The sequence below is a fragment of the Streptomyces sp. NBC_01428 genome (assembly GCF_036231965.1).
Taxonomy (GTDB): Bacteria; Actinomycetota; Actinomycetes; order Streptomycetales; family Streptomycetaceae; genus Streptomyces.
The window spans coordinates 3659012-3715221 of sequence record NZ_CP109499.1; the positions used below are offsets into that span (position 1 = coordinate 3659012).

Here is a 56210-nt window from a genome sequence, read left to right on the forward strand (position 1 = left end):
CCGGACTACCCACTGTGGACGGCCGCCGTCTCGCTGTCCGGGGGCACGGCCGTGCACTACCGCTGCGACGAGCAGTCCGACTGGATGCCCGACCTCGCGGACGTGGAGCGGAAGGTCACCGACCGCACCAAGGCGATCGTCATCATCAACCCGAACAACCCGACCGGCGCCGTGTACGACGACGCGATGCTGCGGGGGCTCACCGACATCGCCCGCCGGCACAACCTGCTGGTCTGCTCGGACGAGATCTACGACAAGATCCTCTACGACGGGGTCACGCACACCGCGACCGCCAAGATCGCCCCGGACCTGCTCACCCTCACCTTCAACGGCATGTCGAAGGCGTACCGGGTGGCGGGCTACCGCGTCGGCTGGATGTCGATCTCGGGGCCGCGCGGGCACGCGGACTCCTACATCGAGGGGCTGACGATCCTCGCGAACATGCGGCTGTGCGCGAACATGCCGGGCCAGCACGGCGTGGTCGCGGCGCTCAGCGGACGTCAGACGATCAACGAGCTGGTGCTGCCGGGCGGACGCCTGAAGGAACAGCGGGACGTGGCGCACGAGCTGCTGACGCAGATCCCGGGTGTGACCTGCGTGAAGCCCAAGGGGGCGCTGTATCTCTTCCCGCGCCTCGACCCCAAGGTCTTCAAGGTCAAGGACGACCGGCAGATGGTCCTCGACCTGCTGCAGCGGGAGAAGATCATGGTGGTCCAGGGGACGGGCTTCAACTGGCCCGAGCCGGACCACTTCCGGGTGGTCACCCTCCCGTCGGTCGGGGACCTGACGGACGCCGTCACGCGGATCGGCACCTTCCTGGACGGCTACAGCCAGCCGTGACGGAGGACGTCCGGGCGGACGCGGCGTTCACCCTCCGTGCGGGAACCGTCCAGTTCCGCGAACCGACTCAACTTTAGACCAGATCCAAGCTAGGATGGTTTCCTGTCAGGCACAGGAGGCCCTCCCATGTACGAACCGATCCGCACGAAGTCGGTCCACACGGTGGCCGGCACCCCCTCCTCGGACTTCCCCCACCGGTCCCGCGAGGAGGAGCTGGACATCCAGCTCGCCGGTCACCTCGCGGCGCTGCTCGCCGTGACGGACGAGATCCGCACGGTGGCACCATCCGCGGACCTCGACACCGCCGCCGAGCGACTCGCCGGTCAGGTGACCCGCCTGCGCGGCGGCTCCACGCCGGTCCGCGCCCCAGCCGCCGCCGTCGGCGAGGCCCGGCTCGTGACCCTTCACCGGCGCGCCCACGACCTCGCCGGCCGCGCCCTCGTCGTGGCGGCCTCCCGCGCCGACACGTCCGCGGCGATCCTGTCCGCGGAGCGCATGGACGCGCACGCCGCAGCCACCGGCGCCCGCGAGCTCGCCACCCGCTGAGCCCGGCACCACCGGCCCCGCACCACCGGGCCCGGGGCCCCTCGATCGGCCTCGGTCCGCGCGCTTCGACCACGACGCGCGGACCGGGTGCCTCATGAGGGCCACGCCCAGCGCCCGCTCCCGGTATGCGCCCCGCACGCACGGTCCCGGGCACCTCCCGCGCCGCCGGACCGGCGGCTCCCCCTCCGGTTGCGTACCGGGACCCGGTCGTCACCCCGCGTTCACCCTCCGAGACGGGGAACGTTGGATTCCGAGGTGCACGCTCCAGGCGTGAGACGTATCGCAGGGATCGTCCTGGCGGTCCTGTTGATCGGCGGAGTGGCAGCAGCCGTCGTCGCGGGCCGCAATGGTCAGGACAAGGGCACGGCAACGAAGACCGTGCAAGGTGTGATCGGTTCGGAGAAGGCGGAGTTCTTCGCCGACCCCGACGTGGTGAAGGCCCTCGCCGCCAAGGGCTACACCGTGAAGACGGAGACCTCCGGGTCCTGGGCCATGGAAGGCCTCGACCTCAAGGGGTACGACTTCGCCTTCCCCTCCAGCCAGGCGCCGGCCGACGAGCTCGCGGACAAGTACCACCTCCGCAGCCCGCTCCCCCGGCCCTTCTACTCGCCCCTCGTCGTGGTCGCCCATCGCAGCGCGGCACAGGTCCTCGCCGCCAACGGACTGGCCACCCTCGCCAAGAACACCGGCACGCTGAAGATGGCGGCCTATCTGGACGCCGCCCGGCACGACCGGACCTGGCAGCAGCTCAAGGGCACCTCGGCACACGGCGAGCTGACCGGCACGCTGTTCATCGCCAGCACCGACCCGGAGACCTCCAACTCCGGCGCCCTCTACCTCGCCGCCGCGTCCTACGTCGCCAACGGCGGGAACGTCGTGGCCGACGACGCCGCGATCGGCCGGACCGCGCCCCTGATGCACCGGCTCGTCAGCGTCCAGGGAGCCCAGCAGTCCAGCAGCGACGCCGAGTTCAGGGACTTCGTCAGCGGCGTCGGCAACCCCCTCGTCCTCGTCTACGAGTCCCAGGTCGCGGCCCTGCTCACCGAGGGCGAGGACGCGGGCGACCTGACGGTGCTCTACCCGGACACCACGGCCAACAGCGACCACACGGTCGTACCGCTCACGCCCGAGGGCCGGGCGCTCGGTGAACTCCTCAGCACGGACCCGGCGTTGCGCCGGCTCGCCGTGCGGCACGGCTTCCGGCCGCAGGGCGCGACCGCCGAGTTCACCGCGGCGACCGCCGCCCACGCCACCTACCTCAACCAGAAGCTGACCGGCGTCCGGCAGGCGCCCGTGCCCGCCTCCAAGGTGCTGCACGAGATGGCGCGCCGGGCCGGGAACTAGGGGGAAGCGCATGACCACCGAAGACACGTTCACGCTCACTCCGCCCGAGGCCGTGGCGCCCGTGCCGCGGGACAAGGCCGGGGGGCTCGTGCCCGTCGACGACGCCGTGCGGGACGAGATGGCCCGGCGCGCCGCGGAGTACATCGAGGGACTCGCCGTCCTGGACGCCCGCTCGCCCGAGTTCGCCGGCAAGGTCGGTGAGATCGCCGGGCTGGGATCGAGCGAGATGCGCGGCGCCGCCGCCCAGTCCAACCGGATGCTGGAACGGACCATCCGCAGCCTGCCCTCCACGGGCGAGGACGCCCAGTCGCACGTCGCGGGCTCCCTCGTCGAACTCCGCCGCGTGGTCGAGGACCTGGACCCGCGCGACCTGTCGGCGAGCAAGGGCCGCAGGTTCCTCTCCAAGCTCCCCGGCGGCAACCGGCTGCGCGACCACGTCGCCAAGTACGCCTCCGCACAGGGCACGTTGAACAAGATCGTGGGCTCGCTGCGCGGCGGCCAGGACGAACTGCGCAGGGACAACGCGGCCCTGCAGACCGAACGCGTCCGCCTCTGGGAGACGATGGGCAAGCTCCAGGAGTACGTCGTGCTGACCCGGGCCCTGGACGGCGCCGTCGAGGACCACATCGCGGGCGTCGACACCACCGACCCGGCGCAGGCCGACACCCTGCGCTCCGACGTCCTCTTCCCCGTCCGGCAGAAGCAGCAGGACCTGCTCACCCAGCTCGCCGTCTGCGCGCAGGGCTATCTCGCGATGGACGTCGTCCGGCGCAACAACGAGGAACTCATCAAGGGCGTCGACCGCGCGGCCACCACGACCGTCTCCGCCCTGCGCATCTCCGTGATGCTCGCCTCCGCGCTGGACAACCAGCGCAAGGTCGTCGACCAGGTCAACGCCCTGCGCGGCACCACCGAGGACCTCATCCGCGGCAACGCCGAGATGCTCGCCACCCAGAGCGGCGAGATCCAGCGCATCGCCGCCGACCCGGCCGTCGGCGCGGAGACCCTGCGCAACGCCTTCCAGGAGATCTACCGCACCCTCGACGCCATCGACACGTACAAGGTGCGGGCGACCGAGACGATGGCCGCGACGGTGGAGTCCCTCACGTCCGAACTCCGGCAGGCCGGCGGCCTTCTGGAGCGCAGCCGCACCCAGGGCGCACTGGAGGGCGGGCTCGGATGAGACACCTCCGACGGGCGGCCTGCGCGGCCGCGGCGCTGCTCGCCGTCACCGCGTGCACGGCGCAGGGCGAAGGGAGGTCCGGGGACGACACCGCCCCCGAGCCCGGCACCCTCCGGATCCTCGCCTCCAGCGAACTCAGCGACATGAAGCCGGCCCTCGACCGGATCAGGCAGGACACCGGCATCACGGTCAGGCCCACCTACATGGGCACGCTCGCCGCCGTGGACCTGCTCGCGCGCGGCACGGCGGACGACGCCTACGACGCCCTGTGGCTCTCCTCCGACGACTATCTGCACCTGCGCCCGGAGGCCGCGAGGAAGGTCGTCTCGGAGACACCGGTCATGTCGAGCCCGGTGGCGATCGGGGTCGAGCCGGCCACCGTGACCGCGCTCGGCTGGAAGCCCGACGACGTGACCTGGTCCCAGGTGGAGAAGGCGGTGGCGGAAGGAAGACTGACGTACGGCATGACCGATCCGGCGCGCTCCAACTCCGGCTTCTCCACGCTGATCTCGGTGGCCTCCGGACTGTCCGGCGCCCAGTCGGCCCTCACGACCGCCGACGTGGACAGGGCGACGCCCCGGCTGCGGGAGTTCTTCACAGGACAGAAGCTGACATCGGGTTCGTCCGACTGGCTGGCCACCGCCTACGAACGCCGCGGCACGGTGGACGCCCTGCTCAACTACGAGTCCGTCCTCAAGGGCGTCAAGGGCCTGACGGTCATCCGCCCGCGGGACGGTGTGGTGACCGCCGACTACCCGCTCTCCTCCCTCGCCGCGTCCTCCAAGGACACCCGCGAGACGGTCCGGCGTCTCGCCGAGGCGCTGCGCGCACCGGACAGCCAGCGGCGGATCACCGAGACGACGCACCGGCGCCCGGTCGTCGCCTCCGTCGCCCCGGCGGCGGGACTCGACACCGGACGCCGGCGCGAACTCCCCTTTCCCGGAAGCCGGTCCGTCGCCGACAAGCTCCTCGACGCCTACGAGAACAAGCTCCGCCGGCCGTCCAGGACCGTCTACGTCCTGGACACCTCGGGCTCCATGGACGGCGACCGGCTCGACCGGCTCAAGAAGGCGCTCGGCGATCTCACCGGCGACTTCCGCGACCGCGAGGAGGTGACGCTCATGCCGTTCGGATCGGACGTCAAGAGCGTCCGCACGCACGTCGTGCGGCCCGAGGACCCGAAGGCCGGACTCGACGCCATCCGCGCGGACACCCGCTCACTGAGCGCCGACGGCGACACCGCGATCTACACGTCACTGGAGAAGGCGTACGAGCATCTCGGCGCCGACGACGACACGTTCACCTCGGTCGTGCTGATGACGGACGGCGAGAACACCCGGGGCGCGAGCCCGTCCGACTTCGACGCCTTCTACGACCGGCTGCCGGACGGACAGCGGGAGATCCCCGTCTTCCCGATCCTCTTCGGCGACTCCGACCGCGGCGAGCTCCAGCACATCGCCGACCTGACCGGCGGCCGTCTCTTCGACGCTCAGAAGGGCTCACTCGACGGCGCCTTCGAGGAGATCCGTGGCTACCAATAGGCTCGTCGGCTTCCTGGAGTCCCGCAAGAACCTCACCGGCAGCGCGTGCGGGATCGCCGGGCTCGCGCTGACCTTCGCCGGGATCGCCGGTCCGTACTGGCCGGTGGTCGTCGCGGGCCTGTACGGCGCGGGCGCGCTGATCGCCCCGCCGGAGCGCCCGCCCCTCCCCGACTTCCCCGACCCTTCCGCCCAACTGGAGGAACTGCGCGCCGACTTCGGCACGCTGCGGGAGTATCTCGACGGGGTGGAGCTGCCGCCCGCGGCCGCCGGCCGGCTCACGGAGCTGACCGAGGTGCTCACCGCGCTGCTCGACCCCGGCTGGGTCGCCGAGGTCCTCGCGCAGGACCCGGAGGGCGTGCACGCCCTGTCGCGCGCGGTTCGGCAGGACGTCCCGGAGGCGGTCGACACCTTCGTGCGCACCCGGTGGTGGACCCGGCTGGCCCCCGGCACCGAACCGCCGGAGCGCCATCTGGAGCGCCAGCTCACGGTGTTGCAGGAAGAGGCGGACCGGCTCGCGGCGGCGCTGCGCGAGACGGAGGCCCGGCGCCAGGAGTCGCACACCCGCTATCTGGAGGAGCGCGGCCGCTCGCAGTGACGGCCGCTTTCCGGCCGTTCCGTTCCCGCGCGGGCGGGGCTGCCGGGGACGAAAGCGGCCGGGGCCCCGCACAGAGGTGTGCGGGGCCCCGGCGGGGTGCTGTCACCGCGGCCGGTCCGGACGACGTCGCAGGTCAGGGCAACGGGACCGGCCGCGGAGCGGCGGGGTGTCAGCCCAGGCGCTGCACCAGCGCGCGGTACTCGTCCCACAGCTCCGTCGGAGTGTGTTCGCCGAAGGTGTTGAGGTGCTCGGGAACCAGTGCGGCCTCCTCGCGCCAGACCTCCTTGTCGACCGTGAGCAGGAAGTCGAGGTCGGCGTCGGCAAGGCCGAGTCCGTCGGTGTCGAGGGACTCCCGGGTCGGCAGGACGCCGATCGGGGTCTCGACGCCCTCGGCCTTGCCTTCGAGGCGCTCGACGATCCACTTCAGGACACGGCTGTTCTCGCCGAAGCCGGGCCACACGAACTTGCCCGCGTCGTTCTTGCGGAACCAGTTCACGTAGTAGATCTTCGGGAGCTTCGCCTGGTCCTTGTCCTTGGCGACGTCGACCCAGTGGCCCATGTAGTCGCCCATGTTGTAGCCGCAGAACGGGAGCATGGCGAACGGGTCGCGGCGCAGCTCGCCGACCTTGCCCTCGGCGGCGGCCGTCTTCTCGGAGGCCACGTTCGCGCCGAGGAAGACGCCGTGGTTCCAGTCGAAGGACTCCGTCACCAGCGGTACGGCCGTGGCACGGCGGCCGCCGAAGAGGATCGCCGAGATCGGCACGCCCTTCGGGTCCTCCCACTCCGGCGCGATGATCGGGCACTGCGAGGCGGGCACCGTGAAGCGGGCGTTGGGGTGCGCGGCGGGCGAACCGGACTCGGGCGTCCAGTCGTTGCCCTTCCAGTCGGTGAGGTGGGCCGGAGTCTCCTCCGTCATGCCCTCCCACCAGATGTCGTTGTCGTCGGTGAGCGCCACGTTGGTGAAGACGGAGTTGCCCCACAGGGTCTTCATCGCGTTGGCGTTGGTGTGCTCACCGGTGCCGGGCGCGACGCCGAAGAAGCCGGCCTCGGGGTTGATGGCGTACAGCCGGCCGTCCTCGCCGAAGCGCATCCAGGCGATGTCGTCGCCGATGGTCTCGACGGTCCAGCCGGAGACGGTGGGCTCCAGCATGGCGAGGTTCGTCTTGCCGCAGGCGCTCGGGAAGGCGGCGGCGACGTACTTCGACTCGCCGTGCGGGGGCGTCAGCTTGAGGATGAGCATGTGCTCGGCGAGCCAGCCCTCGTCGCGTGCCATCACGGACGCGATGCGCAGGGCGTAGCACTTCTTGCCGAGCAGGGCGTTGCCGCCGTAGCCCGATCCGTACGACCAGATCTCGCGGGTCTCGGGGAAGTGCGAGATGTACTTCGTGGAGTTGCACGGCCACGGCACGTCCGCCTCGCCCTCGGCGAGCGGCGCTCCGAGCGTGTGCACAGCACGCACGAAGAAGCCGTCGGTACCGAGTTCGTCGAGGACGGGCTGCCCCATGCGGGTCATGGTGCGCATGGAGACGGCGACGTAGGCGGAGTCGGTGATCTCGACGCCGATCGCGGACAGGTCCGAACCGAGGGGACCCATGCAGAACGGGACGACGTACATCGTCCGGCCCTTCATGGAGCCGCGGAAGACGCCCTTCTCTCCCGCGAAGATCTCGCGCATCTCTGCGGGAGCCTTCCAGTGGTTGGTCGGGCCCGCGTCCTGCTCCTTCTCGGAGCAGATGAAGGTCCTGTCCTCGACCCGGGCGACATCGGTCGGGTCGGAGGCCGCGTAGTACGAGTTGGGGCGCTTGATCGGGTCGAGCTTCCTGAAGGTGCCCTTGCGGACGAGCTCCTCGCTCAGTCGCTCGTACTCGGCCTCGGATCCGTCGCACCAGACCACGTTGTCCGGCTGGGTCAGTTCGGCGATCTCGTTGACCCACGAGATCAGTTCTTTGTGGTTGGTCGGGACGGGAGCCGCGATGTCGCGCGCCACGATTGCTCCTAAATGAGGGTTTTGTTGTTGTGCCCCGTGGGGGCTGCGACCCGGATGCTTCACGGTGGTTGACCCCCTGGCGCTCATCCGGTGCCGACCGCACTCATTTGATCATCCGACTGAACCGCCCATATGTCCAGAGGGCCTCACACCTGAGCGGAGTGAGCATCGCCACTCGCCGGAGGGTTTCCCCCCGCTTGCCTCGGGTTCACCGCGAGTACCCCCGCGCCGCCCGGCCGGCCGCGTGAGAGCATGGCCACTATTGGCGGCTCCTTATGTCGGACTGACGCGTAACTTACGGTTCCGTAGGTACGATTCGGACCATGACTGCGTCCGTCCCCGACGCGCCCACGGACTCGCCGGCCGCCGGCCACGGGTCCGTCGCGCACACCCTGTCGGAAGAGATCAAGCCCAAGCTCCGCGGCTGGCTGCACCTCGGCATGTTCCCGGCCGCCCTCGTCTCCGGACTGATCCTCACCGCGCTGGCGGACTCACCTCGCGGCCGTGTCGCGTGCGGGATCTTCGCCCTGACGGCCTGCCTGCTGTTCGGCGTCAGCGCCCTCTACCACCGGGGCGACTGGAGCCCGCGGATGGACGGCGTCCTGCGCAGACTCGACCACGCGAACATCTTCCTGATCATCGCCGGCACCTACACCCCGCTCACGATGCTGCTGCTCCCCGACGCCAAGGGGAAGTGGCTGCTGTGGAGCATCTGGGCCGCCGCGGCGGCGGGCATCGCCTTCCGGGTCTTCTGGGTCGGCGCCCCGCGCTGGCTCTACACCCCCTGCTACATCGCGATGGGCTGGGCGGCGGTCTTCTTCCTCCCGGACTTCATGCGCACCGGCGGCATCGCCGTCCTCGTCCTGGTCGTCGTCGGCGGTCTGCTCTACAGCGCGGGCGGGGTCATCTACGGCATCAAGCGCCCCAACCCGTCACCGCGCTACTTCGGCTTCCACGAGGTCTTCCACTCACTGACCCTCGCGGCGTTCGTCGTGCACTACGTCGGCATCTCCCTGGTGGCCTACCAGCACGGATGACCCCTCCCCGGGCGCCACCGGCCCCCGGGATCCCCCCTCTTCGGCAGTGGCCGCGACTCTCGAGTCGCGGCCACTGCGCGTTTCCCGGAGCCGCCCGGACGGACGGCGAACCCCGACGGGCGGCATGAAATGACAGCATGAATAGATTGACAGTCATATTCTTTTGAGAGCTACTCTCATTTCATGGTGACTATCACGCACGACGACACCGTCCGGCGCGACCCGCGCCGCTGGTGGGCCCTCGGGGCCCTGGTCGCGAGCATGCTCGTGCTCGGCTTCGACATGACGATCCTGAACGTCGCACTGCCGACGATGGCCCGTGACCTGGGCGCCTCCACCGGACAGCAGCAGTGGACGGCCGACGCGTACGTCGTCGTCTTCGCCTCGCTCATGCTCCCCGCGGGCCTGCTCGGCGACCGCTTCGGACGCCGCCGGATGCTCATCACCGGGCTCGGCGTCTTCCTCGCCGGATCCCTGGCCGGCGCCCTCGTCTCCGACGTGACCTGGGTGATCGTGGCCCGCGCCCTGATGGGGGTCGGCGGCGCGCTCGTCATGCCGCTCGCCCTGGCCGTACTGCCCTCGCTCTTCGGACCCGACGAGCGCACCAAGGCCGTCGGAGCCGTCTCCGCGGCCTCCGCGCTCGGCCTGCCGCTCGGTCCGATCATCGGCGGCTGGCTGCTGAACCACTTCTGGTGGGGCTCGGTCTTCCTGGTGAACGTGCCGATGGCGGCCATCGGCATCGCCGCCTGCGTGCTCCTGCTCCCCGAGACCCGCGACCCCGCCTCGCCCACGGTGGACACCGTCTCCACCGCGCTCACCGCGGTCGGCCTCAGCGTGCTGATCTACGCCATCATCGAGGCCCCGGGACGCGGCTGGGGCGACCCGCTGGTGCTCGCCTGCTTCGCCGGCTCCGTCGTCCTCATCGCGCTGCTCGTCGTCCGGGAGCGCCGCGCCGTCCGCCCGATGCTGGACCTCTCCCTGCTCGCGCAGCGCGGCTTCCTGCTCAACACGCTCGCCGCGACCCTCGTCATGTTCGTGCTCTCCGGCCTGATGTTCGTCCTGCCGCAGTACCTCCAGGCCGTCCTCGGCCACGACGCGCTCGCGACCGGCGTCCGGATGCTGCCGATGATGGGCGGACTGCTGATCGCCTCCCGGGCCGCCCAGCCGCTGCTCGCCCGGTTCGGGGCCCGCGCGGTGATCAGCGCCGGTCTGGTCACCCTCGCCTTCGCCGCGTTCCTCGGCAGCCGGACGACCGTCGACGACGGCTACGGCTTCACCGCGCTGTGGCTGTCCGTCGCCGGACTCGGCTTCGGCTTCGCCGTCGTCCCCTCCATGTCCGCCGCGCTCGGCGCCCTCCCCCGCGACCGGGCCGGCAGCGGCTCCGGCCTGCTGATGACCGTGCGCCAGGTCGGCGGGGCGATCGGCATCGCCCTGCTCGGCTCGCTGCTGGCCGGCGCGTACACCGACCGGCTCGACACCGCTGCCCTGCCCCGCGCGGCCGCGGACACCGCCGGCGACTCCGTGGTCGGCGCACACGTGGTCGCCGCCCGGCTCGGTGACCACGCCCTCGCCGCCTCCGCGGACGCCGCCTACATCCACGGCATGGACCTGGTCCTGCTCGTCAGCGGCGTCGCCGCGCTGGTCACCGCCCTGCTGGCCGCCGCGCTGCTGCCCGGCGCCCGCCCTTCCGTACCCGCGCCGAAGGAGGACACCACCATGGCCCCGGCTCCGGCCGATGCCGGACAATGAGGACCATGGCCGCCACCGCACAGAGTTCCACTCCCGCCGCGGAGCCCCAGCCGGGGCTCCGCGAACGGAAGAAGATCAAGACCCGCATCGCGATCCGCGAGGCGACGTACCGGCTCATCGAGGCACAGGGGTACGACGCCACGACCGTCGAGCAGATCGCGGAGGCGGCCGAGGTCTCCCCCTCCACCGTGTTCCGGTACTTCCCCACCAAGGAGGACATCGTCCTCACGGACGAGTACGACCCCCTGCTGGAACAGGAACTGCGGGAGCGCCCCGCCGACGAACCCTGGTTCGACTCCCTGCGCCACGTGCTCCACAAGGCCATCGGCCTCGGCGGGTCGGAGGAGCCCGAGGTCTCCCGGCTGCGGACCCGGCTGATGGTCGAGGTCCCCGCGGTGCGGTCCCGGATGATGGAGAGCGCCTCGGTCACCGGAAGGCTGCTCAGCCGGGCCATCGCGGAGCGCGTCGGCCGGGACCCGGACAGCCTGGAGGTCCGCGTCTTCGCCATGTCCCTGATCGGCGGGCTGATGGAGACCTCCCTGTACTGGGCCGAGACCGGCCACCGCGAGGACTTCGCCGACCTCGTCGACCGGACCGTCAGCGTCCTGGAGCACGGTCTGCCGCCGCGTAACCCGGAGGCCGCGGGAGCGCCCCGCATGTCATCCTGACCGCGTGAACGGACCGGAGATCCACATCGAATTCGCCCCCGAACTGGGGCTGTTCGTCCCGCACGCCCGCCGCGCGGGAGCCACCCCCGCCGCCACGGACGGCTCCTCCACCCTCGGCCACGTCGTCGAGTCGCTCGGCGTCCCGCTCACCGAGGTCGGCGCCCTGGTGGTGGACGGCACGGAGGTGCCCTTCTCGCACATCCCGGCGGCCGGCGAGTCGGTACGGGTCCGCGCCGTCGAGCGACCACAGCGCGTCCCCGGGGCTCCGCTGCGCTTCCTTCTCGACGTCCACCTCGGCACCCTGGCCCGCCGGCTCCGGCTCCTCGGCGTCGACGCGGCCTACGAGTCCACCGACATCGGCGACCCCGCCCTCGCCGCACGGTCCGCGGCCGAGCGACGCGTCCTGCTCAGCCGCGACCGCGGACTGCTGCACCGCCGTGAGCTGTGGGCGGGCGGCTTCGTCTACAGCACCCGGCCCGACGACCAGCTCCGCGACGTACTGGGCCGGTTCGCGCCCGAGCTGAAACCGTGGACCCGCTGCACCGCGTGCAACGGCCTCCTCGCCGAGGCGACCAAGGAACAGGTCGCGGACCGGCTGGAGGGCGGCACCGAGCGCTCGTACGACGTGTTCGCGCAGTGCGGGGACTGCGGGCGCGCCTACTGGAAGGGCGCGCACCACGACCGGCTGGAGACCGTCGTGGAACGCGCCCTCGCGGAGTTCGGGACCTGACGCCGCGTACCCCGGTTCCCCTCGGCAGACCGTGCCCGGAACCGGAGTCCGGGAACCGGCAGCCCGCACCCCGGCCCCTCGGCGGAACACGCCCGGCCGGGTGCGAACCGCGTCCCGTCAGGCGTTCGGGCTGATCAGGGTCGCGCGCAGTTCCTCGGGGTCGGTGGTCGGGGCGTCGCACACGAAGTGACGGCAGACGTACGCGGCCGGCCTGCCGTCCACCAGGGGCCGCCCGGCGAGCAGCGGCAGCTCGTCGCTCTCCGGCACCCCGAACGCCACCACCGCACCCGGCGCGGTCCCCAGAAGTGCCGTACGGCGCAGGGCCGTCGCGGCGGGATCACCGGACGCGCCGACGACCGCGACCTCCCGGGGCCCGTCGAGCAGCGCCTCCGCGACCGCGAGCCCCCAGCCGATGAACCGGGGCGCCCGCGGCCCCAGTGCCTTCACCACGCCCAACGCCCGCTCGGCTGCGGCGCGATGGGGCTCGGCGCCGGTCTGCGCGGCGTACGAGAGCAGAGCTCCGGCCGCCGCGCTCCACCCGGAGGGCGTCGCGTTGTCGGTGGGATCCTGCGGACGGCGGATCAGCTGCTCGGCGTCCGCCGCCGTGTCGTAGAGGGCGCCCGACTCCGCGTCCGTGAACTGCGCGAGGACGTGGTCGAGCAGGAATCCGGCGAACTCCAGCCAGACGCCCTCCCCGGTCACGGACGCCAGCGCGAGGAAGCCCTCGGCCACGTCCGCGTAGTCCTCCAGGACCCCGGCGTTCGAACCGGCCCGGCCGTCCTTGCTGGTCCGGGCGAGCCGCGCATGATCGTCCATGTGCAGGCGGACGAGGAGGTCGGCGGCGCCGATCGCGGCCTCCACCAGGTCGGGGCGGTCGAAGTAGGCGCCGGTCTCCGCGAGGGCGGCCACCGCGAGGCCGTTCCACGCCGCGACCACCTTGTCGTCCCGTCCGGGAGCGGGCCGTTCCGCCCGCGCGGCGAGCAGCCGCTCCCGCAGCGAGGCCACCTTCTCCGCGTCGACGACCCCTTCCTGCTGGGGCAGTTGGAGCACAGAGGCGCCCTCCTCGAAGGTGCCCTCCTCGGTGACTCCGAAGTACCGGGCGGCGAGTTCGGCGTCCGCGTCCCCGAGGACCTCGCGCAGCTCCGCGGGCGTCCACACGTAGTACGCGCCCTCGACGTGCCGTCCCGTGCCGTCGTCACTGTCGGCGTCCAGCGCCGAGGCGAACCCACCCTCGCCGGTGCGCAGTTCACGCACCAGGAAGTCGGCGGTCTCCAGGGCGACCCGCCGGGCGAGGTCCGACCCGGTGGACCGCCAGAGGTGGGCGTAGACGCGGCAGAGCAGCGCGTTGTCGTAGAGCATCTTCTCGAAGTGCGGGACCACCCAGTCGCGGTCGACGGAGTAGCGGGCGAAACCGCCGCCGAGCTGGTCGTACAGGCCGCCGCGGGCCATCCGCTCGCCCGTGTCGACGGCCATCTGGAGCGCGCCCTCGGAGCCGGTCCGCGCGTGGTGGCGCAGCAGGAACTCGATCACCATGGACGGCGGGAACTTGGGCGCCCCGCCGAAGCCGCCGTGGGTGGCGTCGTACTCCCTGGTGAGGCCGAGCAGCGCGCCCGCCAGGTCCTCCTCGCCGGGCACACTGCTGTCCCCGAAGTTCATCTCCCGCTCGGCGAGATCGCGGGTGATCTTCCCGGCGACCTCGGCGACCTCGTCGCGCCGCTCGGCCCAGGCTCCGGACACGCCCTCCAGGACCTGCCGGAAGGAGGCCATGCCGTGACGGGGCTCGGGCGGGAAGTAGGTGCCGAAGTAGAACGGCTCGGCGTCCGGGGTGAGGAAGACCGTCATGGGCCAGCCGCCCTGCCCGGTCGCCGCCTGCACGGCCTCCATGTAGACGGCGTCGACGTCGGGGCGCTCCTCCCGGTCGACCTTGACGCTCACGAAGTGCTCGTTCAGGTAGGCGGCGGTCGCCTCGTCCTCGAAGGACTCGTGGGCCATGACGTGGCACCAGTGACAACTGCTGTACCCGACGCTCAGCAGGACGGGCCGGCCGGTCCGGCGTGCCTCCTCGAAGGCCTCGGCCGACCAGGGCCACCAGTCGACGGGGTTGTCGGCGTGCTGGAGCAGGTAGGGGGACGTCTCATGGGCCAGTCGGTTCGGCATGCTTCCATCCTGCCTGACGGCTCCCCGCCCGGGGCGGGACGGCCTGCGGGCCCGGCGCGGGCGCACCACCCGATCCGCCCAACGCGGCCCGCCCCGCGGCCGGCGGCGGAAGGGTGATCGTCGGCCCTCTCGCGCTCAGGTCGCTCCCGAAGGACACTCATAGGCCAAGGAGTTGCTGCCGGAGGGGGACGTGACATGCGGGAGAGCCACCGGGCGGAGGCCGAGCGCCTGTTGGCCAGGGCCGTCGAGGAGGAGGTGCGCCGGTCGGGAGGGCGTGTCGACGGCGGGGTGCTGCTGTCGCGGGCGCGGGCCGCGCTCGACGCGATGGCGGAGACGGCCGCGGAGGAGTACGCGACGTACACACGGGCCCTGGACGAGGCGGCGGCCGGACAGCAGACGTTCGGGCAGCGCTACGCGCGCGAGGGGTCCGGAACTCCACTGCTGGTGGCCGCTGTTGGCGCGTTAGCGGCGGTCGTCGCCGACCTGGCGCTCGGTACCGGCGCGGGCACCGCCGTCGGTACCGGGGCGACGGTGGCGGTGGCGGGCGCCGCGGCCACCGTCCTCAAGGTGACGGCCACGCACGTGCCGGCCGCGAGCCGCCGCGCCGGGGCGCTGGGCCAGCCCGGCGGACCCGAACAACTGCGGCTCCAGTGGCTGACCGCCCTGGAGGTACGGGGCATCCGGCCGTTCCTCGACCAGCAGCGGGTGCTCAACGCGTCGACCGGCGCGAAGAAGGGTGCGCCCCAGCTGCGGCGCACCGACAAGAGCGCGGCAGCCCGCAGGCGCAGCGTCCTGGAGCAGTCCTTCGGCCAACTGCCGGAGTCGGAGGGCCCGTTCGCCGGGCGCCGGGCCGAGCTGTCCCGGGTCGCGCAGTGGGTGCAGGCGGCCCGGGCGAGCACGGAGACGAAGCCCACGGTCGTCGTGCTGCACGGCGCGCCGGGCTCCGGCCGCAGCACGCTCGCGATCCGCGCGGCGCACGCCCTCAAGGACCAGTTCCGCGGCGCGTGCGTGGTGGACCTGCGGGGCGACAGCCCGGACGACCCGCCGCTCACCACCCGCGACGCGCTGCTCCATCTGTTGAACCGGCTGGGCGCGCCCCGCGAACAGCTCCTGTTCCGTGAGCGTTCCTCGCAGGACCAGCAGGTCAGACGGCTGGGCGAGCTGTACCACCAGCATCTGACGGGCCTGCCGGTGACGATCGTGCTGGACGACGCGAGCGACGCCGAGCAGGTGCGCACCCTCGTACCGGAACGCTCGGAGAGCCTCGTCCTGGTCACCGCGCGCAAGCCGCTCGACCTGCCCGCCGACCTCCCCGCCTGGGTGCACCAGCTGCCCGTCGAGTCCCTGGACGCGGCGGGCGCGGAGGAACTGCTCACCGCGTCGGCGCAGGACCGCACCGGCCCGTACGACGCCGAATCGACCGACCAGGTGCGGGAGTTGTGCGGCGGGCTGCCGCTGGCGCTGCGCGTGGCGGGCTCGTCGCTCGGTCCGCGCACCGCCCGTCAGCTCGCGACCGACCTGGCGGCGTACGGCCCGGTGGAACCCGTCGAGCGGGTGCTGTGGCTGCGGTACACGGACCAGTCGGACCTCGGCCGCCGGCTGCTGCGCCGGCTGGCGCTGGCCGGCCGGGCCTCCCTCGGCGCCGCGGCGGCGGCCTCGCTCCTCGCGACCGACGAACCCGAGGCGACCCGGCATCTGACGGCGCTGTCGCAGGCGGGCCTGATCGACCACGTGCGCGGCAGCCGCTACCGCCTGCACGACCTCGTCCGGGCCTTCGCCGCCGCCCGGCTCCTCGACGAGGAGGAGGCGACGGAGCGTACGGCCGCGCAGGAACGCCTGATCGTGAACTACGCGGAGCTCGCCGACTCGGTGATCCGCCTGGTCGACGGCAAGACGTCGACGCGCGCCGACCAGTTCGGGCCGCACGGCTTCACCTCGCTGGACGCCGCGCTGCGCTGGCTGGACGACGAGTCGAGCTTCATCACGGCGGCCCTGCGGCACGCGGAGGGGGTGAACCAGTCCGCCGTCCTGAACCTGCTGGGCGCCCTGTGCGACTACTGCCTGCTGCGGGGCGACCTGTACCGCCTCGGCGAGATCAGCGAGCTGACGCAGGCCGTCGACCAGGGGCTGCTGGTCCGCTCGGTGCAGTGGCGCACCGGTATCGCGGCCCGTCAGCTCGGTGAGCTGGACAAGGCGCGGACCACGCTGGCGTCGGTGGTGGACCTGTACTTCGAGGCGCACCACGACGCGGGCGCGGCACGGGCACTGTGCTCGCTGGGCATCACGCTGCACCACCAGGGCAATCTGACCGAGGCGGCGGCCAAGCTCCAGGAGGCCATGGACCTGCAGGCCTCCCCGGAGCTGGCGGCGGACCGGGCGTGGACGATGCACGCGCTGGCGGCGGTGGAGCGGGACAGGTCCCGTCTCGCCCAGGCGCTGGACCTGCTGACCGAGGCGCTGGTCCTGCACCGCGCGAGCGGCTCGGTGCACGGCGAGGCGTGGGCGCACTTCCAGCTGGGGCAGCTCGGGCTGCGCATGGGTGACGTGCCGCGCGCCGACCGGGAGCTGCGTGAGGCGCTCGATCTGTACGGCCGTACCCGCGACGCCCGCGGTGAGGCCTGGGCGCTGACCCAGCTGGCGCGGGCCCGCCTGGTGGAGGGCGATCCGTCGTCCGCGGTCGACGGGCTGCGTCAGGCGGCGTCGCGTCACCGGGAGAACGAGGACGCGCGCGGCGAGGCGTGGACGGTGTACTACCTGGGCCAGGCGCTGGAGGAGACCGGCAATCTCGACCAGGCGGTGCGCGAGCTGGAGCGCTCACGGACGATGTTCTCCCGGATGCGGGACGTGTACGGGCTGGCGTGCGCCCGGCACCATTCGGCCCGGGTGACCCGCGACCAGCGGGCCGCGCAGACGGGTTCGCTGCGCAACTCCGGCTTCGCCCGCCAGCTCCTGGTGGACGCCCGGGCGGACTTCCAGCGCATCGGGGTGGCGCACGGCGAGGCCTGGACGTGTCTGGAGCTCGCCGTCGTCGACGCGGGCAACGGCCGCGCCCAGCAGGCCATGGCGCTGTGCGACGAGGCCGTAGGACTGTTCGCGTCGTACGGCGACCACCGCGGCGAGGACTGGGCGCGCTTCCTGCGCAGCACCCTGCTGCCGTACGCGGCGCCCGGCGGTTACGAGGTGGGGGCGGCGGTGGCCCAGGAGGAGCTGGCGCAGCTGGCGCGGACCGGCCACGCGACGCGGGACGGCAAGCTCGACGACTGCATCGAGGCCTATCAGCTCCTGCTGGAGCGGGGCGTCGACCTGGACGCCGGCTGGCAGGCGTGGCGTCTGGGCATGGTGCCGGGCCGCCACGCCCGTGACGTGATGGGCGTGGCGGTGAGGGCGGCCCGGGACTGAGGCCGCGCCGGGCCGGGCGAGCCGCTCGTACGGGGCGAGCCGCCCGGACCCCGCTGTGCGGGGCCCGGGGAAGCCGTGGTCAGCCCTTGGCGGGTGCGGCTCCGCCGGAGCCGGGGCCCGCGGTGCCGGTGCCGGTGGCCGCCGGGGCGGAGCCGGTCCGGTCGGCGGTGCCGGAGTCCGCCGTGGTGTCGGCGTCCTCGGGGAAGGTGACCTTGCCCATGTGGCGGTTCATGGACTTCATCAGGCCCCAGACGGCCAGGGCCATCACCGCGAAGACGATGAAGCCGAGGACGCCGGGGGTGACCTTGTTCTCGTCGACCTCCTTGGCGAGGGGGACGAGGTGCGTCAGTGCCAGGCTTGCGCTCATGTCAGGCATTGTCGCGGATGCCCGCAAAGAGGTCGTCCTCGGGGAGGGATGTATCGACGAGGGACTTCGCGAGCTCGTACTCCTCGGTCGGCCAGACCTCCCGCTGGAGGTCCATGGGGACCTTGAACCAGCCGCCGTCGGGGTCGATCTGGGTGGCGTGCGCGATGAGCGCCTTGTCCCGGATCTCGAAGAAGTCCGCGCACGGAACGTGCGTGGTCAGCGTGCGCTCGGTGCGCTCGAACTCGCTCCAGCGCTTCAGCCAGTCCCCGTACGGCGACTCCATGCCCCGGTCGAGGAGCGCGTGGTGCAGCGCCTCGGTGCGGGGGCGGTTGAAGCCCTGGTTGTAGTAGAGCTTCTGCGGCTGGAAGGCCGGGCCGAACTCCGCCTCGGGGTACTTCCCGGTGTCCGCCGCGCCCTCGAACGCCACCATCGTGATCTTGTGGGTCATGATGTGGTCGGGGTGCGGGTAGCCGCCGTTCTCGTCGTAGGTGGTGATCACCTGCGGGCGGAACGAGCGGATCTGCCGGACGAGCTCGCCGGCCGCCTTGTCGACGTCCTCCAGGGCGAAGCAGCCCTCGGGGAGCGGGGGCAGCGGGTCGCCCTCGGGCAGGCCCGAGTCGACGAAACCGAGCCACCACTGCTTGACGCCGAGGATCTCGCGGGCCTCGTCCATCTCCTTCTTGCGCACCTCGTGGATGTGCTCCTCGATGTACGTGTCGCCCTGCAGCTTGGGGTTGAGGATGGAGCCGCGCTCCCCGCCCGTGCAGGTCACGACCAGCACGTCCACCCCCTCGGACACGTACTTCGCCATGGTGGCCGCGCCCTTGCTCGACTCGTCGTCGGGGTGGGCGTGCACGGCCATCAGTCGCAGCTGGTCAGTCAAGACTCAATCCTCGGTCGGTCGGCTGTCGCCTGGGTAGGTCGGCTGTCGGCGCCCGGCGTGAATCAGCGCGATGGGCGGCTTCTATAGTGACGGAATCGGGGGGCGAATAATTCCGGGGTCCCCGTTCGGGGCCCGGCCGAGAGGACGATCATGACGACGGCGAGCACGCGGCTGCCCGAGGGCCGGTACGGCCGCTCCGCGGACGAGCGGGCGGACCGCAAGCTGAGGATCGTCGGGGGTGTCCTCGGTGTCGTGCTCATCGCCCTGATCGGCTGGTTCGGCTACGACTACATCGGCGGCACCAGGATCAGCGCCCAGGTGATCACCTTCAAGGCCGTCTCGGACACCGCGGTCGAGGCGCACCTGGAGGTGCACAAGGACGCCGGTTCGAGCGGCTACTGCACCGTGCGGTCGCAGGACGCCGACGGGGTCGAGGTGGGCCGCGCGGACTTCCGTTTCGACCAGGACGCGTCCCGCATCGACAAGGTCGTCACGCTGCGCACGACCGGCCGGGGCACCACGGCGGAACTCCTCGGCTGCCACAGCGGCTGAGCGCGCTCCCCGGCCACGCGGCGGGGCGACCCGGACGCGGCCCGGTGATCACTGTCGGTATCCGACGCTGACCTGCGTCGACGTAATTCTGACGTCTTATGTCCTCCCCTCCGAGCCACTGAATTGTTAGGCTCGTGGTTTCGCCCACCCGTGAAAGCACATTCTTCTGGGTAGGGCGATGCTTTGTATCCCAGTACCTACGAGGAGCACCTGTGACCCAGACCAGCGAGAACGTCACCTGGCTGACCCAGGAGGCGTACAACCAGCTCAAGGCCGAGCTGGATCACCTGTCTGGTCCTGCGCGCACGGAGATCGCCGCCAAGATCGCGGCCGCGCGCGAGGAGGGGGACCTGCGCGAGAACGGCGGGTACCACGCGGCCAAGGAGGAGCAGGGCAAGCAGGAGCTCCGTGTGCGCCAGCTGACCCAGCTCCTGGAGAACGCCAAGGTCGGCGAGGCTCCCGCGGCGGACGGCGCGGTCGCACCGGGCATGGTCGTCACCATCGCTTTCGACGGCGACGAGGACGACACCCTGGACTTCCTGCTCGCCTCCCGCGAGTACGCGAGCTCCGACATCGAGACCTTCTCCCCGCAGTCCCCGCTGGGCTCCGGCGTGACCGGCAAGTCGGTCGGCGAGGACGCCCAGTACGAGCTGCCGAACGGCAAGCTCGCCAAGGTGAAGATCCTCAAGGCCGTGCCCTACCAGGGCTGAGCCCCAGGACCAGCGACCACAGCGATGCCCCCGGCCGGAAGCCGGGGGCATCGCCATGTCCGGGCCCGCTCACCCGGCGGGTCACCGGGTGCGGTCACCGACCGCGGTCACGGCTGCGGTCACCGATCGCGGGTCACGCCGTGGCCGAGCGGTACTTCCGGACCGCGAGGGTCCGGAAGATCACCACGATGAGGACCGAGTAGATGACCGAGGCCCACACCGAGTGCTGCATGGGCCAGGCGTTCGACGTGGACTGCCCGGGGTTGGCGAACAGGATGCGACAGGCCTGCACGGTGGCGCTGAACGGGTTCCAGTCCGCGACGTGCCGCAGCCAGGGGGTCATGTTGCTGGTGTCCACGAACGCGTTCGAGATGAAGGTGACCGGGAAGAGCCAGATCAGTCCGCCGGAGGTGGCCGCCTCGGGTGTCCGTACCGACAGGCCGATCAGCGCCCCGATCCAGGTGAACGCGTACCCCAGCAGGAGCAGCAGGCCGAAGGCGCCGGCGACCCGGAACGCGTTCGTGCTGCCGTACGAGCCGACGCGCCAGCCGACCAGCAGGGCGACCCCCGCGAGGACGAGCAGGGTCAGCGCGGTCTGCACGAGGTCGGCCAGGGTGCGGCCGGTCAGCACCGCGCCGCGCGCCATGGGGAGCGAGCGGAAGCGGTCGACGAGCCCCTTGTGCATGTCGTCGGCGATGCCCGCGCCGGCGCCCGCGGTGGCGAACGTGACGGTCTGCGCGAAGATGCCGGCCATCAGGAAGTTGGTGTAGGCGGAGGAGCTGGTGCTGCCGCCGATCTTCATGGAGCCGCCGAACACGTAGGTGAACAGCACCACGAACATGATCGGCTGGATCAGCCCGAAGATCACCACCTCCGGGATCCGGGACATCCTGATCAGGTTGCGCCTGGCCATGACCAGGGAGTCCCTGACGGACTGGCCGATGGCGCTGCCGCGCGGCATGACCTGCACGGTGTCGGTGGCGGCGGTCATTTCGCGGTCTCCTTGCTGCGCTGGTCGGCGCCGTCTTCCGGGGTGCCCTCCGCGGACTCCTGCTCGGCGGCGTGGCCGGTCAGGGAGAGGAAGACGTCGTCGAGGGTGGGGCGGCGCAGGCCGATGTCGTCGATCTCGATGCCGCGCGCGTCCAGTTCGCGGATGACCTCCGCGAGGAGCTTGGCGCCGCCGCTGACCGGCACCGTGAGCTTGCGGGTGTGCTGCTCGACCGTGGTCTCGCCCTTGCCGAAGCCGCGGAGCACCTCGGAGGCGGTCGCGATGCGGTCGCGCTCGTGCACCACGACCTCGACGCGCTCGCCGCCGGTCTGCGCCTTGAGCTCGTCGGCGGTGCCGCGGGCGATGACGCGGCCGTGGTCGACCACGCAGATGTCGTGCGCCAGGTGGTCGGCCTCTTCCAGATACTGCGTGGTCAGCAGCAGGGTCGTGCCCCCCGAGACCAGTTGCTTGATGACCTCCCACAGCTGCTGGCGGTTGCGGGGGTCGAGGCCGGTGGTCGGCTCGTCCATGAACATGACCGGGGGCGACACCACGAGGGCGGCCGCCAGGTCGAGCCGGCGGCGCATACCGCCCGAGTACGTCTTCGTGGTGCGGTCGGCCGCGTCCGTGAGGTTGAACTGGTCCAGCAGCTCGGTCGCCCTGACCTTCGCGGCCTTCGCCCTCATCTGGTAGAGCTGGCCGACCATCTGGAGGTTCTCCCGGCCGGTCAGATACTCGTCGACCGCGGCGAACTGTCCGGAGAGGCCGATGCTGCGGCGGACCGCGTCGGGGTTCTTGAGCACGTCGATGCCCGCGACCACGGCCTTGCCGCTGTCGGGGCGCAGCAGGGTGGTGAGACAGCGGACGGCGGTCGTCTTGCCCGCGCCGTTCGGCCCGAGGAGGCCGAGGACGGTGCCTTCCGGGACATCGAGGTCGACGCCGTCCAGAGCCCTTACGTCACCGAAGGTCTTCACCAGGCCTTCGGCATAGATGGCGCCTGGCATAAGAGTTCTCCACGTCTTTGGGGATTTCTCGGATTTTTACCCAATGAGCATAGTTTTCCCGGCGCGACCCCACCCGGACATCGAGTCGAGTCGCCACACACACCATAACGCGATGTATCGCGTCTCTCAATGGGTTTCGGCACGGAGGGCGACCGGACGGTGACAGCGGTTCCGACGTCAGTCGATGACCGTGTAGCCCGCCTCGCGCAGCGCCAGATTGACCTCGGCGCAGTGCTCGGGCCCCTTCGTCTCCAGCTGGAGCTCGACCTCCACCTCCGTGAGTCCGAGCCGCGGATCGGTCCGTACGTGACTCACATCGAGAACATTGGCATCCGCCACTGACAACACCCCGAGAAGCGTGGCCAGAGCGCCGGGCCGGTCGGTCAGCCGCAGCGTGACGGCGAGGTAGCGGCCGCCCGCCGCCATGCCGTGCCGCAGGATCCGCTGCATCAGCAACGGGTCCACGTTCCCGCCCGACAGCAGCGCCACCACCGGGCCCTCGAAGGCCTCCGGATCGGCCAGCAGGGCCGCGACGGGGCTCGCGCCGGCCGGCTCGACGACCAGCTTGGCGCGCTCCAGACACAGCAGCAGCGCACTGGACAGGTTGTTCTCGGAGACCGTGCGGACCTCGTCGACCAGGTCCTCGACGAGCCGGAAGGGCACGTCACCGGGGCGCCCCACCTTGATGCCGTCGGCCATCGTCGCCGGCCGCTCGATCGACACCGGCCGGCCGGCCGCCAGCGAGGGCGGATACGCCGCCGCGCCCTCGGCCTGCACCCCGATGACCCGTACGTCCGGGCGCAGCGCCTTCACCGCGACCGCCACGCCCGCCGCGAGCCCGCCGCCGCCGATGCCCACGACGATCGTGCGCACCTCGGGACACTGCTCCAGGATCTCCAGGCCGACCGTGCCCTGCCCCGCGATGATGTCGGGGTGGTCGAAGGGGTGGATGAACACGGCCCCCGTACGGGCGGCGTACTCCTGCGCGGCGGCCAGTGTCTCGTCGACCACCTGACCGTGCAGCCTCACCTCCGCGCCGTAGTGCCGGGTGGCCGCCACCTTCGGCAGCGGGGCCCCGGTCGGCATGAAGACCGTGGACCGCACCCCGAGCAACGAGGACGCGAGCGCGACGCCCTGCGCGTGGTTTCCCGCACTCGCCGCGACGACACCCGCGGCGCGCTCCTCCGGGAGCAGGCCCGCGATGCGCACGTAGGCACCCCGCAGCTTGAAGGAACCCGTCCGCTGGAGGTTCTCGCACTTGAGGTGCACCGGCGCCCCCACCAGCCGCGTCAGGTACCTGCTGCCCTCCATCGCGGTCGTCCGCGCCACCCCGGTGAGCATCTTCTGCGCGCCCCGCACGTCATCGAGAGTCACACTGGGGAAGGAGTCAGCCGTGCCGTAGCTCATGACCCCAAGTCTCGCAGTTCACGCGGGCGCACTCCCGTCGTGACCACCCTCCGAGACCGGGTTTGCCCAGCCCCGGTACGGCCCGCGCCCCAGCCGCGTACCCTGTCCCCCAACCCAGCTCCCCACGCATGAATTGAGCCCCCGGCCATGCCCACTACACCAGAGATGTCGATGGACATGACGACCGTCGGTGACACCGGTCTCCTCGAAACCCTCCAGCACGAGGTCGCGGTCTTCGCGCGCCGTGCGGAACAGACCCGGCTCGGCGGAGTGGGGCAGGTGCGCAACTCCATGGACCGCGCCGCGTACCTGCTGCTCAACCGCCTCGACAAGGAAGGCCCGATGGGCGTCAAGGCGCTCGCCGCGAGCATGGGGATCGACTCCTCGACGGTCACCCGGCAGGTCGCCCCGCTCGTCGACACCGGACTCGTCAAGCGCACCTCGCACCCCGAGGACGGGCGCGCCGTGGTGCTCCAGCTGTCGCCGCGCGGCCAGTCCCGGCTCGACGAAGTACGCACCTCCCGGCGCCAGTTGATGGCCGAACTGACCACCGGCTGGGAGCCGGAGGAGCGCGAGGCCTTCTGCTCCCTCCTGACCCGCTTCAACACCGCGCTCTCCGCCCGCCAGGCCGCCCAGGGCGTACCGGCGGCGGACACCGAAGCGTCCTCCTGAGCCTCGGTCCCCCGAGCCTCGCGGGCGCCGCCCGCCGTTCCGGGCATCCCCGGCCTCCGTGACCCCGACGCGCGCGTACACGCGCCGCACGCGCGCGAGGTCCGCCTGTGCGCACGCGCGCGAGGAGCGCGGTTCACCCGCGTGTGTGCGCGGGACTCTTGACCGGAAGGCCGCGGCTGCCCTCATATGAGACCGGGTCCCCGTCGACATCGGTGCGGCGGGCCGCACGCGGCCGCGGACCCGCTTCACAGGTCGCCCTCAGGCGGGAGGCATGGTGCGAGAACGGCATGCGTCCCAAGGCGTTCGCCGGACCCGGGAGTTCGAGGCGTTCATCGCGGGCGCGGCAGGACGGCTGCTGCACACCGCCACCCTCCTCACGGCGGAGCCCGGGGACGCCAATCCGCGCGCGCGGCGCCTGCTCACCCTGTCCCTCGCCCACACGTACGCCACCTGGGACCGCCTGCACGGCGAGGACCCCTACGACAGCACCCGCCAGCAGCTCGCCGTGCGCTTCCAGCGGGCCGCCTGGCACCAGTACGGCGGGCTCGGGCGGCTGCGCCCCTCCCCGGCCCCGGACAGCGTCCTGGCCCGGCTCACGCCCACCGAACGGCTGATCCTCGTCCTCCGGCTGTACGAGGGCGTCGCCGAGGAACAGACGGCGGCCCTGCTCGGGCTCCCCGTGGAGCGCGTACGGGTGATCTGCGCGCGGGCGACGGCGACGCTGCTCCATCCGCCGCGCGGCCCGGCGCCCGCCCGGATGGAGGTGGCTCCTTCATGAATCTGCCGGAGCGTGAGGCGGCCGTACGCCGCATGCTGGAGCGGACCCCGCCCGTGGTCCCGCCCGACCTGTACGGCGAGGTCGTCCGCCGTGGCGGGCGCATGCTGCGCCGCCGGAGAGCGGCACGGCGGGTCATGTGGGTGCTGCTGTGCGCGGCGGCCGTGGTCTTCGTGATCTGGGCGGTCACGGTTCACCCGTGGGTGGAGCCGCCGTCGGAGACGACTCCACCCCTGTCGAACTGGTGACGGTGCCGTCCGTTATCCGAGGGCCTGCTGCAGGTCCTGGAGCAGGTCGTCGATGTTCTCGATGCCCACGGAGACACGGACGAGGTCACCGGGGACCTCCAAGGCGGATCCGGCCACCGACGCGTGCGTCATGCGTCCCGGGTGCTCGATCAGCGACTCCACGCCGCCCAGCGACTCACCGAGCGTGAACACCTTGGCGCGGTTGCAGACCTCGACGGCCGCCTCCTCGCCGCCCGCGACCCGGAAGGACACCATGCCGCCGAACGCCCGCATCTGCTTCGCGGCGATCTCGTGACCGGGGTGCTCCGGGAGGCCCGGGTACAGAACGCTCGTCACGCGCGCGTGCCGGCTGAGCATGTCCGCGACGCGGCCCGCGTTCTCGCTGTGCCGGTCCATGCGCACCGAGAGGGTCTTGGTGCCGCGCAGCACCAGCCAGGAGTCGAAGGGCCCGGCGACCGCGCCCATCGCGTTCTGGTGGTACGCCAGCTCCTCGCCGAGCTCCTGGTCCCCGGTGATCAGGGCGCCGCCGACGACGTCCGAGTGACCGCCCATGTACTTGGTCAGGGAGTGCACGACGACGTCCGCGCCGAGCGCCAGCGGCTGCTGGAGGTACGGCGTGGCGAAGGTGTTGTCGACGACGAGCCGGGCGCCCGCGTCCCGCGCGACCTGCGCGACCGCGGCGATGTCCGTGATGCCGAGGAGCGGGTTGGAGGGCGTCTCGACCCAGATGACCTTCGTCTTCGGGGTGATCGCCGCGCGCACCGACTCCAGGTCGCTGGTGTCCGCGACGGACCACTCCACGCCCCAGCGGGAGACGACCTTCGCGAAGAGACGGAACGTGCCGCCGTACGCGTCGTTCGGGATGACCACGTGATCGCCCGGGCTCAGCAGCGTACGCAGCAGGCAGTCCTCGGCCGCCAGTCCGGACGCGAACGCGAGGCCGCGGCGACCGCCCTCCAGGGCGGCGAGGTTCTCTTCCAGGGCGGTCCTGGTGGGGTTGGCGCTACGGCTGTACTCGTAACCGCCGCGCAGCCCGCCGACGCCGTCCTGCTTGTAGGTCGAGACCTGGTAGATCGGCGGGACGACCGCGCCGGTCAGGGGATCGGCGGTGTTGCCCGCGTGGATCGCGAGGGTCTCGAAATGCTGACTGATGTGCCTGTCGCTCATGAGTCCCGAGCGTAGTGCTCCCGCGGGGGTGGTGCGGCGTACACGGTGACGCGCGGGGGCGGGCCGGGTGTCGGGGCGCCAGGAGCGCTCCCTCCTCCCGGTCACGGGAGTGGCCGCTCTCCCCGCCCGCGGAGTCGCCACCGTCCGGTCCCCGGAGCGCACGCGGCCCCGGAGCCGGATCCCGCAGGTGGTTGCACTGTGGAACCAGGTTCGCCAATTGTCGGACCCGTCTGGTTCGCTGGTGGCATGGAGATTCTCTGGGTCCTGATGGCGCTGGCGATGTTCAGCCTGGTCCTGCTGCCGGTGCTGCGGCGCAGGCGCGCCGGTGTGCAGCTGGTCTCGCCGGGTGACCCGGACGCCGCGGACCCGGCGAACTACGGGTTCCTGCGGCAGGAGGAGCTGGACATCCGCATGCCGGGCCCCGACACGGACCTGCTGGACGTCCTGGACGTCGTGCAGCGCGGCCGGGACCATCACGCGGCCTCGCAGCTGCTGGCCGGCACGGAGATCGCCGGCGAGACGCGGTGGCAGCGGGTGCAGGCGTTCGCGGGCGCCGCGTCCCTGGAGCTCCAGCAGCGGCCCGGCGGGGTCAGCGAGACGCCCGGCGGCCAGTGGCTGCGGGTGTGGCGCGCCGAGGCCCCCAAGGACGCCGGGGGCGCGGCGGTGCACGCCGAGTTCCTGGTGCAGCAGGCGTGGCGCACGTCGACTCCGGGCACGGACGACTTCCGGATCATCATGGAGGAGGCGCGGGCCGCGTGCGGCGAGGCGGCGCTGCTGTCCCCCGGTGACCCGATCCCGTACATCATCGAGCTGTCGGTGGCGCGCGGACTGGCCTACTCGCAGCCGGAGTTCGAGAAGGTCTGGCTGAAGATCCTGGACCGCGCCCCCTCCCACATGGGCGCGCATCTGGCGGCCCTGCACTACTGGTGCGAGAAGTGGCACGGCTCGCGCGAGGTGGCGTACTCCTTCGCGGAGGCCGCGGCGGCCCGCGCCCCGCAGGGCTCGCTCCTCGCGGCGATGCCCCTCTTCGCGGTCTTCGAGCACCTCCCCGAGGTGAACCTGGTCCGCGCCTTCTACCAGAGCGAGGTCGTGACGAAGGCCGTCCACGGCGCGCTCTACGCGGTCCACGCCGCCCGCCCCGACGACCCGATGCTGGCCCACGTCCGCCACCTCCTGGTCTTCTTCCTGGTCCGCGGCGAGCGCTGGTCCGAGGCGATGAACCAGCTGGTCCACGTGGACGGCCACGTCGGCGCCCTGCCCTGGACCCTGACCCGGGACCCCGCCGGGGACTACGCGATATACCGCGCCATGGCGGTCGCGGGCTACGAGGCAAACGGAGGCAGCCCGGCGACGCTGTCGCACTGAGGGGGTGGCGTCCCGGGGGGGCTGCTTCGAGGAAACGGCTTTACGGGTGCGGCTTCACGGGGGTGACGCTCCACGAGGGACACCCTCTACGCGGTGCCGGAGTACCGGGATTCCGGAATGCCGCACCGGGTGGGGACGTTGGACGCGACACGCTCCCTTCCGCCCCTTTCCTCTCCCTCCTCTCCCTGGAGAGCGCATGTTCTTGAACAGCATCAGCGACAGCCACTCGCCGCGTCTCCCGACCGCCGAACAGGCGTTGCGGGGCCGCCCGGAACCGCTGTTCACGCTCCCCGAGCGGCACACCCTCCTCGGCACCCCGCTCCGCGGCCCCTACCCCGAAGGTCTGGAGATCGCCGACTTCGGCACGGGCTGCTTCTGGGGAGCCGAACGCAGGTTCTGGCAACTCCCGGCGGGCGTGCACACGACGCTGGTCGGCTACCAGGGCGGCTACACGGAGAATCCCGTGTACGAGGAGGTGTGCTCCGGTCTGACCGGCCACGCCGAGGTGGTCCGCGTCGTCCACGACCCGAGGGTGCTGCCGTACGACCGCCTGCTCCAGGTCTTCTGGGAGTCGCACAACCCGACCCAGGGCTTCCGCCAGGGCAACGACGTGGGCACCCAGTACCGTTCCACCCTGCACACCCACACCCGGGCCCAGGAAGTATCCGCGAAAGCGTCCCGCGAGGCCTATCAGAAGGTCCTCACCGCCGCCGGCCACGGCACGATCACCACAGAGATCCTCCCGGCGACAACCCGCCCCTTCTACCCGGCGGAGGCCCACCACCAGCAGTACCTGGCCAGTAATCCGGCGGGGTACTGCGGGCTGGAGGGGACGGGGGTCCCGCTGAGTACCTCGTTCGCCACGGACTTCGGAACGTCGTGCCCTGCGGGTATCTCCCCGGCGCCCGAGTCCGCAGACCAGTAGCCCACCCGATCCAGGGGGCCGCGTTGGGCCGTTGGTTGTTGCGGAAGCGCAGTTGGTCCGTCCGTCGTCCACGTGACCTACCGATGTAAAGGTCAGCCGACCTGAGTCCCTTTTCGGTCATACCGCAGGCGTGCCGCATGATTCCTCTCGCCGATCGCCACGATTACAGTCATGGCGACTTCGGGGGCGAAGAGCGGTCTGCTGGGCGGGTTGGGGCAATGGTGGGGTGTCTTGGCCGGCGCCCTGCTCATCGCCGCGTGGATCAACGGAGCGGCAGGCCCAGCCGTGATCATCGCCCTGTCCGCAGTAGTACTCCTCTGGTCCTTCTTTCAAGCACCCGTGACCTGCGGTGCTCCGGTCAGAGGACGAGAAGACGGCTGCCGCAACAACGCGACCGGCATCCTGATGGGCTGCCACATCCATCAACATCGCTGGCAGAAGCTCAAGATGCTGATCCTTCGGCGACAGGTGCGCGCGTACTGCTCCGGACTGTTCTCCGACGGCAAGGCCACTCTCGTCACACTCGCAGCGGCAGGCAGCTTCCTTTCCGGACTCATCGCCCTCATTCCTGGTGTAGCTGTCCAGTGACCACTGGGTCACTGGACAGAGCGTGTTCGGCGGGACGAGGGTCTCCTGCCCGACCGGGGTCGCTCCTTCGGAGGGCTGAGCGTGGGATGTGTGCGGCGCCGGAGAAGGGGATCGCCGGCGCGGCAGCCGGAGGTTCCCGGGCCGGGACCCCTTGCTTCTCGGAGTGCTCGCCGGCTGCCGAGAGCACGGTCGTTCACCCTTCAGGCTGCGCACCGCGATCGGCGGCGATGGTGCGTGCAGCGCGTTCGCACGCTGCCCACCGTGCACCGTCCCGTGTGCGTACAACCTTGACCGGTGGTTCCGTACAGGTCGTGCCGTGCCAAGTGCAGCGGGCCTCCCGGAAGGACACGCTTTCGGGGTCGAGCCCTTCCGGAAAATCAGGCCACTCGTCAATCGACGTCATCGGATGACGGTAGTGAGCCGCACCGCCCCGGCGCAGCCGTTTCGGGAGGTGAGGGTTCGGCTACGTGGGCGCAGGCGAACCTTCAGCGGTCTCGCGCTCAGGGCTGACCGGTACGACGAGATACCGGAACTCCCCACCCGCTCGCGCTTGTTGGGAATACGGCTCCCATCGGAGTGGATACCGGCCGTGCAATGTGCACGTGTTCCCTTCGTAGGTGCCCTCGGCCCAGAGCAGCTTGCCCACCAGCTCACGCCCCTCGTGGATCCTGAAGTCCCGGTCCCGACTCTGCTCGCGACCCCTCCCAGGCACACTCCACAGGGACGCAGCGTTGGTCAGCAGGATGGCAAACCCGTTCTGGTCGGACCGACGGCAGAACCGTTCCAGCCTGACGATGTCCCGGACGAAGTGAAGACGGGCGAGGTCGGCGGCGGCATGATCCTTGAGTTCGTACTCCTCGGCGGGCGTACCGGCCGCGCCCGCCCACCTCCGGGTGAAGTACTTGAACTCGATCGCAGTGCTCACTGACGGGCCGATGCACAGGAGGTCCAGATACTCGGCCTTGTCTTCCGCCCGTTGCGGCACTTCCAGCCGGGAACGCACATCCGGTGCCAGTTCCCACAGTGACTGCGCGAACGCGTGCTGGAGATCGGCCTCGGAGTGAAAGATCGGTCTGCGCCGGGCCAGTTGGGCCATGACGTCGCCGAGTGGGACGCGTCCGGCGACAGTCGTGCCGTCGTGCATCACTGTTCTGGTCACGAATCCATTCAAGGGCTCGACGCCGGATGCTTCAAGGAGACGGCGTCCGTTGCGGTCAAGGGGCCGACGACGTACGGGGAACGGACGGCAGGCGCCTCGGCGCTGACGCGTGACTGAAGCGTGCTGCGCCTCTGGCGGCCGCCGTCCGGACAGACATGAACAGTTCGCCGGTCCGCTGTGAGGCCGGGCGTGTTCGGTCTAGTCGACCTCTATGCCGAAATCCTGCACGAGTTCCTCCAGGCCGCCGGTGTAGCCCTTGCCTCCCAGGACGAAATCCCAGTCGCCGTTCGACCTGCGGCGGAAGGATCCGAGCACCAAGGCGGTTTCGTCGGCTCGGCCGTCGGACACCTCGAGTTGCCCCAGTTCGACCATCCCTGGGTCGAGGAGTCGGATGCGGGCATCGGTGAATCCGGAGAGGTCGGCGTTCGGGTTGATCTCGGGGTCGATCGCGGCCACGAGGACGAACCGGTCGGCTTCTCGCGGCAATCCGTCGAAGGCGACGCAGACGGCCGCCTTGTCAGGGGCGGTGGGGGCCAGCGCCCGAACGGAACCATCCGCGGTCTGCGGGTTGTTGTAGAAGACGAAGTGATCGTCGCTGAGGACTCGGTTGCCGCGGCAGACGAGCGCACACACGTCCAGAGCGACGCCGCCCGTCCACGACATGCCGAGGATGTTGTAGGCGTCGGGCAGTCGAGTCCCGGGGCCCGATGGCGCCGGCCGTGCCGCAGACTGACGGGCGCCCTCGCCCAGCCGTCCACGCAGGCCATGCCGATGCAGAAGGTCGACGAGTTCTGCGCCCGGGATCAGCTCCAACGGCTTCCCGTTGGCGAAGGTGTACGACCCCGGTCCGAACCCCGAAGTCGTCACGAGTACGCCTTTGTTGGCGCCGGCGTCCTGCACGGTTCCGTACAGGTCACGTACGGCTGTGGGCGGCACCGTGTTCCGGTAGCGCTTCACCTGAACGACGATCTTCCCGCCCCGGATCGGCGTCGGGTCCAGCGCGTCGACGTCCACACCGCCGTCGTTGGAGCGTTGGGTCGTGACCGCCTGCATCCCCATGGCACGGAAGAGTTCGGCAACGAGGTCCTCGAAGGCGATCGGATCCATCTCGTACAGGTCGGGTTCCTCATCGCTGCCATGCGCGACGACGCGGTTCCCGACATCCTGCGGACGGCGACTCGGCCGCACTGCGGTGAGCTGGTCGGGGCGTGCCGAGAGCTGTCCGCGCAGCGCATCGGCCAGACAGCTTCCCGCGTCCACCTGCGCCAGATGGAGCCCACGGAACGTCGAGGCGGAAGCCATCACGGTCGCCAAGTGGATCTGGCCCGGTCGGCCCGTCGTCGGATCATGCCCGTCCACGAACCCGTTCAAGGTCACCGACTCAAGTGCGCCCAGTTCATCGGCGGCGAAGAGCTCGTGCAGAACGAGGAGCATGCACTGCGCGAGTACTTCCCGGTAAAGGGCGCGACGCTGGCCCACGGGACGGGCGGTCTCCTTGTCCTGGTCGGTCCCGGAAACGTAGCGGACGGACTTGACGTCAGGGACCACGCCGTAGGCGGGCAACTCCCAGTCCAGCACCAGCTGCCGGGCTGCCGCGTCATAGGCTGCGGTCACTTGTCGAGGGAAGCCCTCGGGCCATGCGGCCGAGGCGTAGAGAGCGGCGGAGAAGTACTCCACGACCGCGTCGGGGTCACGGCGCCTCACTCCCTCGGTCACCTGGACGATGCCTGCGTTGTGCCGTCTCACATCGGCCGATCGGGCATCGACCCACTGCTGGTGCTCCCGCTGGTACGACGCCAGTTGATGTTGCCGATGGGCCTCCGCCGTCTGGGCCGCGTGCCAGTCCCGCTCGAAGCGGGCCCGTGCTTCGGCCTGGGCCTGGGCCCGGCGGTTGGCGGTCCACCCGCTCTGCGTCTGATACTGGCTGACGTCAGGCATGGCCACGGGCTGCGCCAACGGTCCCGGAGCGAAGGGCTGGACCTCCTCATGCCGCATGAGTGAGGACGCCCTGAAGGCAGGAGCCCGACACCCCGACGCGAGAAGGCCTTGCAGCGACGCGACCTGCGCGTCCAGTTCCTCCGTCCGGCGTTGCGCTTCCGCCTGCCTGTACTCGCGGTGCCCTTGCGCCGCCCGCCGTTGGTAGGCACGTGCCTGCTGAGCTTCCTGCCTCCGCCGTCTGGCCTCGGCCTCCAGCTGGCGTTGCTGCTGCCGTTGCACCTCTGCCCAGACGCCGACCACGCCGGTTGAGCGACGACTCATATGCTGCAGGCCCTCCCCGATGTGCTCTGGTTGTCCCCACAACCAGGTGTGACGGAACGACTCTAACCAGCAATGGTCGCCCCGCATATCCACTTGTCAAAGGCAGCTGGATCGCGACATCCGCGCAGGTCAGTGCGATGCGATAGGAGATGAGCGGAGCTTTGTCGTGGCCCAGCGTCCGAACCGCTGTGCGGCGCCCGTCTCACAAAGCCCCAGCCACCCCCACCACTCCCCCCACCAACGCGCTGACCAGCGTCGTGGTGGCGAGGGTGGCGATGACGAGGCGCAGGGGGCGGGGAGTTCGGCGGGTGCCGTGTCTGTTGCGGGCGGCCAGGAGGGACAGGAGGCCTGTGAACAGGCCGAGTTGGGTGAGGGCAAGCCAGCCGCAGGAGGCGGGGAGGCCCGGTTGCTCGTACGTGCCGTGGGACGTTCGTCGCAAGGTGACCGTGCTGCCGACGCGCAGCTTCGTGTCGATCGTGGCGTCCGGGTCCACCACCGCTCCGTCGGTGGAGCGGAACGTGCCGTGGCAGTGCGGATAACGGTGGCCTCCGGCGCGGGTCCACGAACACGACGCGACCCGGAGATGCCCGGGCTTCCCCGCCAGGCCCGCCGCGTAGGCGAAGTGCGTCGCGGCGAACCAGGTCAGGATCGCGCCCACCACCAGCAGCCCGGCGCTCACGATCAGGGGGCGACGGTCGACGCGCCCTCCCGCCCGGAGCCGAGATCTAACCCTGCGGTTCATCCGGTCCCCCGCCCCGTCCCGCGACCCCCGAGTCATTCCGCCGGGACGCTAGCCGAAGTCCCTGACGGCGTCGCTCATGGCGCGGCAAAGATCGCGAAGGCCGGACAGGGCGCCAGAAATCCGATGGCCCTCCCGAGTCCACCGGCCGCACCCTGTAGCCATGGAAGAACCCCGACACCGCGTCCGCGCCCTCCACACCGAGGACACGATCACCGTCTACCAGGCGTATCCCCCGGAGATCGGCGGGCCCGCCGTGCGGACGGGACGGTTTCCCGCGGCGTGGAAGCGGGACCGGATGACATGGGTGAAGCCCAGTTTTCTGTGGATGATGTACCGCTGCGGCTGGGGCACCAAGGCCGGCCAGGAGACCGTCCTCGCCGTCGAGATCAGCCGGGACGGCTTCGCGTGGGCGTTGCGCAACGCGTGCCTGTCCCACTACGTGCGGGGGCTGCACGCCGACCAGGACGACTGGAAGCGGCAGTTGCGGCAGGCGCCGACGCGCGTGCAGTGGGATCCGGAGCGCGATCTGCGGCTCGCTCCCCTGCCCTACCGGTCGCTCCAACTCGGCCTGGCGGGCGAGGCCGCGGCCCGATACGCCGACGAGTGGATCGTCGGCATCAAGGACGTGACCCCGCTCGCCCAGCGGGTGCACACCCTGGTCCGGTCCGGTGAACTCGACCGGGCCGCGGAGCTGTTGCCCACCGAGCGGCCGTACCCCCTGCCCGAGGACGTACTGGCCCCCTTGCGGGCCTAGGCATGTGGGACCCGGCGCCGCTCATCGCACTCACCGTGTTGTGCGGCCGGCCGCTCCGCGTCCTCAGTCGAAGGCCACGACCAGGCGAACCCCGTCGTCCCCGAAGCGTCCGGCCAGGGCCTTCATCACGTTGAAGACGTGGGGCCAGTGCGTCTCATCGCCCAGCACCGCACCGACCGTCACCGGCTCGTACGAGTAGGCTAGTTCGCCGGTCGTCCACTCCGCGCGTTCCGTCGCCTCGCGCGGGTCGATCGCCGCGAGTTCAGCCCAACTGACCCAGCTCGCGCTGTGCAGGCCGTCTTTCTCCGTCCCCGTGCCCAAATGCGCACGCATCCCGGACGACAGATCGGCGGGAAGACCCCGCCCCGGTGCGAGCGGCCGGAAGCCCGCCTGGTTGCGTACCCCGAAGAGGCAGCCGAAGGCCGTGTAACTCGTCTCGTCGTACAGCGGCCAGAGGTTCATGGCCGTCACCCACGGCTCACCGTCGTAGTAGTCGGTACCGGTGCCGGGATGGCGGAACTCGATGCCGCCGTGTATGTCCGTACTCACGGCGCCGCACCCTAACAGCGCCCCCGCTCCCAACCCCCTTCGTTTCGGCCTGGTTCGAAAGGAAAGGCGGGCGGGGGCTCTTCGTTCTACGCTCTCTCGCATGCTGATTCGCCGGACATTTCGCCGGACATTACGGATGATCCTCGTGCTCGCCGTGGCCCTCGCCGCTGCTGTCGGGGGCGGGGTCGGGACAGCTCAGGCCGAGGGGGGCCAGCCGGCTCACGAACGGCAGTTGCTGTTCTTCAACCACACCTACGGCGTCTTCGACCGGGAGACCGCCGACGCCATCGAGCACTCCTCCTATCTGCGGGACTTCGCCAACTTCCAGGTGCGCACCACCACCGGTGCCGACGGACAGATCTGGACCGGCCGCTATCTGATGGGCCGTGAGACCTACCTGGAGCTGCTCGGGATCGGTGACGTGGGGGGCCAGGACGGCACCCTCGGCTCCGCCGGGACGGGGCTGTCGACCGAGCGGGCCGGCGACATCGCGACGGTCAAGGAACGGCTGAAGGACGAGGGGGTCACCCCCGTCGAGTTCCTCCAGACACGTGACTTCGGTGACGGCGTCCCCGTTCCGTGGTTCGACGGCATCCTCACCACCACGACGTACGACGCCTACGGAGCCTGGGCGATGGAGTACCGGCCGGAGTACTTCGCCGACCCGCGCGGCAACACCGAGCCGGCGGCGTTCCCCGGTGACGTCGGCCGGGAGCGCTACCTGTCCGACGACTACCGCACCCACCTGATGCGGGACGTGACCTCCGTCCGCATCGCGGTCACCGAAGGCGACCTCGCCGACACCGTCCCGCTGTTGCGTGCCGGCGGGTTCACCGTCCGGACCGTGCCGAACGGTGGCGTCGTCGCCGAGGGCGGCGGCACCGCCGTCCGGTTCGACACCGTGCCCCGTGCCGAGGCGGGCGTGCGGCGCATCGACCTGTCGCTCAACCGGCCGGTGAAGAGCCGTCACGTGGAGCGGATCGGGCACTCGACGCTGGTCGTCGGCCCGGGCGACCACGCCGTGTGGACGTTCGCCGCGAACGGCGCCGAGTAAGAGGCACACCAGGAGGCACAGCAGGAGGTCGAGCGGGAGCGGGAGAGCGGTAGCCAGGTGGGGCGCGCCCTTCGACGAGGGTGCGCCCCACTCCGTACCCGGGGCGACCCCGCCCCCGCCCCCGAGCCCCGACGGCCCCCCGCCTCAGTACCGCGCCGCGTCCGCCAGCAGCGGCGGGTACACCTGGCTCGGCCGGCCGTCCACGGTCGCGCCCGCGTACTTGAGCATCGCGCCGACCTGGTGGTTGAGGGCGTACGGGAAGTTCAGGGCCGGGGCCGACACCTCGTCGAGCCGGGCCGTCTGTTCCGGGGTGAGCCGCAGGTCGAGGCCCGCCAGGTTCGCCTCGAGGTGGTCCAGGGTGCGCGGGCCGATCAGCGTCGAGCTGACGCCCGGGCGGGCCTGCACCCACGCCAACGCCACCGCCGCCGATGTCGCGCCGGTCTCCTCCGCCACCGCGGCGAGGGCGTCGATCACCTCGAACTGGTCGTCGGTGGGACCGCCGAGCACGGCCGAACGCCGGGTGTCGGCCGGGGTGCGCCGGTCCCTGGTGTACTTCCCGGACAGGTAGCCGCTCTTCAGCGGGCTCCACGGCAGCAGGCCCATCCCCGCGTCCTCGGCCAGCGGAATCAGCTCGCCCTCGATGGTGCGCTCCAGCAGGGAGTACTCCATCTGCAGCGCGGTGACCGGGGTCCAGCCGCGCAGCAGTGCGGTGGTGTGGGCCTTGGCCGTGAACCAGGCCGGGGTGTCCGAGAAGCCGACGTAGCGGATCTTGCCCGCGGTGACGAGGTCGTCCAGGGTGCGCAGGGTCTCCTCGACCGGGGTGGACCAGTCGTGGTTGTGCAGCCAGTACAGGTCGACGTGGTCGGTGCGCAGCCGGCGCAGCGAGTCCTCCAGCTGACCGATGATCGCCTTGCGTCCCGCGCCCCCGCCGTTGGGGTCGCCGAGGTGGAGGTTGCCGAAGAACTTGGTGGCCAGCACCAGCCGGTCGCGCAGGCCGGGGCGGGCGGCGAGGAAGTCGCCGAGGATCGCCTCGGAGTGGCCGTTCGTATAGAAGTTGGCGGTGTCGACGAAGTTGCCGCCGCGGTCGAGGTAGCCCTGGAGGATCTTCTCGGACTCCTCGACCCCGCAGCCGAAGCCGCCGTCCTCGCCGAAGTTCATCGCGCCGAGGCAGAAGGGGCTCACCTTGAGGCCGGAGCGGCCGAGGCTGACGTACGAGTCGAGTGCCATGGAATGCTCCCTGGAAGAGTGGGTGGGAATCCGGCTCTTCGAGCAAACCACTGTGAGCTGTGCGATCGTTAGGGCGATCCGACCGGCCTCTTGCACGATCCTGCCCGATCGGCCGGAATCGGCGTTGCCGCCCGCCGGCTCGGGTGTTTGGATCGAACGTGTACCCAGACGAACCCCTCCGGACGCTCGCCCCGCCGGACGCCGGGCCCGGTTCCCCACACCCGTCCGGCGGCCGCCCCGTTTCCCCGGACGGCCTGCGGACGCTGCGGGACCTCATCCTGCGGCACGTCGACGGAGCCGGGCCGGCGCCCTACGGGATCATGCTGTCCCGCGTGGACCACCCCTCCGCCCCGACGTCGAGCATCGCCGACCCGGTGCTCGCGGTGGTCGCGCAGGGCGCGAAGCGGCTGACGCTCGGCGACCGGATCCACGACTACGGCGCGGGCCAGTACCTGGTCGTCTCGGTGGACCTGCCGGTGACCGGCCACTACACGCGGGCCTCCCCCGAGGAGCCGTTCCTCGCCTTCGGGCTCACCCTGAGGCCCCCGGACATCGCCTCGCTTCTCCTCGCCGAGGCCGGGGCGGGAACGGGAGCCGGGGCAGCACCGGGAACAGGAGCCGCGGCGGGACCAGGAGCCGGAACGGGGACAGGAGCCGGGGAGCGGGCCGGTGCAAAAGCGGCCCGGTCGGGTGCGGCCGGCCGCACAGGCACCCGTCCCCCACGTCCCCCCTCCTCCCGTCCCCCGCGTCCCCCCTCCTCCCGCACCGCCCCGCCCGGCCTCGCCGTCAGTGACGCCTCGCCGGACCTGCTGGACGCGGTGGTGCGTCTGGTCCGGCTGCTGGACCGGCCCGCCGACCTGCCGATCCTCGCGCCGATGATCGAACGGGAGATCCTGTGGCGGCTGGTCACCGGTGAGCAGGGTGCGCTGGTCCGCCAGATCGGCCTGGCCGACAGCCGGCTGCGGCACATCAGCCGGGCCGTCCGCTGGATCAGGGAGCACCACGCGCAGACGTTGCGGGTGGAGGACCTGGCCCGGCTGGCCGGGATGAGCGCCTCGCCGTTCCACCGGCACTTCCGCGCGGTGACGGCGATGACTCCGATCCAGTTCCAGAAACGGATCCGGTTGCAGGAGGCCCGGCTGCGGCTGATGAGCAGCACGGACGACGTGGCGGGCGTCGGGTTCGCGGTCGGCTACGACAGCGCGTCCCAGTTCAGCCGCGAGTACCGACGGCAGTTCGGCAGCCCGCCGGGCCAGGACGCCGCCCGCCTCCGCGGACAGGCCGCCACCGGCACGGGGCGGTCCGAGCGGCGCGACGACGTGCGGTCCCCGTCCCTCTAGGCCGCCGGGCGGGACACCCGCCGCGTCCCGGGGTGGTACCGCCACGCGTAGGCAGCGCGAGGGCGCCGATCCGGTCGTACGACCGGATCGGCGCCCAGGCTGACGGGGGTCAGGAACGGCGGCGGGCCCCAGCGGGCTCGCCGGGCTCCGCGGACGCGGCTGGAGGACGCGGCTAGATGGTGGCCGTGTCGATCACGAAGCGGTAGCGGACGTCGCTCGCCAGCACCCGCTCGTACGCCTCGTTGATCTCGGACGCGGCGATCAGTTCGATCTCCGCGCCGAAGCCGTGCTCGGCGCAGAAGTCCAGCATCTCCTGGGTCTCCTGGATGCCGCCGATGCCGGAGCCCGCGAGGGTCTTGCGGCCGCCGATCACGGAGAACAGGTTGAGCCGGACCGGCTCCTCCGGCGCGCCCACGTTCACGAAGGCGCCGTCCGTGCGCAGCAGGGACAGGTAGGCGTCCAGGTCCAGCGGCGCGGAGACGGTGGAGAGGATCACGTCGAAGGTGCCGCGCAGCTCCTCGAAGGTCTTCGGGTCGCTGGTCGCGTAGTAGTGGTCGGCGCCCAGCTTCAGGCCGTCGTCCTTCTTGCGCAGCGACTGGGAGAGGACCGTGACCTCGGCGCCGAGCGCGTGCCCGATCTTGACGCCCATGTGGCCGAGACCGCCCATGCCGAGGACGGCGACCTTCTTGCCGGGGCCCGCGTTCCAGTGCTTGAGCGGGGAGTACGTGGTGATGCCGGCGCAGAGCAGCGGCGCGGCCACGTCGAGGGAGATGCCCTCGGGGATGTGCAGGGTGTACTTCTCGTCGACGACGATCTTCTCGGAGTAGCCGCCGTAGGTGGGCGCGCCGTCCTTGCCGACGGCGTTGTACGTGCCGACGTTGCCCTTGAGGCAGTACTGCTCCAGGCCCGCCTCGCAGTTCTCGCACTCACGGCAGGAGTCGACCATGCAGCCGACGCCGACCCGGTCGCCGACCTTGAACTTGGTCACGCCGGAGCCGATCTCGGAGACGATGCCGGCGATCTCGTGGCCGGGGACCATCGGGAAGATGGCCTCGCCCCAGCCCTCACGGGCCTGGTGGATGTCGGAGTGGCAGATGCCGGCGAACTTGATGTCGATCAGGACGTCGTGCTCGCCCACCTCGCGACGCTCGATGGTGGTGCGCTCCAGCGGAGCCTTGGCGGCGGGAGCGGCGTACGCAGCGACTGTGGTCATGCCGGGGTTCTCCTCGGGAGTGGTCTGTACGGTGCCCGGCTGTCCGGTTCCTTGCATCGGGCACGGCTTCTAGCGTGCCCGATCTCGCGGGATTCACCCAGGTCACGGCTCTGCGTACGTTCGCTGGTCCTACTACTGGCGGGGTCAGGCTCCTCGGCGTACGACCGGGAATACTGGACGTATGGATGAACAGCCCTCTGTGGGGTCCGCCGGTGAGGCGGGCCTGCCGCTGGACCGACGTGCCGAACTCAGCGAGTTCCTGCGCACCCGCCGGGCCCGGCTGAAGCCCCAGGACGTCGGGATGCCGGACTTCGGGCGGCACCGCCGGGTGCCCGGGCTGCGCCGCGAGGAGCTGGCGCAGCTCGCCGGGGTGTCCGTGGCCTACTACACGCGCCTGGAACAGGGCAACGGACGGAACGTGTCGGCGGAGGTGCTGGACGCGATCGCGCGGGCGCTGCGCCTGTCGGACGCCGAGCACAACCATCTGACGCACCTCGCGAAGCCCAAGCAGCACAAGAAGAAGCAGACCGCGCGAACGCAGCAGGTGCGGGGCGCGCTGCGTCAGCTGCTGGACACGATGGACGGCGTTCCCGCGTACATCACCGGGCGGCGGTCGGACCTGCTGTGCTGGAACCGGATGGCGGCCGCCGTGTTCGGCGACTGGTCGGAGCTGCCGCCGCAGGAGCGGAACTGGGCGCGGATGGTGTTCCTGCGGCCCGAGTACCGCGAGCTGTACGTGGAGTGGGAGCAGAAGGCGATCGACATCGTCTGTCATCTGCGGATGGACGCGGGCTGCCATCCCGACGATCCGCGGCTGTCGGCGCTGGTCGGTGAGCTGTCGGTGAAGAGCGAGGACTTCCGTCGGCTGTGGGCGACGCACGACGTGAAGGAGAAGAGCCACGGGGTGAAGCTGCTGCGGCATCCGCTGGTGGGCGATCTCGCTCTGCAGTACGAGTCGTTCCGGCTGGTGGACGACGCCGAGCTGGCCCTCGTCACGTACCACGCGGAGCCGGGGTCCCCGTCGGCCGAGGCGCTGCGGCTGCTGGCGTCCTGGGGCACGGACGCGACCCGCGCGGGCGCCTCCTCACCCCAGTAGGCCCACCCCAGGAGGCCGACCCCAGCAGGGCGGCGGGCCGACGGCCTGTCGCCCCGGCTCCGCGCGGTCACGGCTGGTACGGCGGTGCGGCACCCCACGTCCACTTCGGCACGGGCTGCTCTCCGGGCGCGCTCGCGTCCGGGGCGGAGAACAGGACGGCCAGCCGCGTGCCCCACTCCACATAGGCGAGGAAGGCGGAGCGGAACTCGGCGTCGGTGGGCAGCCCGGCGTCGTCGGCCGCGTCCTGGATGAGGTTGACCCAGCGGCGGCGCTGGACCTCGGTGATACCCCGGCCCATGTGCTTGGCGACCATGTGGCCGTGCCCGCCCTGGGTGTCGGAGTAGTCCGTGGGGCCGCCGAAGACCTCGCCGAGCCAGGCGGCGACGTGGGCGGCGTGCTCGGGCGCGAGGTCGGCGAAGAGGGGTGCGAGGAGGTCGTCCTTGAGGACCTTGTCGTAGAACACCTCGGTGAGGCGGGTGAAGGCCTCGGTGCCGCCGGCCCAGGCGTACAGCGTGGGGACGGCGGCGCCCTCGCCGCGTACGGCCGTCGGCTTGTAGTGGCGCATCTCCTCGATGTCGCCGACGTAGGGCCGGATCTCGGCGAGGAAGTCCTGGAAGCGGTCGGACTGCCGGAAGCCCTCCAGGTGGGCCTCCGTCGACGTCCAGGTGATCCGCAGGATGAAGTTCTCGAAGTTGTCCTCGCAGCGCGCGAGTTCGTAGTCCACGCACTCGGGGGCGGCGGCGAGCTGGACCGCGGCACGGGTGTAGGCGGCCAGGAACGGGCCCGACTGGTCCTCGGGGATCCGGTAGCGGATGTATTCGACTGTCGAAACGGTCATGCCCCACAGAAGCACGAACGGGTCGTCGGAAGCCCGCCTTCCGGCGACCCGTTCGCTGCGGGCACATCGCTGTGCCTTCGCTACGCCTTCGCGTTCTCCTTGACGGTGATCCGCCCCTTGCGGATCGTCGCGACGCGCGGGGCCTTCTTCGCGATCGAGGAGTCGTGGGTGACCATGATGAACGTCAGCCCGTGCTCCTTCCACATGGCTTCGAGCACGTCCATGATCTCGTCGCGCATGGACTCGTCGAGGTTGCCGGTGGGCTCGTCGGCGAGCAGCACCTTGGGCTGCTTGACGAGGGCGCGGGCGATCGCCACGCGCTGCTGCTGGCCGCCCGACAGTTCGGCGGGCAGGTGGCCGAGCCGCTCGGCGAGCCCCACCGACTCCAGTGCGGCGGCGGCGCGTGCACGCCGTTCCTTCGTCTTGACGCCGAGCGGTACGAGCGCGGTCTCGACGTTCTCCTGGGCGGTGAGCGTGGGGATCAGGTTGAAGCTCTGGAAGACGAACCCGATGTTCTCGCTGCGCACCCGGGTGAGCTTGGCCTCGGACAGCTTCGCCATGTCCGTGCCGTCGAGTTCTATGCTCCCGGCGGTGGGGCGGTCGAGTCCGCCGAGCATCTGGAGGAGCGTGGACTTCCCGCCGCCGGTGGGGCCCTGGATGACGAGCCGGTCGCCGTCCCCGATCGTGAGGTCGATTCCGGCGAGTGCGTCGATGGTCTCCTTGCCCCGCGTATAGCGCTTGGTGACGCCTCTGAGTTCGTACATGGTGCAACTCCTGGGATACGTGAGTACGGCGGGGCTTATTCGACGCGGCGCAGGGCGTCCGCGGGGCGCAGCCGGGAGGCGCGCCAGCCGCCGAAGGCGCCGGCGATCAGACCGCCGGCGACGGCCAGGGCGACCGCGACGACGATCGTGTTGACGCTGACGGGCGCGGTGAGCGCGACGTCGAGGGCCTTGGACGCGGTCTGCCGGCCCGGGCCGCCGAAGCCACCGCCGCCGCCCCCTCCGAAGCCGCCGCCTCCTCCGCCGCCGAAGCCGCCTCCGCCGCCCGTGCTCCCCAGCTGTGCCTGGAGGTTGGGGCTGATCTCGGTGACGACGTAGGCGCCCGCGAGACCGAGGGCGATGCCGAGGACGCCGCCGACGAGGCCGTTGACGACGGCCTCACCGACGACCTGGCGGGTGACGCGGCTCGACTTCCAGCCGAGCGCCTTGAGGGTGCCGAACTCGCGCACGCGGCGGGAGACCGCGGAGGAGGTGAGCAGTCCCGCGACCAGGAACGCGGCCACGAGCACCGCGATCGAGAGCCACTTGCCGACGTTCGAGGCGAGGTCGGAGGCCGTGGACAGCGAGCCGGAGACGGTGTCCGCGAGGTCGGCGGAGGTGGTGACCGTGGTGCCCGAGATGTTCTTCTGGATGGTGCTCTTGACGCCGGAGATCTGCTGCGAGTCCGAGGCCTTGACGTAGATCGTCGTGACCTTGTTCTTGGAGTCGCTGAGCGTCTGCGCCTGCTGGAGCGGCATGTACAGGTTGGCGGCCGCGTCACCGCTGTCCGGCGTCGCGATGCCGATGATCGTGTACTTGACGCTCTTGACGGTGACGGTCCCGCCGACCTTGAGCTTCTTCTCCTTGGCGTAGGAGGTGTCCGCGACGACGACCTTGGCGTTCGTCTCGGAGGTCTTGAACGTACGGCCGCTGGTGATCTTCGACGAGGTCAGCGGGCCCAGGGCGGGCTTGGTGACGTCGGTGCCGTAGACCGAGTAGTTGTTGACGTCGAAGTCGGCTCCGCCGCCCTTGACGGTGCCCTGCGGCGAGGGCTGGGCGCCGCCGCGCCGGTTGCCGCCCTGCTGACCGGGGGCCTGCTGGAACTGACCGCGCGTGAACTGGCCGTTGACCCGGATGACCTGGAGGCTCAGCCCGCCGACGGCGTCCGCCACGCCCTGCTGGGTGTCGACCTTGGCGACGGTCGAGGAGGCGAGGGTCTGGAAGCCCTGGACCATGACGCGGTCGCTGCTCTGCTTCTTGTCGGAGCCGTTGTCGTTCGCGTCGAAGTTGAAGCGAGGGCGCTGGCTGGTGCCGGTGGCCGGTTCGGCCGCCTTGGTGACCGTCATGTCGGTCCCCAGCCCGTACAGCGACTGGAGGACCTTGCCCTGGGCCTTCTCCATGCCCGAGGAGACGGAGCTGACCACGATGACCAGGGCGATGCCCAGGGCGAGCCCGGAGGCGACGACGAGGGCCGCCTTTCTGCGGCGGCGCAGTTCGCGCCTCAGGTAGGTGAAGAACATGGCCGCAAGCTAGGTACGGCGCGTGATGAAGGGATAAGGCCGAAATAAAAGAACGATGAGAAGGCTGTGGCCGAGCCCGGAAACCTTTGAGAACGCCGATGCGGCGGAACCGTCGAGAACGCCGATGCGGCGGCGACCCCGTGGGGGTCGCCGCCGCATCGGCGTGTGCTGTGCGAGCGGGATCAGACGGCCGAACCGGCCTTCCAGGCCGCCCAGTCCAGGTTCCAGCCGTTGAGGCCGTTGTCCGGGGCGACCGTCTTGTCGCCGGTGTTCTTGACGACGACGACGTCACCGATCAGCGAGTTGTTGTAGAACCACGCGGCAGGCGTGTTGGGGTCGCCGGCGCCCTTCGTGTCGGACATGCCGACACAGCCGTGGCTGGTGTTGGCGGAGCCGAAGATGGACTTCGCGCCCCAGTAGTTGCCGTGGATGAAGGTGCCGGAGTTCGACAGACGCATCGCGTGCGGCACGTCCTTGATGTCGTACTCGCCCTTGCCGTCGTCGTTCTTGAAGCCGACGGTCGAGCCGTCCATCCGGGTCTCCTTGAACTTCTCGGAGATCACCATCTGGCCCTGGTACGTCTTGTTCTCCGGCGAACCGGCCGAGATCGGGATGGTCTTGATCGTCTTGCCGTCGTGCATGACCTTCATCGTCTTCGTCGCGGCGTCGACGACGGAGACCTGGTTGCGGCCGATCTTGAAGGTGACCGTCTTCTGCTGCACGCCGTACACGCCGTTCGCGCCCTCGACACCGTCGAGGTTCAGCTTCAGGGTGACGGTGGAGCCGCCGGTCCAGTAGTCCTCGGGGCGGAAGTCCAGGCGGTTGGCGTTGAACCAGTGCCCCACGACCTCCTGGCCGCTGCTGGAGGAGACGGAGATCCCCTTCTGCACCTCGGCCTTGTTGGTGATCGCCTTGTCGAAGTTGATCGAGACCGGCATGCCGACGCCGACGGTGGAACCGTCCTCCGGCGTGAAGTTGCCGATGAAGCTGTTCGCCGGGGAGACGGTGGCGAACGACGCGTTCTCGTGGGCGACGCGGCCCGAGGAGTCGGCGGCCTCGGCGGCGATCTTGTACGTGGTCGCGCGGCTCAGCTGCGCGGTGGGCTTCCAGCTCTTCTTGTCCGCGGATATCTGACCGGCGACGGCGGTGCCGGTCGAGGTCTGCATCGTGACGGACGTGAGCTTGCCCTTGCTGACCGTGACCGCCGTGCCGTTGTTGATCGACGCGTTGTCGGAGCCGTCCTTGGGCGTGATCCTGATCTGGGCCTCGGAGGTCTTCTTGGCCGCGGCCTCGTCGACCTTGGCCTGCGACGAAGCTCCGTCACCGGTGTCCGACGCGCCGGCCTTGCCGCCGCCGTCATCGCCTCCGCTGCACGCAGAGAGCACCAGCACCCCGCCGAGCAGTGCGGACGCGGTCATCAGACCCTTGCGCCGCTTACTGTCCGTCATCACACGCTTCTCCATCGTTGCCGAATCCCGAAAAGACACGAGAGCCCCGTAAGGACTGTCAACGCTACGACCGGTTCGTCCCGTTCCACTTCCCGCGGGAATGTGGGGCACACCACTCCGGGTATACGGACGGTGCGGTACGCAGGTGGCCCGTGCGTCTACGGAGACGAGAAACCCCGGGCCGCGGTTGCCGCCCGGGGTCTCCTGTCGCCCGAACCGCGTCAGCCGCGCACGTCTTCCTCGTCGTCCTCGTCCGCATCATCCTCGTCGAGGTCCCAATCAGGCGAATCGGGGTCGTAGTCGATGGGCTCGCTGCTCCACGACGCCTGGGCGAGTTCCGTCCCCGGTACCTCGCTGACCAGGTCGAACGGATCGACGAGATAGGCGAGCGCCTCCGCCGTGTCTTCCGTCACTGCGCTCTCGGCGTGCGCCCGCTCGTCCGCCGGCATGGCCTCGTCCTCGGCGATCCGGCCGAGCGCGGCCTTGGTGACCGCGTCGGCGTCACCGATCTCCAGCACCAGTTCGACACGAAGCCGGACAAACTGTGATGTCTCAGGGGTACTCATGGGAGGGAGCGTACGGCCCGTGGGTTACGCGACTTTCCCACGACCCGCGCCTTTCATTAGCATCGCCCCACACGGCCAATTCGCCAGCGCCACAAGGGGATCGATATTTCGTGTCCGCCGCACGTCGATCGTTGCTGACCGCCACCGCAGCGGGGACCCTCCTGGGTGCCCTCTGGTTCGTCCCGTCCGCCAACGCGACCCCGGACGTGCCCTCCCCGAGCGGGTCGGCACCGGCGTCCGCGCCCGCCGGCACCGCGACTCCCCCGCAGTCGGACACCGCGCCGGACACCCCGTCCGGCACCGCGCAGGACACGGCCTCCGACGGCACCGGGCCCCAACTCGCCGACACCGGCGCCGTGAACACGACGCCGTACGTCGTCGGCGGCACGGTGTTCCTCGGTCTCGGGGCCGGATTCGTGGCGTACTCCGTGCGCCGCGAACGCACTCTGGCCCACTGACAGCACGACGGCCCACCGAGCAAGCCCACCGCGTTCCGGACAACCCACGGGGAAGCCATGCGAGAGCTGAGCGAGCTGACCGACGTCGAGGAGCCGGCCTGGCCGCTGCTGGCCAAGGCGCTCGACGCCAGCGGCGTGTCCATGGAGGTCCTCCCCGTGGACCCCGCGCTGGGCCGGGCCAGCCTGCTCCAGCTCCAGGTCACCGCCCGGTCCTGGCTGGGCGGGATGGTGCTCAACTGCGGCGGCGTGGTGCTGGACAGCGGCTGGGTGCGGATCTACGGCAGTCCGGCCGAGGACGCGTCGGCGGGGCTGCCGGGAGGCTCGACCGACCTGCCCTCGCTCGCCGAGGTCAACGGTTTCCCCGAGCGGTTCGATCCGGCCTGGCGCCCCCAGGACGGCGGACTCGTCGTGGGTCATGACGTGCTGGGCGGGGTCTTCGTCCTGAACGGCGCCGACCCGGAGTCGGTGGGGCGGCCCGGGCATCCCGGCGAGATCGTGTACTTCGCGCCGGACTCACTGAAGTGGGAGGCGCTCGAAGTCGGCCACGGGGCATGGCTCCAGTGGCTGCTGAGCGAGGGCACGGACCAGTTCTACGACACGCTGCGGTGGCCCGGCTGGCGGGCGGAGTCCGGCGCCCTCACCGGCTCCCAGGGGCTGTCCGTCGTGCCGTTCCTGTGGTCGGCGGAGGCCCGCCGCGACCTCATGTCCACCAGCCGCCGCCCGGTCCCGCTCGCCGAACTCCTCGATCTGCACCGGGAGTTCGGCCTGAAGCTGGACAAGATCGACCCCGGCTTCCTCGGCGACCTCTGAGCCCACCGGAGGCGGCCCGCCTCCGTACCGGGAGCGAGGCCCACGCCCGACCGTCCCGGGACCGGCGACCACCGGGCCACACATGGTCGGCGGCGCCGGGAGAACGTCCCGGGTACCCGCCCCGGCGCCGTCGGCCGCCGGGCACGCCCCCGAGGAACCGTCACGACGGCCGTCACGCGCGGCGGATGCGGTGACCGGCCGGTACGAAGGGCGCGGGACACCACCCGGGACACCACCGCCCCGCCCGGCCGCGTGACGGCCTGGGCGCGGCAGCGCGCTCGATCGCGACCTCCGGTCCCGTCCCCCGCCCCCCGCGTGGCCCTCCGCCGCTGACGGGCGTCACCCCTCGGACACCGAGCCTGCCCCGGACACGGCGGAGGCCCCGCGCCCCTGAAAGGGACGCGGGGCCTCCGCCACGCTGTACCGGGTCCGGTCGGTCAGGCCGCCCTGCGACCGCCGCCGGTCTGGCCGCCGCCGCGCTGCGGGGCGCGCCCGCGGCCGGTGCCGGTGCCGCCGGAACGGCCGGTGCCCGCGCCGCCCTCGGAGCGACGCGGCGCCGCGCCACCCTCGGCACGACGGCCACCCGCTCCGCCGCCGCCTTCGGCGCGCCGGGGAGCGGCTCCGCCGCCGCTGGTGCGACGGCCGCCGCCCGTGCCGCCCGTGGCCGGGCGGCCGGCGCCGCGCTGCTGGCGCGGCTGACCGTCCGATCCGGTGCCCTGCCGGGAGGCCGATCCGGTGCCGCCGGTGGCCGGACGCCTGGCGCCGCCACCCGTGGCGCGCCGCGCCTTGGGCCGCTGCTTGGGCTGTTCGGCCTGCTGCGGGACCTCGATGACGACCGGGACGCCGGAGGGCTCGCGGGCGCCGGTGAGACGCGCGAGCTCCTCGTCGCTGGACGTGACGCGGGCGGTGCGCGGCGTGATGCCGGCGTCCGCCATCAGCCGGGTCATCTCGCGCTTCTGCTCGGGGAGCACGAGGGTGACGACGCTGCCGGACTCTCCGGCGCGGGCGGTACGGCCGCCGCGGTGGAGGTAGTCCTTGTGGTCGGTCGGCGGGTCGACGTTGACCACAAGGTCGAGGTCGTCGATGTGGATGCCGCGGGCCGCCACGTTCGTGGCGACGAGCGCGGTGACCTGACCGTTCTTGAACTGGTCGAGGGTGCGGTTGCGCTGCGGCTGGCTGCGCCCGCCGTGCAGCGCGGAGGCCCGGACACCGCTGGCGAGCAGCCGCTTGGTGAAGCGGTCGGCGCCGCGCTTGGTGTCGACGAAGAGGATGACCCGGCCATCACGGGCGGCGATGCGCGTGGCGACGGCCTTCTTGTCGGTCTCGTCGGCGACGTGCAGCACGTGGTGCTCCATGGTCGTCACCGCGCCCGCGGACGGGTCGACGGAGTGCACCACGGGGTCGGTGAGGAACATCCGGACGAGCCGGTCGATGTTCTTGTCGAGCGTGGCCGAGAACAGCAGGCGCTGGCCGCCGGGCTCGACCTGGTTGAGCAGGGCGACGACCTGGGGCATGAAGCCCATGTCGGCCATCTGGTCGGCCTCGTCGAGGACGGTGATCGCGACCTGGCCGAGCGCGCAGTCGCCGCGCTCGATGAGGTCCTTGAGCCGCCCGGGGGTGGCCACGAGGACCTCGGCGCCGCGGCGCAGCGTGCCGGCCTGACGGCCGATCGACATGCCGCCGACGGCGGTGGCCACGCGCAGGTTGACGGCGGTGGCGTACGGCGTCAGCGCGTCGTTGACCTGCTGGGCGAGCTCGCGGGTGGGGACGAGGACGAGCGCGAGGGGATGCCTCGGCTCGGCACGGCGGCCGGCCGTGCGGGCGAGGAGGGCGAGCCCGAAGGCGAGCGTCTTGCCGGAGCCGGTCCGTCCGCGGCCGAGCACGTCGCGCCCGGCGAGGGAGTTCGGCAGGGTGGCGCCCTGGATCGGGAAGGGCTCGGTGACGCCCTGGGCCGTGAGGGTCTTCGTCAGGGCGGCGGGCATGTCCAGAGCGTCGAAGGACTCGACGGCGGGCAGCGCCGGGGTGATGGTCTCGGGGAGCGAGAACTCCTGAGGCGGCGTCACCTTGCGGACGGGGCCGCGGCCCGCGCCCCGGCCGGTGGCGCGGCCGGCGCTCTTCGCGGAGCCGCCGGTCTGTGCGGCGCGTGCGTTTGCCGGCCGCTTACGGACGGGACGTTCGGATCGAGTCATGCTGGATCTGGATTTCCTTCCTGGGCCCCACGGACTGCACACACAAGCGCTCACCACCTGCATGAGCTGTCACAGCGCGAGCCGGGACCCGCACCCGAAGGCGCGGGACCCGGCTCTGGAAAAGCGCGTCGCGAACTAGGCGGGGATGATGTTCTCCGCCTGCAGGCCCTTCTGGCCCTGCGTGACCTCGAAGGAGACCTTCTGGCCCTCGAGGAGCTCACGGAAGCCGGAGCTCGCGATGTTCGAGTAGTGCGCGAAGACGTCGGGGCCGCCGCCGTCCTGCTCGATGAAGCCGAAGCCCTTTTCCGAGTTGAACCACTTCACGGTGCCGGTAGCCATGTTGTTCTCCTGAACAGGTAGTGGGCCCCCATCCGGAGCATGCACCGGGTAATGCCGGAGATGCCGGTAAAACAAAACGCGCCTGCGGAGGATTCCGATCAGGCGCACAAAGTAAATGGGTACCAAAAACGTATCAATGAGACAGTAGCACACACTGATACGCGGGTGCGAGGCGGGGTGTGTGGGCCGGACGACCGCCCGGCCCACACATCACCTGCCCCAGGGGGCTCATCCGCTAGGCGAGCGGGCCGGTCACCGGTTCCACGGCGGTCACGACACCGCCGGCCCGGACGAACGCGTCCGCCGCCTCCAGGTCGGGGGCGAGGAAACGGTCGGGGCCGGGGCCCTGGACGCCGGCCGCGCGGACGGCGGCGATGACCGCCTGCGACGCCGGGGCCGGGGTCAGGCCCGCGCGGAGTTCGATGGCGCGGGTGGCGGCGTACAGCTCGATCGCCACGATGCGGGCCAGGTTGTTCACCGCGGTCCGCAGCTTGCGCGCGGCCGACCAGCCCATGGAGACGTGGTCCTCCTGCATGGCGGAGGAGGGGATGGAGTCGGCGGACGCCGGTACGGCGAGCCGCTTCATCTCGCTGACCAGCGCGGCCTGCGTGTACTGGGCGATCATCAGGCCCGAGTCGACGCCGGCGTCGTCCGCGAGGAACGGCGGCAGGCCGTGCGAGCGGTTCTTGTCGAGCAGCCGGTCGGTGCGGCGCTCGGCGATCGAGCCGAGGTCGGCCGCCGCGATGGCGAGGAAGTCGAGGACGTAGGCGACGGGGGCGCCGTGGAAGTTGCCGTTCGACTCGACGCGTCCGTCGGGCAGTACGACCGGGTTGTCGACGGCGGAGGCCAGCTCGCGCTCGGCGACCGTCCGGGCGTGGGCGAGGGTGTCGCGGCCCGCGCCCGCGACCTGCGGGGCGCAGCGCACGGAGTAGGCGTCCTGGACGCGCGGGGCGTCGTCCTGGTGGTGGCCGGTGAGCTCCGAACCCTTCAGCACCGCCAGCATGTTGGCGGCGCTGGCGCCCTGGCCGGGGTGCGGCCGGATGGCGTGCAGCTCGGGGGCGAGGACCTTGTCCGTGCCGAGCAGGGCTTCGAGGGAGAGCGCGGCGGTGACGTCGGCCGACTTGTAGAGCGTCTCCAGGTCGGCGAGGGCCATGACCAGCATGCCGAGCATGCCGTCGGTGCCGTTGAGGAGGGCGAGGCCCTCCTTCTCGCGCAGTTCGACGGGGGTGATGCCGTGGGCGGCGAGGAGTTCGCCGGCGGGCCGGACGACTCCGTCGGGGCCTTCGGCGTCGCCCTCACCCATCAGCGTCAGCGCGCAGTGGGAGAGCGGCGCGAGGTCGCCGGAGCAGCCGAGCGAGCCGTACTCGTGGACGACCGGGGTGATGCCCGCGTTGAGGATGTCGGCCATCGTCTGCGCGACCTCGGGCCGTACACCGGTGTGGCCCGAGCAGACGGTCTTGAGCCGCAGGAACATCAGCGCGCGGACGACCTCGCGCTCGACGTGCGGGCCCATGCCGGCGGCGTGCGAGCGGACGATGTTGCGCTGCAGCTGGGCGCGCAGTTCCGGGCTGATGTGCCGGGAGGCCAGGGCGCCGAAGCCGGTGGAGACGCCGTAGACGGGCTCCGGCTTGGCCGCCAGCGCGTCGACGATCTCGCGGGCCGCGGCGAGGGCCACCACCGCTTCGCCGGAGAGTTCGATCCGGGCGCCGTCGCGCGCCACGGCGAGTACGTCGGACGCGGTCACCCCGGACGTCCCCACCACCACAGTGTGCATATCCATATTCAGGAGCGTACGCAGTGAATTCGATGATGTCACTAGTGGACGGCGGGTTGACCCCTTACTCCGACGTACGTCACAACTGCCGCCCCGTGGACCGTCAGGAGCGGGGCGGGTCGTGCCGCCCCCGGAACCGTCGGCGCTCGCCCGCCGGGGGTGCCGGGGTGTCGGCGAGGCGGACGACCGGATCGTCGGGGCCCTCGCGCCCGGCGACCACCGGCTTCGCCGCCCGGACGGCCTTCGCCCGGTACTGGGCCGCGTCCGCCAGCCGGAACAGCCGGCGCGCCGACCGTACGGGCCCGATCGGGTCCTCGGTCGAGGCGACCCCGCACGCCACCCCCTCCCCCAGCTCCAACTCGGCGGCACGGCGGCAGAGTTCGTCGGCGATCCGGACCACCTCGTCCGCGGCGGGGCCGATCGCGAGGAGGCAGAACTCGTCGCCGCCGAGCCGTGCGGCGAGGGTGCCCGGCAGCATGGCCCCGCAGAGCGAGAGCACGGATCCGAACCGTTCGAGGAGCCGGTCGCCCACGGCGTGGCCGCGGGTGTCGTTCACGCGCTTGAGCCCGTTGAGGTCGCAGACGACGAGGCTGACCACGGTCCCGTCGGTCCGGTGCCGCTCGACGGCCTCGTCGAGGCGTACGTCGACGGCTCGACGGTTGGCGAGCCCGGTCAGGGCGTCGGTGTAGGCCAGCCGCCGGGCCTCCTCCAGCCGCTCGGTCTGGGCGATCCCGGCGGCGACGACCGAGGCGAGGACGGTCGCGAAGTCGGCGTCCGAGCGGGCGAAGACGGGCGCCCCTGCCCGCCGGGCCACGTACAGCTCGCCCCACGCCCGTCCGTGCAGCACGATCGGCGCGACGACGCAGCAGCCGCGCCCGCGCCTGCGCAGCGCGGCGACCCGCTGATGGCAGTACCCGGCGGGACCGGCCGCCGGGCCGTCGGCGGTCTCCACCCAGGCGTTGGGCTCGCCCCCGCCCGCCCACCGCTCGTGCAGGAACTCGGTGATCTCGGGGAACTGGTGGACGGGATAGGCCTCGCCGTCGGGGAACTCGGCCTCGTCCGGCGCGCGGTCGCCGACGTTGACGAGGACCCGCAGCCGGCCGAGCTCGCGCTCCCAGACGGAGAGCGCGGCGAAGCTCCCGGTCAGCGCGTGACACGCGCCGAGCGCCGCGGCCCGCCACGACTCACGCGGCGTGTGTGCCGCGGCCATCCCCTGCGCCAGCGTCACCACGGCCCTCAGCCGCCTGTCCTCTCCCATCACCCCAGGTTAGGGACATTTGCTTATATTCGGGTCATTGGTGGGGCGAACAGGGGGCCGGGCCTACTGCCCGGGCCAGTCCGGGGTGCGCTTCTCGTTGAAGGCGGCGACCCCCTCCGCACGGTCGCCGGAGAAGGCGACCGAACGCCAGGCCGCGTCCTCGACCTCCAGGCCGGCCCGCAGGTCGAGCCCGTGCCCGAGGCGCAGGGCGCGCTTGGCGGCGCGCAGCCCGACCGGCGAGTTCGCCGCGATCCGGGCGGCCAGGGCGAGCGCCTCCGTACGGTCCTGTCCCGCCTCCACCAGCTCGTCCACCAGCCCCAACTCCCGCGCCTCGGGCGCCTCCAGGCGGCGGGCCGAGAAGATCAGCTCGGCGGCGCGGGCGGCACCGACCCGGCGCGGCAGCAGCTGCGTGCCGCCACCGCCGGGGATCACCCCGACGGACACCTCGGGCAGGCCCACGACCGCCGTGCGGTCGGCCACGATCAGGTCGCAGGACAGCGCCAGCTCGAACCCGCCGCCCAGCGCGAACCCGTGCACGGCGGCCACGGTCGGCATCGGCAGCTCCAGGACACCGGTGTAGGCGCCCCGCGCGACCGGCCGCTGCCGCACCAGCTGGGCGTCCGTGAAGGAGTTCCGCTCCTTCAGGTCGGCACCCACGCAGAAGGCCCGCTCATGCGTGGAGGTGAGCACCACCACGCGGACGTCCCCGTCGGCGGCCAGCGCCTCGCAGGCCCCCGCGATCGACCGGGCCATCTCGGTGGACACCGCGTTCATGGCCTTGGGCCGGTCCAGGACGAGCTCGGCGACGTGCCCGTGCCGCCGTACGGCGACGAACTCGCCGAACCTCCGCTCGCCCGGCTCCCCGCCCTGGTCCGCGGGTCGCTCCGCCCCTTGCTCCGCCATGACACCCTCCCGGTTAACGCGGGTTAACAATCGATGTCCCGATCATCGCAGCCGACGCCGTCCGGCGAAACCCACCCCTTCGTCGCGCACCCCCTCGTTCGGGTGACATCGGGCCCAACTCCCGTACCCCCCAACCCGGCCCGTGCTTAATCTGCGCACCGCCACAGCGCATGCGGGGCATCGGCGCACCGGGGAGGGACGGCCATGACAGACCGCGAGACGCCGCAGGCCGGCGACGCCCGCCCGGACCCGGGGGCGGTACGCCGGACCCCGCCCGGAGCCACGCCGGCCGGACCGGTCCCGCCCGCGTCGCGGGCCGGCACGACGCCCGCGCCGACGCGCGCCCGCTGGGTACGGGCGACGTCCCTCGGAGTGGCGACGAACGCCCCGTCGTCGTTCACCGCCGGCGCCATCGATCCGGTGCGGACGGGCACGGTACGGGCGCCCGTCCGAGCACCCTCGGCGGCACGACCGACGGCCGACACCCCGGCCGTCGCGGCAGCGGCCCCGGCGGACGCCCGCGCCGTCCGGGACAGACCCGCCAGACCGGGCAGGGCGGCCAAGGTGTGGGCCACGCCGCCCCTGACCGTGGCACCGAAACCCGGCTCGCCCGCCGCGGCCCGGCAGGCCGGGGCCGGCGGGATTCCGGCGCCGAGGGGCGCTGCGGGAGCGGCCGGGCCGGCGGGTACGGCGTCCACGACGACGGGGGTTCCGGTTCCGGGCAGCGCGGCCGGTGTCCCGGCGCCTCGGTCCGCCGACGCGGGGGCGGGCGCGCCGGGGGCCGTACGGCCGCCGAAGACCCTCGCGAAGCCCGGCGGACCCGTCGTTCCGGAGGTCGTCACGACAACGGAAGACCGCGCCCCGGGCGTCTCCAGGAACGTTTCCGCCGTGAAGGGAGCCGGCCGGCTCGGGGGTCCCGGAGGGCGGACCGGCGTCCCGACCGCGGGGGACGGACCCGCGATGGACCAGGCCGTGGACCGGGCCGTGGACCGGACCGTTGCCGAGCCGGCGCCGAGGACCGTCCCGGTACCGACGCCCGCGGGCCGGTCGGGCGAGGCTCCATGGGCGCCCGGCGTCGTGGCGGCGCCCGACACCGATGTTGATGTCGCCGCCGATGTCGCCGCCGACCCGCTTCTCCCGGGTTCCGGACGGGGACGGCATCGCAGGCCCCGGCGACGGCGGGTGCTCTTCGCCGCGGGGGGACTCGCGCTGGCGGCGGGAGTGCTGAGCCTCGCGCGGATGGCACCGGAGTCGATGACCGGGATCGGCGGAGGCGGCGGCCCGGCGGACGCGGAGCCACGGGGCGGGACACCCACGGCCGCCGACACCGACCCGGCGGACGACGCCGTCACCACCGTGGAGGCCGTACCGCCGCCCGCGCGTCCCGGTGTCGCCACGGCGACGGCGGTGATGGGCGGCGAGAGCGCAAGCCCCACCCCGGGGGCCGGTCCGACCCCCGGTCCGTCCCCGACGGCGTCGGGCGGCGCCGCACCGGCGGGCCACGCCGACGACCCGGACACCGGCGACCTGGACACCGGCGGGCCGGGCGCCACCGGCATCCCCACGGACACGTCCACGACCCGGCCCCCGCAGGCACCGGATCCCGCACCCACGGCCACGGCTCCGCGCCACACGCCGACGCAGGCTCCGACCACCAGGGCTCCGGCGCCGACGCACCGGCCGGGCGTGTGCGTACCGATCGTGGGGATCTGCGTGGGCGGACCGCTCTCCCCCGGGCAACAGGGGTGACTCCACCGGCAGGCCCCGGTCCGAGCGACCGGAGCGGCGGACGCGGCGGTACCGGGGAAGGGCCGGAAGGGCTACGCCTCGGTGTCCCGGCGGGCCAGCAGCCAGGGCTCGATGACGCCGAGACCACGGACCGGCCGCTGCCACATGGGCTGGAGCGCGAAGCGGTACGAGGGGGGTTCCTCGCCCTCCTTCTCCGCGGCGGCCGCTGCCTCGGCGGCCTCCGCCTCGGAGGCGGGGGCGTCCCCGGTGCGGGTCAGCTCCTCCGCGAAAGCACCGTCCACGAGGACGGCGTCACGCGGCGCTATCGACGTGAGGCGGCTCGCCAGGTTCACGGTCGTGCCGAACACGTCGCCCATCCGGGTGGTGACCGTGCCGAAGGCGATGCCGACCCGCAGCTCCGGCATCGTCTCGTCGTTCGCCATCGTCTCGATGAGCCGCAGCGCGATCTCGGCGGCCACGCCGGCGTCGTCGGCGGAGTAGAGCACCTCGTCGCCGAGCGTCTTGATGAGCCGGCCGCCATGGGCGGCGACCAGGTCCGCGGCGGTGGTCTCGAAGGCCTCGACGAGTTCGCCGAGCTCCTCCTCCTCCATGCGGCGCGTCAGCCGGGTGAACCCGACCAGGTCGGCGAAACCGACGGCGAGACGGCGGTCGACCATCTCCTCGTCGTCGGCGGCCTGCACGACCCGGCCGGTGGCGGCGGCGAGCTGGCGCCGCCAGACGTAGACGAGGAACTCCTCCAGCTCGGGCAGCAGCAGCTCGATCAGGGGGTACGTGACC

Annotated in this window: 51 protein-coding genes (2 of these 51 running past the window's edge); 26 read left to right on the forward strand and 25 right to left on the reverse strand. The window is 71.6% G+C overall.

The window, feature by feature from the left end; translation table 11 throughout:
* The 6 genes from OG406_RS15725 to OG406_RS15750 all read left to right on the forward strand — a co-directional run.
* A protein-coding gene (locus OG406_RS15725; RefSeq protein ID WP_081219117.1) for a pyridoxal phosphate-dependent aminotransferase crosses the window boundary here: on the forward strand, positions 1 to 840 show its 3' portion. The gene continues 372 nt to the left of window position 1, outside the view; 840 of the gene's 1212 nt are visible here — the last part of the coding sequence; the start codon falls outside the window, past its left edge; the stop codon is at positions 838 to 840.
* A 126-nt stretch (positions 841 to 966) separates the two neighbouring features.
* The gene (locus OG406_RS15730; protein WP_081219116.1) at positions 967 to 1386 is read left to right on the forward strand and encodes an SCO4983 family protein; all 420 of its coding nucleotides are present in this window, start codon (positions 967 to 969) and stop codon (positions 1384 to 1386) included.
* A gap of 270 nt (positions 1387 to 1656) precedes the next feature.
* Positions 1657 to 2730 (forward strand): substrate-binding domain-containing protein, encoded by a 1074-nt coding sequence (locus OG406_RS15735; protein WP_329186275.1) that lies wholly within the window; start codon positions 1657 to 1659, stop codon positions 2728 to 2730.
* Between the two features lie 10 nt (positions 2731 to 2740).
* Complete coding sequence (locus tag OG406_RS15740) at positions 2741 to 3913, forward strand: toxic anion resistance protein (RefSeq protein WP_329186277.1); 1173 nt, start codon at positions 2741 to 2743, stop codon at positions 3911 to 3913.
* Positions 3910 to 5454 (forward strand): vWA domain-containing protein, encoded by a 1545-nt coding sequence (locus OG406_RS15745; protein WP_329186279.1) that lies wholly within the window; start codon positions 3910 to 3912, stop codon positions 5452 to 5454. The genes OG406_RS15740 and OG406_RS15745 overlap by 4 nt, the downstream gene beginning before the upstream one ends.
* Complete coding sequence (locus OG406_RS15750) at positions 5441 to 6049, forward strand: hypothetical protein (protein WP_329186281.1); 609 nt, start codon at positions 5441 to 5443, stop codon at positions 6047 to 6049. Before OG406_RS15745 ends, OG406_RS15750 begins: the two co-directional genes overlap by 14 nt.
* A 169-nt stretch (positions 6050 to 6218) precedes the next feature.
* On the opposite strand, the gene OG406_RS15755 is transcribed toward OG406_RS15750, so the two are convergent.
* Positions 6219 to 8036, reverse strand: a complete 1818-nt coding sequence (locus OG406_RS15755) for a phosphoenolpyruvate carboxykinase (GTP) (protein WP_081219111.1) — start codon at positions 8034 to 8036, stop codon at positions 6219 to 6221.
* 323 nt (positions 8037 to 8359) lie between these two features.
* Between OG406_RS15755 and trhA the strand changes: the two genes are divergently transcribed.
* From trhA to OG406_RS15775, 4 genes are all read left to right on the forward strand, one after another.
* Positions 8360 to 9073, forward strand: coding sequence for a PAQR family membrane homeostasis protein TrhA (trhA, locus tag OG406_RS15760; RefSeq protein ID WP_164372387.1), 714 nt, complete (start codon positions 8360 to 8362; stop codon positions 9071 to 9073).
* A gap of 183 nt (positions 9074 to 9256) precedes the next feature.
* Complete coding sequence (locus OG406_RS15765) at positions 9257 to 10822, forward strand: MFS transporter (RefSeq protein ID WP_329186284.1); 1566 nt, start codon at positions 9257 to 9259, stop codon at positions 10820 to 10822.
* The gene (locus tag OG406_RS15770; protein ID WP_385390945.1) at positions 10819 to 11490 is read left to right on the forward strand and encodes a TetR/AcrR family transcriptional regulator; all 672 of its coding nucleotides are present in this window, start codon (positions 10819 to 10821) and stop codon (positions 11488 to 11490) included. The genes OG406_RS15765 and OG406_RS15770 overlap by 4 nt, the downstream gene beginning before the upstream one ends.
* Positions 11491 to 11494: 4 nt before the next feature.
* Positions 11495 to 12220 (forward strand): Mut7-C RNAse domain-containing protein, encoded by a 726-nt coding sequence (locus tag OG406_RS15775; RefSeq protein ID WP_164372384.1) that lies wholly within the window; start codon positions 11495 to 11497, stop codon positions 12218 to 12220.
* A 117-nt stretch (positions 12221 to 12337) separates the two neighbouring features.
* Here the strand turns inward: OG406_RS15775 and OG406_RS15780 are convergent, their stop codons facing one another.
* Entirely contained in the window at positions 12338 to 14377 is a 2040-nt protein-coding gene (locus OG406_RS15780) for a thioredoxin domain-containing protein (protein WP_329186285.1), read from the reverse strand.
* A gap of 195 nt (positions 14378 to 14572) precedes the next feature.
* On the opposite strand from OG406_RS15780, the gene OG406_RS15785 reads away from it, so the two are divergent.
* On the forward strand, positions 14573 to 17776 hold the full coding sequence (locus tag OG406_RS15785) for a tetratricopeptide repeat protein (protein ID WP_266616110.1): 3204 nt from the start codon (positions 14573 to 14575) through the stop codon (positions 17774 to 17776).
* A 79-nt stretch (positions 17777 to 17855) separates the two neighbouring features.
* Here OG406_RS15785 and OG406_RS15790 read toward each other — a convergent pair whose 3' ends face one another.
* Positions 17856 to 18152 carry a hypothetical protein gene (locus OG406_RS15790; protein ID WP_203660287.1) on the reverse strand — a complete coding sequence of 99 codons (297 nt, stop codon included), beginning with the start codon at positions 18150 to 18152 and terminating at the stop codon, positions 17856 to 17858.
* Positions 18145 to 19026, reverse strand: coding sequence for a mycothiol conjugate amidase Mca (gene mca / locus OG406_RS15795; RefSeq protein WP_164372380.1), 882 nt, complete (start codon positions 19024 to 19026; stop codon positions 18145 to 18147). The genes OG406_RS15790 and mca overlap by 8 nt, the downstream gene beginning before the upstream one ends.
* 150 nt (positions 19027 to 19176) lie before the next feature.
* Between mca and OG406_RS15800 the strand changes: the two genes are divergently transcribed.
* Both OG406_RS15800 and greA read left to right on the forward strand, forming a co-directional pair.
* Positions 19177 to 19578, forward strand: a complete 402-nt coding sequence (locus tag OG406_RS15800; protein ID WP_329186289.1) for a DUF4307 domain-containing protein — start codon at positions 19177 to 19179, stop codon at positions 19576 to 19578.
* A 212-nt stretch (positions 19579 to 19790) separates the two neighbouring features.
* Positions 19791 to 20288 (forward strand): transcription elongation factor GreA, encoded by a 498-nt coding sequence (gene greA, locus OG406_RS15805; RefSeq protein ID WP_081219101.1) that lies wholly within the window; start codon positions 19791 to 19793, stop codon positions 20286 to 20288.
* A gap of 133 nt (positions 20289 to 20421) precedes the next feature.
* On the opposite strand, the gene OG406_RS15810 is transcribed toward greA, so the two are convergent.
* The 3 genes from OG406_RS15810 to ilvA form a co-directional block, all read right to left on the reverse strand.
* Positions 20422 to 21279, reverse strand: coding sequence for an ABC transporter permease (locus OG406_RS15810; RefSeq protein ID WP_164372378.1), 858 nt, complete (start codon positions 21277 to 21279; stop codon positions 20422 to 20424).
* Positions 21276 to 22280: an ATP-binding cassette domain-containing protein gene (locus OG406_RS15815; RefSeq protein WP_164372377.1), complete on the reverse strand. Its 1005-nt coding sequence runs from the start codon at positions 22278 to 22280 to the stop codon at positions 21276 to 21278. Before OG406_RS15815 ends, OG406_RS15810 begins: the two co-directional genes overlap by 4 nt.
* Before the next feature lie 177 nt (positions 22281 to 22457).
* On the reverse strand, positions 22458 to 23687 hold the full coding sequence (gene ilvA / locus OG406_RS15820) for a threonine ammonia-lyase (RefSeq protein WP_164372376.1): 1230 nt from the start codon (positions 23685 to 23687) through the stop codon (positions 22458 to 22460).
* A gap of 165 nt (positions 23688 to 23852) precedes the next feature.
* On the opposite strand from ilvA, the gene OG406_RS15825 reads away from it, so the two are divergent.
* From OG406_RS15825 to OG406_RS15835, 3 genes are all read left to right on the forward strand, one after another.
* Positions 23853 to 24359 (forward strand): MarR family winged helix-turn-helix transcriptional regulator, encoded by a 507-nt coding sequence (locus OG406_RS15825; protein WP_164372410.1) that lies wholly within the window; start codon positions 23853 to 23855, stop codon positions 24357 to 24359.
* 274 nt (positions 24360 to 24633) lie between these two features.
* Positions 24634 to 25137, forward strand: coding sequence for a sigma factor-like helix-turn-helix DNA-binding protein (locus OG406_RS15830; RefSeq protein WP_266849428.1), 504 nt, complete (start codon positions 24634 to 24636; stop codon positions 25135 to 25137).
* Complete coding sequence (locus OG406_RS15835) at positions 25134 to 25382, forward strand: hypothetical protein (protein ID WP_164372375.1); 249 nt, start codon at positions 25134 to 25136, stop codon at positions 25380 to 25382. Before OG406_RS15830 ends, OG406_RS15835 begins: the two co-directional genes overlap by 4 nt.
* Before the next feature lie 12 nt (positions 25383 to 25394).
* Here OG406_RS15835 and OG406_RS15840 read toward each other — a convergent pair whose 3' ends face one another.
* Positions 25395 to 26549, reverse strand: coding sequence for a cystathionine gamma-synthase (locus tag OG406_RS15840; protein ID WP_164372374.1), 1155 nt, complete (start codon positions 26547 to 26549; stop codon positions 25395 to 25397).
* A 246-nt stretch (positions 26550 to 26795) separates the two neighbouring features.
* On the opposite strand from OG406_RS15840, the gene OG406_RS15845 reads away from it, so the two are divergent.
* The 3 genes from OG406_RS15845 to OG406_RS15855 all read left to right on the forward strand — a co-directional run bounded on the left by OG406_RS15845 (position 26796) and on the right by OG406_RS15855 (position 29427).
* Positions 26796 to 27914 carry a hypothetical protein gene (locus OG406_RS15845; protein WP_329186293.1) on the forward strand — a complete coding sequence of 373 codons (1119 nt, stop codon included), beginning with the start codon at positions 26796 to 26798 and terminating at the stop codon, positions 27912 to 27914.
* 196 nt (positions 27915 to 28110) lie between these two features.
* Positions 28111 to 28839 carry a peptide-methionine (S)-S-oxide reductase MsrA gene (gene msrA / locus OG406_RS15850; protein WP_329186294.1) on the forward strand — a complete coding sequence of 243 codons (729 nt, stop codon included), beginning with the start codon at positions 28111 to 28113 and terminating at the stop codon, positions 28837 to 28839.
* Positions 28840 to 29010: 171 nt separating this feature from the next.
* Entirely contained in the window at positions 29011 to 29427 is a 417-nt protein-coding gene (locus tag OG406_RS15855) for a hypothetical protein (protein WP_164372371.1), read from the forward strand.
* A gap of 463 nt (positions 29428 to 29890) precedes the next feature.
* Here OG406_RS15855 and OG406_RS15860 read toward each other — a convergent pair whose 3' ends face one another.
* From OG406_RS15860 to OG406_RS15870, 3 genes are all read right to left on the reverse strand, one after another.
* Entirely contained in the window at positions 29891 to 30586 is a 696-nt protein-coding gene (locus OG406_RS15860) for a hypothetical protein (protein ID WP_329186296.1), read from the reverse strand.
* 198 nt (positions 30587 to 30784) lie between these two features.
* Entirely contained in the window at positions 30785 to 32845 is a 2061-nt protein-coding gene (locus OG406_RS15865) for a restriction endonuclease (RefSeq protein WP_327411022.1), read from the reverse strand.
* A gap of 202 nt (positions 32846 to 33047) precedes the next feature.
* Positions 33048 to 33524 (reverse strand): hypothetical protein, encoded by a 477-nt coding sequence (locus OG406_RS15870; protein WP_329186299.1) that lies wholly within the window; start codon positions 33522 to 33524, stop codon positions 33048 to 33050.
* Positions 33525 to 33747: 223 nt separating this feature from the next.
* On the opposite strand from OG406_RS15870, the gene OG406_RS15875 reads away from it, so the two are divergent.
* Positions 33748 to 34341 (forward strand): DUF4291 domain-containing protein, encoded by a 594-nt coding sequence (locus tag OG406_RS15875; RefSeq protein WP_164372369.1) that lies wholly within the window; start codon positions 33748 to 33750, stop codon positions 34339 to 34341.
* Between the two features lie 63 nt (positions 34342 to 34404).
* On the opposite strand, the gene OG406_RS15880 is transcribed toward OG406_RS15875, so the two are convergent.
* Positions 34405 to 34890, reverse strand: a complete 486-nt coding sequence (locus OG406_RS15880; protein ID WP_329186302.1) for a hypothetical protein — start codon at positions 34888 to 34890, stop codon at positions 34405 to 34407.
* A 136-nt stretch (positions 34891 to 35026) separates the two neighbouring features.
* Here OG406_RS15880 and OG406_RS15885 point away from each other — a divergent pair, with 136 nt between their 5' ends.
* The gene (locus OG406_RS15885) at positions 35027 to 35944 is read left to right on the forward strand and encodes a DUF5829 family protein (RefSeq protein ID WP_329186303.1); all 918 of its coding nucleotides are present in this window, start codon (positions 35027 to 35029) and stop codon (positions 35942 to 35944) included.
* Positions 35945 to 36088: 144 nt separating this feature from the next.
* On the opposite strand, the gene OG406_RS15890 is transcribed toward OG406_RS15885, so the two are convergent.
* Positions 36089 to 37171, reverse strand: coding sequence for an aldo/keto reductase (locus OG406_RS15890; protein ID WP_267048393.1), 1083 nt, complete (start codon positions 37169 to 37171; stop codon positions 36089 to 36091).
* A 254-nt stretch (positions 37172 to 37425) separates the two neighbouring features.
* On the opposite strand from OG406_RS15890, the gene OG406_RS15895 reads away from it, so the two are divergent.
* Complete coding sequence (locus tag OG406_RS15895) at positions 37426 to 38511, forward strand: AraC family transcriptional regulator (RefSeq protein WP_329190817.1); 1086 nt, start codon at positions 37426 to 37428, stop codon at positions 38509 to 38511.
* A 172-nt stretch (positions 38512 to 38683) separates the two neighbouring features.
* Here OG406_RS15895 and OG406_RS15900 read toward each other — a convergent pair whose 3' ends face one another.
* On the reverse strand, positions 38684 to 39724 hold the full coding sequence (locus OG406_RS15900; RefSeq protein ID WP_329186306.1) for an NAD(P)-dependent alcohol dehydrogenase: 1041 nt from the start codon (positions 39722 to 39724) through the stop codon (positions 38684 to 38686).
* A 181-nt stretch (positions 39725 to 39905) separates the two neighbouring features.
* Here OG406_RS15900 and OG406_RS15905 point away from each other — a divergent pair, with 181 nt between their 5' ends.
* Positions 39906 to 40820 (forward strand): helix-turn-helix domain-containing protein, encoded by a 915-nt coding sequence (locus OG406_RS15905; RefSeq protein ID WP_164372366.1) that lies wholly within the window; start codon positions 39906 to 39908, stop codon positions 40818 to 40820.
* A 67-nt stretch (positions 40821 to 40887) separates the two neighbouring features.
* Here OG406_RS15905 and OG406_RS15910 read toward each other — a convergent pair whose 3' ends face one another.
* From OG406_RS15910 to OG406_RS15930, 5 genes are all read right to left on the reverse strand, one after another.
* The gene (locus OG406_RS15910; protein ID WP_326842472.1) at positions 40888 to 41658 is read right to left on the reverse strand and encodes a group II truncated hemoglobin; all 771 of its coding nucleotides are present in this window, start codon (positions 41656 to 41658) and stop codon (positions 40888 to 40890) included.
* Positions 41659 to 41738: 80 nt separating this feature from the next.
* Positions 41739 to 42422, reverse strand: coding sequence for an ABC transporter ATP-binding protein (locus OG406_RS15915; protein ID WP_164372364.1), 684 nt, complete (start codon positions 42420 to 42422; stop codon positions 41739 to 41741).
* Between the two features lie 35 nt (positions 42423 to 42457).
* Positions 42458 to 43939, reverse strand: coding sequence for an ABC transporter permease (locus OG406_RS15920; protein ID WP_329186309.1), 1482 nt, complete (start codon positions 43937 to 43939; stop codon positions 42458 to 42460).
* A 182-nt stretch (positions 43940 to 44121) separates the two neighbouring features.
* The gene (locus OG406_RS15925; RefSeq protein WP_267048390.1) at positions 44122 to 45402 is read right to left on the reverse strand and encodes a L,D-transpeptidase; all 1281 of its coding nucleotides are present in this window, start codon (positions 45400 to 45402) and stop codon (positions 44122 to 44124) included.
* Positions 45403 to 45608: 206 nt separating this feature from the next.
* Complete coding sequence (locus OG406_RS15930) at positions 45609 to 45953, reverse strand: hypothetical protein (RefSeq protein WP_164372361.1); 345 nt, start codon at positions 45951 to 45953, stop codon at positions 45609 to 45611.
* A 110-nt stretch (positions 45954 to 46063) separates the two neighbouring features.
* Between OG406_RS15930 and OG406_RS15935 the strand changes: the two genes are divergently transcribed.
* Positions 46064 to 46411, forward strand: a complete 348-nt coding sequence (locus tag OG406_RS15935; RefSeq protein WP_266616080.1) for a hypothetical protein — start codon at positions 46064 to 46066, stop codon at positions 46409 to 46411.
* A gap of 57 nt (positions 46412 to 46468) precedes the next feature.
* Positions 46469 to 47221 (forward strand): DUF2625 family protein, encoded by a 753-nt coding sequence (locus OG406_RS15940; RefSeq protein ID WP_164372359.1) that lies wholly within the window; start codon positions 46469 to 46471, stop codon positions 47219 to 47221.
* A 437-nt stretch (positions 47222 to 47658) separates the two neighbouring features.
* Here OG406_RS15940 and OG406_RS15945 read toward each other — a convergent pair whose 3' ends face one another.
* The 5 genes from OG406_RS15945 to OG406_RS15965 form a co-directional block, all read right to left on the reverse strand.
* Positions 47659 to 49410, reverse strand: a complete 1752-nt coding sequence (locus OG406_RS15945) for a DEAD/DEAH box helicase (RefSeq protein ID WP_266616077.1) — start codon at positions 49408 to 49410, stop codon at positions 47659 to 47661.
* 135 nt (positions 49411 to 49545) lie between these two features.
* On the reverse strand, positions 49546 to 49749 hold the full coding sequence (locus OG406_RS15950; protein WP_030794464.1) for a cold-shock protein: 204 nt from the start codon (positions 49747 to 49749) through the stop codon (positions 49546 to 49548).
* Between the two features lie 235 nt (positions 49750 to 49984).
* Positions 49985 to 51523: a histidine ammonia-lyase gene (gene hutH / locus OG406_RS15955; RefSeq protein ID WP_329190819.1), complete on the reverse strand. Its 1539-nt coding sequence runs from the start codon at positions 51521 to 51523 to the stop codon at positions 49985 to 49987.
* Between the two features lie 103 nt (positions 51524 to 51626).
* Positions 51627 to 52781 carry a GGDEF domain-containing protein gene (locus OG406_RS15960; RefSeq protein ID WP_164374072.1) on the reverse strand — a complete coding sequence of 385 codons (1155 nt, stop codon included), beginning with the start codon at positions 52779 to 52781 and terminating at the stop codon, positions 51627 to 51629.
* A gap of 63 nt (positions 52782 to 52844) precedes the next feature.
* Complete coding sequence (locus tag OG406_RS15965; protein WP_329186319.1) at positions 52845 to 53684, reverse strand: enoyl-CoA hydratase/isomerase family protein; 840 nt, start codon at positions 53682 to 53684, stop codon at positions 52845 to 52847.
* A gap of 204 nt (positions 53685 to 53888) precedes the next feature.
* Between OG406_RS15965 and OG406_RS15970 the strand changes: the two genes are divergently transcribed.
* Entirely contained in the window at positions 53889 to 55433 is a 1545-nt protein-coding gene (locus OG406_RS15970) for a hypothetical protein (protein WP_329186321.1), read from the forward strand.
* A 71-nt stretch (positions 55434 to 55504) separates the two neighbouring features.
* Here OG406_RS15970 and OG406_RS15975 read toward each other — a convergent pair whose 3' ends face one another.
* Positions 55505 to 56210, reverse strand: partial view of an adenylate/guanylate cyclase domain-containing protein gene (locus OG406_RS15975; RefSeq protein WP_443067082.1) — the 3' portion only. Its footprint extends 677 nt past the window's final position; only the last 706 of its 1383 coding nucleotides appear in the window; its start codon lies off the right edge, out of view; its stop codon occupies positions 55505 to 55507.

What these genes read in the sequence shown, in the direction of transcription:
- OG406_RS15825 (WP_164372410.1), top strand. Translation starts at nt 23,853, where the DNA reads ATGTCGATGGACATGACGACCGTCGGTGACACCGGTCTCCTCGAAACC.
- OG406_RS15925 (WP_267048390.1), bottom strand. Translation starts at nt 45,402, where the DNA reads ATGGAGAAGCGTGTGATGACGGACAGTAAGCGGCGCAAGGGTCTGATG.
- OG406_RS15910 (WP_326842472.1), bottom strand. Translation starts at nt 41,658, where the DNA reads ATGACCGTTTCGACAGTCGAATACATCCGCTACCGGATCCCCGAGGAC.
- OG406_RS15970 (WP_329186321.1), top strand. Translation starts at nt 53,889, where the DNA reads ATGACAGACCGCGAGACGCCGCAGGCCGGCGACGCCCGCCCGGACCCG.
- OG406_RS15785 (WP_266616110.1), top strand. Translation starts at nt 14,573, where the DNA reads ATGCGGGAGAGCCACCGGGCGGAGGCCGAGCGCCTGTTGGCCAGGGCC.
- OG406_RS15770 (WP_385390945.1), top strand. Translation starts at nt 10,819, where the DNA reads ATGAGGACCATGGCCGCCACCGCACAGAGTTCCACTCCCGCCGCGGAG.
- OG406_RS15790 (WP_203660287.1), bottom strand. Translation starts at nt 18,152, where the DNA reads ATGCCTGACATGAGCGCAAGCCTGGCACTGACGCACCTCGTCCCCCTC.
- OG406_RS15845 (WP_329186293.1), top strand. Translation starts at nt 26,796, where the DNA reads ATGGAGATTCTCTGGGTCCTGATGGCGCTGGCGATGTTCAGCCTGGTC.
- OG406_RS15905 (WP_164372366.1), top strand. Translation starts at nt 39,906, where the DNA reads ATGGATGAACAGCCCTCTGTGGGGTCCGCCGGTGAGGCGGGCCTGCCG.
- OG406_RS15875 (WP_164372369.1), top strand. Translation starts at nt 33,748, where the DNA reads ATGGAAGAACCCCGACACCGCGTCCGCGCCCTCCACACCGAGGACACG.
- OG406_RS15740 (WP_329186277.1), top strand. Translation starts at nt 2,741, where the DNA reads ATGACCACCGAAGACACGTTCACGCTCACTCCGCCCGAGGCCGTGGCG.
- hutH (WP_329190819.1), bottom strand. Translation starts at nt 51,523, where the DNA reads ATGCACACTGTGGTGGTGGGGACGTCCGGGGTGACCGCGTCCGACGTA.
- OG406_RS15835 (WP_164372375.1), top strand. Translation starts at nt 25,134, where the DNA reads ATGAATCTGCCGGAGCGTGAGGCGGCCGTACGCCGCATGCTGGAGCGG.
- OG406_RS15765 (WP_329186284.1), top strand. Translation starts at nt 9,257, where the DNA reads ATGGTGACTATCACGCACGACGACACCGTCCGGCGCGACCCGCGCCGC.
- OG406_RS15855 (WP_164372371.1), top strand. Translation starts at nt 29,011, where the DNA reads ATGGCGACTTCGGGGGCGAAGAGCGGTCTGCTGGGCGGGTTGGGGCAA.
- OG406_RS15815 (WP_164372377.1), bottom strand. Translation starts at nt 22,280, where the DNA reads ATGCCAGGCGCCATCTATGCCGAAGGCCTGGTGAAGACCTTCGGTGAC.
- OG406_RS15930 (WP_164372361.1), bottom strand. Translation starts at nt 45,953, where the DNA reads ATGAGTACCCCTGAGACATCACAGTTTGTCCGGCTTCGTGTCGAACTG.
- ilvA (WP_164372376.1), bottom strand. Translation starts at nt 23,687, where the DNA reads ATGAGCTACGGCACGGCTGACTCCTTCCCCAGTGTGACTCTCGATGAC.
- trhA (WP_164372387.1), top strand. Translation starts at nt 8,360, where the DNA reads ATGACTGCGTCCGTCCCCGACGCGCCCACGGACTCGCCGGCCGCCGGC.
- OG406_RS15885 (WP_329186303.1), top strand. Translation starts at nt 35,027, where the DNA reads ATGATCCTCGTGCTCGCCGTGGCCCTCGCCGCTGCTGTCGGGGGCGGG.
- msrA (WP_329186294.1), top strand. Translation starts at nt 28,111, where the DNA reads ATGTTCTTGAACAGCATCAGCGACAGCCACTCGCCGCGTCTCCCGACC.
- OG406_RS15940 (WP_164372359.1), top strand. Translation starts at nt 46,469, where the DNA reads ATGCGAGAGCTGAGCGAGCTGACCGACGTCGAGGAGCCGGCCTGGCCG.
- OG406_RS15840 (WP_164372374.1), bottom strand. Translation starts at nt 26,549, where the DNA reads ATGAGCGACAGGCACATCAGTCAGCATTTCGAGACCCTCGCGATCCAC.
- OG406_RS15945 (WP_266616077.1), bottom strand. Translation starts at nt 49,410, where the DNA reads ATGACTCGATCCGAACGTCCCGTCCGTAAGCGGCCGGCAAACGCACGC.
- OG406_RS15810 (WP_164372378.1), bottom strand. Translation starts at nt 21,279, where the DNA reads ATGACCGCCGCCACCGACACCGTGCAGGTCATGCCGCGCGGCAGCGCC.
- OG406_RS15865 (WP_327411022.1), bottom strand. Translation starts at nt 32,845, where the DNA reads ATGAGTCGTCGCTCAACCGGCGTGGTCGGCGTCTGGGCAGAGGTGCAA.
- OG406_RS15950 (WP_030794464.1), bottom strand. Translation starts at nt 49,749, where the DNA reads ATGGCTACCGGCACCGTGAAGTGGTTCAACTCGGAAAAGGGCTTCGGC.
- OG406_RS15730 (WP_081219116.1), top strand. Translation starts at nt 967, where the DNA reads ATGTACGAACCGATCCGCACGAAGTCGGTCCACACGGTGGCCGGCACC.
- OG406_RS15780 (WP_329186285.1), bottom strand. Translation starts at nt 14,377, where the DNA reads ATGCCGAACCGACTGGCCCATGAGACGTCCCCCTACCTGCTCCAGCAC.
- OG406_RS15745 (WP_329186279.1), top strand. Translation starts at nt 3,910, where the DNA reads ATGAGACACCTCCGACGGGCGGCCTGCGCGGCCGCGGCGCTGCTCGCC.
- OG406_RS15920 (WP_329186309.1), bottom strand. Translation starts at nt 43,939, where the DNA reads ATGTTCTTCACCTACCTGAGGCGCGAACTGCGCCGCCGCAGAAAGGCG.
- OG406_RS15915 (WP_164372364.1), bottom strand. Translation starts at nt 42,422, where the DNA reads ATGTACGAACTCAGAGGCGTCACCAAGCGCTATACGCGGGGCAAGGAG.
- OG406_RS15900 (WP_329186306.1), bottom strand. Translation starts at nt 39,724, where the DNA reads ATGACCACAGTCGCTGCGTACGCCGCTCCCGCCGCCAAGGCTCCGCTG.
- OG406_RS15800 (WP_329186289.1), top strand. Translation starts at nt 19,177, where the DNA reads ATGACGACGGCGAGCACGCGGCTGCCCGAGGGCCGGTACGGCCGCTCC.
- OG406_RS15960 (WP_164374072.1), bottom strand. Translation starts at nt 52,781, where the DNA reads ATGGGAGAGGACAGGCGGCTGAGGGCCGTGGTGACGCTGGCGCAGGGG.
- OG406_RS15890 (WP_267048393.1), bottom strand. Translation starts at nt 37,171, where the DNA reads ATGGCACTCGACTCGTACGTCAGCCTCGGCCGCTCCGGCCTCAAGGTG.
- OG406_RS15965 (WP_329186319.1), bottom strand. Translation starts at nt 53,684, where the DNA reads ATGGCGGAGCAAGGGGCGGAGCGACCCGCGGACCAGGGCGGGGAGCCG.